General features: G+C 66.8%; 51 protein-coding genes and 1 pseudogene (1 of these 52 running past the window's edge). 34 read left to right on the plus strand and 18 right to left on the minus strand.

What is annotated here, in order from left to right; translation table 11 throughout:
* From ACSFCA_RS33600 to cydX, 9 genes and pseudogenes are all read left to right on the plus strand, one after another.
* Positions 1–121, plus strand: a pseudogene (locus ACSFCA_RS33600) (electron transfer flavoprotein subunit alpha/FixB family protein); the annotation flags it as partial.
* Positions 122–195: 74 nt separating this feature from the next.
* Positions 196–1986, plus strand: coding sequence for an acyl-CoA dehydrogenase (locus tag ACSFCA_RS33605; RefSeq protein ID WP_435462532.1), 1791 nt, complete (start codon positions 196–198; stop codon positions 1984–1986).
* A gap of 79 nt (positions 1987–2065) precedes the next feature.
* Positions 2066–3028 (plus strand): NAD(P)H-dependent flavin oxidoreductase, encoded by a 963-nt coding sequence (locus tag ACSFCA_RS33610; RefSeq protein ID WP_093050722.1) that lies wholly within the window; start codon positions 2066–2068, stop codon positions 3026–3028.
* A gap of 59 nt (positions 3029–3087) precedes the next feature.
* Positions 3088–4200 carry an acyltransferase family protein gene (locus tag ACSFCA_RS33615; RefSeq protein ID WP_435462579.1) on the plus strand — a complete coding sequence of 371 codons (1113 nt, stop codon included), beginning with the start codon at positions 3088–3090 and terminating at the stop codon, positions 4198–4200.
* A gap of 156 nt (positions 4201–4356) precedes the next feature.
* Positions 4357–6045: a thiol reductant ABC exporter subunit CydD gene (gene cydD / locus ACSFCA_RS33620; RefSeq protein WP_435462533.1), complete on the plus strand. Its 1689-nt coding sequence runs from the start codon at positions 4357–4359 to the stop codon at positions 6043–6045.
* Positions 6042–7754, plus strand: a complete 1713-nt coding sequence (gene cydC / locus ACSFCA_RS33625) for a thiol reductant ABC exporter subunit CydC (protein ID WP_435462534.1) — start codon at positions 6042–6044, stop codon at positions 7752–7754. The genes cydD and cydC overlap by 4 nt, the downstream gene beginning before the upstream one ends.
* Before the next feature lie 42 nt (positions 7755–7796).
* Positions 7797–9416 (plus strand): cytochrome ubiquinol oxidase subunit I, encoded by a 1620-nt coding sequence (locus tag ACSFCA_RS33630; RefSeq protein WP_435462535.1) that lies wholly within the window; start codon positions 7797–7799, stop codon positions 9414–9416.
* Positions 9413–10567, plus strand: a complete 1155-nt coding sequence (cydB, locus tag ACSFCA_RS33635) for a cytochrome d ubiquinol oxidase subunit II (protein WP_435462536.1) — start codon at positions 9413–9415, stop codon at positions 10565–10567. The genes ACSFCA_RS33630 and cydB overlap by 4 nt, the downstream gene beginning before the upstream one ends.
* Positions 10568–10587: 20 nt before the next feature.
* The gene (gene cydX / locus ACSFCA_RS33640) at positions 10588–10737 is read left to right on the plus strand and encodes a cytochrome bd-I oxidase subunit CydX (protein ID WP_258354072.1); all 150 of its coding nucleotides are present in this window, start codon (positions 10588–10590) and stop codon (positions 10735–10737) included.
* A gap of 15 nt (positions 10738–10752) precedes the next feature.
* Here the strand turns inward: cydX and ACSFCA_RS33645 are convergent, their stop codons facing one another.
* Positions 10753–11334 carry a GbsR/MarR family transcriptional regulator gene (locus ACSFCA_RS33645; RefSeq protein WP_435462537.1) on the minus strand — a complete coding sequence of 194 codons (582 nt, stop codon included), beginning with the start codon at positions 11332–11334 and terminating at the stop codon, positions 10753–10755.
* A gap of 307 nt (positions 11335–11641) precedes the next feature.
* Here ACSFCA_RS33645 and ACSFCA_RS33650 point away from each other — a divergent pair, with 307 nt between their 5' ends.
* The 5 genes from ACSFCA_RS33650 to ACSFCA_RS33670 are packed head-to-tail and all read left to right on the plus strand — an operon-like array spanning position 11642 to position 19068.
* Positions 11642–15232: a methyltransferase domain-containing protein gene (locus tag ACSFCA_RS33650; RefSeq protein ID WP_435462538.1), complete on the plus strand. Its 3591-nt coding sequence runs from the start codon at positions 11642–11644 to the stop codon at positions 15230–15232.
* Entirely contained in the window at positions 15225–16376 is a 1152-nt protein-coding gene (locus tag ACSFCA_RS33655) for a glycosyltransferase family 2 protein (protein ID WP_435462539.1), read from the plus strand. The genes ACSFCA_RS33650 and ACSFCA_RS33655 overlap by 8 nt, the downstream gene beginning before the upstream one ends.
* Positions 16369–17328, plus strand: a complete 960-nt coding sequence (locus ACSFCA_RS33660) for a GNAT family N-acetyltransferase (RefSeq protein ID WP_435462540.1) — start codon at positions 16369–16371, stop codon at positions 17326–17328. The genes ACSFCA_RS33655 and ACSFCA_RS33660 overlap by 8 nt, the downstream gene beginning before the upstream one ends.
* Positions 17321–18331: a hypothetical protein gene (locus ACSFCA_RS33665; protein ID WP_435477470.1), complete on the plus strand. Its 1011-nt coding sequence runs from the start codon at positions 17321–17323 to the stop codon at positions 18329–18331. The genes ACSFCA_RS33660 and ACSFCA_RS33665 overlap by 8 nt, the downstream gene beginning before the upstream one ends.
* A 26-nt stretch (positions 18332–18357) precedes the next feature.
* A complete protein-coding gene (locus tag ACSFCA_RS33670) occupies positions 18358–19068 on the plus strand; it encodes a class I SAM-dependent methyltransferase (protein ID WP_435462542.1) in 711 nt (236 codons plus the stop codon).
* A 61-nt stretch (positions 19069–19129) separates the two neighbouring features.
* Here ACSFCA_RS33670 and ACSFCA_RS33675 read toward each other — a convergent pair whose 3' ends face one another.
* On the minus strand, positions 19130–20278 hold the full coding sequence (locus ACSFCA_RS33675; protein WP_435462543.1) for a DegT/DnrJ/EryC1/StrS family aminotransferase: 1149 nt from the start codon (positions 20276–20278) through the stop codon (positions 19130–19132).
* A 197-nt stretch (positions 20279–20475) separates the two neighbouring features.
* On the opposite strand from ACSFCA_RS33675, the gene ACSFCA_RS33680 reads away from it, so the two are divergent.
* Positions 20476–21726 (plus strand): glycosyltransferase family 61 protein, encoded by a 1251-nt coding sequence (locus tag ACSFCA_RS33680; RefSeq protein WP_435462544.1) that lies wholly within the window; start codon positions 20476–20478, stop codon positions 21724–21726.
* Here the strand turns inward: ACSFCA_RS33680 and ACSFCA_RS33685 are convergent, their stop codons facing one another.
* Positions 21727–22752, minus strand: a complete 1026-nt coding sequence (locus ACSFCA_RS33685) for an AraC family transcriptional regulator (RefSeq protein WP_435462545.1) — start codon at positions 22750–22752, stop codon at positions 21727–21729.
* Positions 22753–22863: 111 nt separating this feature from the next.
* Here ACSFCA_RS33685 and ACSFCA_RS33690 point away from each other — a divergent pair, with 111 nt between their 5' ends.
* The 7 genes from ACSFCA_RS33690 (at position 22864) to ACSFCA_RS33720 (ending at position 29226) form a co-directional block, all read left to right on the plus strand.
* On the plus strand, positions 22864–24423 hold the full coding sequence (locus ACSFCA_RS33690) for a long-chain-fatty-acid--CoA ligase (protein WP_435462546.1): 1560 nt from the start codon (positions 22864–22866) through the stop codon (positions 24421–24423).
* Positions 24424–24463: 40 nt separating this feature from the next.
* Entirely contained in the window at positions 24464–25648 is a 1185-nt protein-coding gene (locus ACSFCA_RS33695; RefSeq protein WP_435462547.1) for a lipid-transfer protein, read from the plus strand.
* Between the two features lie 10 nt (positions 25649–25658).
* Positions 25659–26099: a MaoC family dehydratase N-terminal domain-containing protein gene (locus tag ACSFCA_RS33700; protein WP_093050690.1), complete on the plus strand. Its 441-nt coding sequence runs from the start codon at positions 25659–25661 to the stop codon at positions 26097–26099.
* Positions 26100–26117: 18 nt separating this feature from the next.
* On the plus strand, positions 26118–26537 hold the full coding sequence (locus ACSFCA_RS33705; RefSeq protein ID WP_435462548.1) for a MaoC family dehydratase: 420 nt from the start codon (positions 26118–26120) through the stop codon (positions 26535–26537).
* Between the two features lie 25 nt (positions 26538–26562).
* On the plus strand, positions 26563–27393 hold the full coding sequence (locus tag ACSFCA_RS33710; protein ID WP_435462549.1) for an SDR family NAD(P)-dependent oxidoreductase: 831 nt from the start codon (positions 26563–26565) through the stop codon (positions 27391–27393).
* A gap of 2 nt (positions 27394–27395) precedes the next feature.
* Positions 27396–28184, plus strand: coding sequence for an enoyl-CoA hydratase-related protein (locus tag ACSFCA_RS33715; RefSeq protein ID WP_435462550.1), 789 nt, complete (start codon positions 27396–27398; stop codon positions 28182–28184).
* A 100-nt stretch (positions 28185–28284) separates the two neighbouring features.
* Entirely contained in the window at positions 28285–29226 is a 942-nt protein-coding gene (locus ACSFCA_RS33720; RefSeq protein ID WP_435462551.1) for a LysR family transcriptional regulator, read from the plus strand.
* Between the two features lie 5 nt (positions 29227–29231).
* Here the strand turns inward: ACSFCA_RS33720 and ACSFCA_RS33725 are convergent, their stop codons facing one another.
* The 11 genes from ACSFCA_RS33725 to ACSFCA_RS33775 all read right to left on the minus strand — a co-directional run bounded on the left by ACSFCA_RS33725 (position 29232) and on the right by ACSFCA_RS33775 (position 39292).
* Entirely contained in the window at positions 29232–30239 is a 1008-nt protein-coding gene (locus ACSFCA_RS33725) for an isopenicillin N synthase family dioxygenase (protein ID WP_435462552.1), read from the minus strand.
* A gap of 34 nt (positions 30240–30273) precedes the next feature.
* Positions 30274–31095, minus strand: coding sequence for an ABC transporter permease (locus ACSFCA_RS33730; RefSeq protein WP_435462553.1), 822 nt, complete (start codon positions 31093–31095; stop codon positions 30274–30276).
* Positions 31095–31925: an ABC transporter ATP-binding protein gene (locus tag ACSFCA_RS33735; protein WP_435462554.1), complete on the minus strand. Its 831-nt coding sequence runs from the start codon at positions 31923–31925 to the stop codon at positions 31095–31097. Before ACSFCA_RS33735 ends, ACSFCA_RS33730 begins: the two co-directional genes overlap by 1 nt.
* Positions 31922–32950 carry an adenosine deaminase gene (locus ACSFCA_RS33740; RefSeq protein WP_435462555.1) on the minus strand — a complete coding sequence of 343 codons (1029 nt, stop codon included), beginning with the start codon at positions 32948–32950 and terminating at the stop codon, positions 31922–31924. The genes ACSFCA_RS33735 and ACSFCA_RS33740 overlap by 4 nt, the downstream gene beginning before the upstream one ends.
* Before the next feature lies 1 nt (position 32951).
* On the minus strand, positions 32952–34082 hold the full coding sequence (locus tag ACSFCA_RS33745; protein ID WP_435462556.1) for an ABC transporter substrate-binding protein: 1131 nt from the start codon (positions 34080–34082) through the stop codon (positions 32952–32954).
* 179 nt (positions 34083–34261) lie between these two features.
* Positions 34262–35194 (minus strand): DUF2167 domain-containing protein, encoded by a 933-nt coding sequence (locus ACSFCA_RS33750; protein ID WP_093050667.1) that lies wholly within the window; start codon positions 35192–35194, stop codon positions 34262–34264.
* Between the two features lie 123 nt (positions 35195–35317).
* Positions 35318–36049 carry a sensor histidine kinase gene (locus ACSFCA_RS33755; protein ID WP_435462557.1) on the minus strand — a complete coding sequence of 244 codons (732 nt, stop codon included), beginning with the start codon at positions 36047–36049 and terminating at the stop codon, positions 35318–35320.
* A gap of 170 nt (positions 36050–36219) precedes the next feature.
* Positions 36220–36528: a hypothetical protein gene (locus ACSFCA_RS33760; RefSeq protein ID WP_258354108.1), complete on the minus strand. Its 309-nt coding sequence runs from the start codon at positions 36526–36528 to the stop codon at positions 36220–36222.
* Positions 36525–36698 carry a hypothetical protein gene (locus ACSFCA_RS33765; protein ID WP_258354109.1) on the minus strand — a complete coding sequence of 58 codons (174 nt, stop codon included), beginning with the start codon at positions 36696–36698 and terminating at the stop codon, positions 36525–36527. Before ACSFCA_RS33765 ends, ACSFCA_RS33760 begins: the two co-directional genes overlap by 4 nt.
* Before the next feature lie 93 nt (positions 36699–36791).
* Positions 36792–38648, minus strand: a complete 1857-nt coding sequence (locus tag ACSFCA_RS33770) for a sensor histidine kinase (RefSeq protein WP_435477471.1) — start codon at positions 38646–38648, stop codon at positions 36792–36794.
* Positions 38645–39292 carry a response regulator gene (locus tag ACSFCA_RS33775; protein WP_435462558.1) on the minus strand — a complete coding sequence of 216 codons (648 nt, stop codon included), beginning with the start codon at positions 39290–39292 and terminating at the stop codon, positions 38645–38647. Before ACSFCA_RS33775 ends, ACSFCA_RS33770 begins: the two co-directional genes overlap by 4 nt.
* Before the next feature lie 234 nt (positions 39293–39526).
* Here ACSFCA_RS33775 and ACSFCA_RS33780 point away from each other — a divergent pair, with 234 nt between their 5' ends.
* Positions 39527–40036: a CHAP domain-containing protein gene (locus tag ACSFCA_RS33780; RefSeq protein WP_435462559.1), complete on the plus strand. Its 510-nt coding sequence runs from the start codon at positions 39527–39529 to the stop codon at positions 40034–40036.
* Positions 40037–40052: 16 nt separating this feature from the next.
* Here ACSFCA_RS33780 and ACSFCA_RS33785 read toward each other — a convergent pair whose 3' ends face one another.
* On the minus strand, positions 40053–40739 hold the full coding sequence (locus tag ACSFCA_RS33785; RefSeq protein WP_435462560.1) for a Fe2+-dependent dioxygenase: 687 nt from the start codon (positions 40737–40739) through the stop codon (positions 40053–40055).
* A 26-nt stretch (positions 40740–40765) separates the two neighbouring features.
* Positions 40766–43063, minus strand: a complete 2298-nt coding sequence (locus ACSFCA_RS33790) for a TonB-dependent receptor (protein WP_435462561.1) — start codon at positions 43061–43063, stop codon at positions 40766–40768.
* A gap of 267 nt (positions 43064–43330) precedes the next feature.
* Here ACSFCA_RS33790 and ACSFCA_RS33795 point away from each other — a divergent pair, with 267 nt between their 5' ends.
* Genes ACSFCA_RS33795 through ACSFCA_RS33810 form a run of 4 tightly spaced genes read left to right on the plus strand, consistent with a single transcriptional unit; the run spans position 43331 to position 49689 of the window.
* A complete protein-coding gene (locus tag ACSFCA_RS33795; RefSeq protein WP_435462562.1) occupies positions 43331–44461 on the plus strand; it encodes an AAA family ATPase in 1131 nt (376 codons plus the stop codon).
* Entirely contained in the window at positions 44458–44910 is a 453-nt protein-coding gene (locus tag ACSFCA_RS33800; protein ID WP_435462563.1) for a bpX5 domain-containing protein, read from the plus strand. Before ACSFCA_RS33795 ends, ACSFCA_RS33800 begins: the two co-directional genes overlap by 4 nt.
* Positions 44907–46766, plus strand: a complete 1860-nt coding sequence (locus tag ACSFCA_RS33805) for a hypothetical protein (protein ID WP_435462564.1) — start codon at positions 44907–44909, stop codon at positions 46764–46766. The genes ACSFCA_RS33800 and ACSFCA_RS33805 overlap by 4 nt, the downstream gene beginning before the upstream one ends.
* On the plus strand, positions 46750–49689 hold the full coding sequence (locus ACSFCA_RS33810) for a bpX6 domain-containing protein (RefSeq protein WP_435462565.1): 2940 nt from the start codon (positions 46750–46752) through the stop codon (positions 49687–49689). The genes ACSFCA_RS33805 and ACSFCA_RS33810 overlap by 17 nt, the downstream gene beginning before the upstream one ends.
* A gap of 1 nt (position 49690) precedes the next feature.
* Here ACSFCA_RS33810 and ACSFCA_RS33815 read toward each other — a convergent pair whose 3' ends face one another.
* Both ACSFCA_RS33815 and pip read right to left on the minus strand, forming a co-directional pair.
* Positions 49691–50113: a cupin domain-containing protein gene (locus ACSFCA_RS33815; protein ID WP_093081559.1), complete on the minus strand. Its 423-nt coding sequence runs from the start codon at positions 50111–50113 to the stop codon at positions 49691–49693.
* Between the two features lie 80 nt (positions 50114–50193).
* On the minus strand, positions 50194–51147 hold the full coding sequence (pip, locus tag ACSFCA_RS33820) for a prolyl aminopeptidase (protein ID WP_435462566.1): 954 nt from the start codon (positions 51145–51147) through the stop codon (positions 50194–50196).
* Positions 51148–51253: 106 nt separating this feature from the next.
* Between pip and ACSFCA_RS33825 the strand changes: the two genes are divergently transcribed.
* From ACSFCA_RS33825 to ACSFCA_RS33855, 7 genes are all read left to right on the plus strand, one after another.
* A complete protein-coding gene (locus ACSFCA_RS33825) occupies positions 51254–51715 on the plus strand; it encodes an ArsR/SmtB family transcription factor (protein ID WP_435462567.1) in 462 nt (153 codons plus the stop codon).
* Positions 51601–52065, plus strand: a complete 465-nt coding sequence (locus ACSFCA_RS33830; RefSeq protein WP_435462568.1) for an SRPBCC family protein — start codon at positions 51601–51603, stop codon at positions 52063–52065. Before ACSFCA_RS33825 ends, ACSFCA_RS33830 begins: the two co-directional genes overlap by 115 nt.
* A gap of 4 nt (positions 52066–52069) precedes the next feature.
* Positions 52070–53635 (plus strand): MFS transporter, encoded by a 1566-nt coding sequence (locus tag ACSFCA_RS33835; protein WP_435462569.1) that lies wholly within the window; start codon positions 52070–52072, stop codon positions 53633–53635.
* 47 nt (positions 53636–53682) lie between these two features.
* Positions 53683–53868 (plus strand): hypothetical protein, encoded by a 186-nt coding sequence (locus ACSFCA_RS33840; RefSeq protein WP_093050601.1) that lies wholly within the window; start codon positions 53683–53685, stop codon positions 53866–53868.
* A 32-nt stretch (positions 53869–53900) separates the two neighbouring features.
* Positions 53901–55013: a chorismate synthase gene (gene aroC, locus ACSFCA_RS33845; protein WP_435462570.1), complete on the plus strand. Its 1113-nt coding sequence runs from the start codon at positions 53901–53903 to the stop codon at positions 55011–55013.
* Positions 55013–56209, plus strand: coding sequence for an MFS transporter (locus tag ACSFCA_RS33850; RefSeq protein WP_435477472.1), 1197 nt, complete (start codon positions 55013–55015; stop codon positions 56207–56209). Before aroC ends, ACSFCA_RS33850 begins: the two co-directional genes overlap by 1 nt.
* Before the next feature lie 93 nt (positions 56210–56302).
* A protein-coding gene (locus ACSFCA_RS33855) for a LamG-like jellyroll fold domain-containing protein (protein ID WP_435462571.1) crosses the window boundary here: on the plus strand, positions 56303–56312 show its beginning. It continues 2165 nt past the right edge of the window; 10 of the gene's 2175 nt are visible here — the first part of the coding sequence; its start codon is at positions 56303–56305; its stop codon lies beyond the right edge, outside the window.

Raw genomic sequence — 56312 nt, forward strand, 5'->3', positions numbered from 1 at the left:
GGACTCCAAGGTGATCGTGGCGATCAACAAGGACGAAGAGGCCCCGATCTTCTCGGTAGCCGACTATGGCCTCGTGGCCGACCTGTTCACGGCTGTGCCGGAACTGGTGAAGGCGCTCTGATCGCATTGCTGCACTGAGCCAGAGGGCATCGTTCGCGATGCCCTTTTCGTATCCGCTGTATCTGGAGACAAGACATGAGCTACACCGCCCCCATCAAGGACATGCTGTTCGACATCGAGCACCTGGCCAACATCGGCGAGATCGCGAAGCTGCCGGGCTTCGAAGACGCCGGCCTCGAAACCGCGCAGGCCGTGCTCGAGGAATGCGCGCGCTTCAACCAGGACGTGGTCGCGCCGCTGAACGTGGCGGGCGACCGCAACCCCTCGTCGTTCAAGGACGGCGCGGTCACCACCACGCCGGGCTTCAAGGAAGCCTTTGCGCAGTACGTGTCGGGCGGTTGGCAGGGTCTGCAGCATCCGGCGGACTTCGGCGGCCAGGGCCTGCCCAAGACCATCGGCGCGGCCTGCGGCGAGATGCTCAACTCGGCCAACATGAGCTTCGCGCTGTGTCCGCTGCTGAGCGACGGCGCCATCGAGGCGCTGCTCACGGCCGGCTCCGACGAGCTCAAGGCGGTGTACCTCGAAAAGCTCGTGAGCGGCCAGTGGACCGGCACGATGAACCTCACCGAGCCGCAGGCCGGCAGTGACCTCGCCATGGTGCGCAGCCGCGCCGAGCCGCAGCCCGACGGCACCTACAAGGTGTTCGGCACCAAGATCTTCATCACCTACGGTGAGCATGACATGGCCGAGAACATCGTGCACCTCGTGCTGGCCCGCGTGACCGGCGCGCCCGAGGGCGTGAAGGGCATCAGCCTGTTCGTGGTGCCGAAGTTCATGGTCGGCAAGGACGGCGCGCTGGGCGAACGCAACGACGTGCACTGCGTGAGCATCGAGCACAAGATGGGCATCAAGGCCTCGCCCACTGCCGTGCTGCAGTACGGCGACCATGGCGGTGCCGTGGGCTACATCGTCGGCCAGGAGAACCGCGGCCTCGAGTACATGTTCATCATGATGAACTCGGCCCGCTATGCGGTGGGCATGCAGGGCATCGCGATTGCGGAGCGCGCCTACCAGCACGCCGTGGCCTATGCAAAAGACCGCGTGCAGAGCCGCCCCGTCGATGGCTCCATCAACGCCAGCGCGCCCATCATTCACCACCCCGACGTCAAGCGCATGCTGATGACGATGCGCGCCTACACCGAAGGCTGCCGCGCGATGGCCAGCGTGGCCGCCGCTGCCTACGACGCTGCGCACCATCATCCCGACGCGGATGCGCGCAAGCAGAACCAGGCCTTCTACGAATTCATGGTGCCGCTGGTGAAGGGCTACAGCACCGAGATGAGCCTCGAAGTGGCATCGCTCGGCGTGCAGGTGCACGGCGGCATGGGCTTCATCGAGGAGACCGGTGCGGCGCAGTACTACCGCGACGCCAAGATCCTGACGATCTACGAAGGCACCACCGCCATCCAGGCCAACGACCTCGTGGGCCGCAAGACCGCCCGTGACGGCGGCCAGACCGCGAAGGCGATTGCCGCGCAGATCGAGAAGACCGAAGCCGAGCTCGCCAAGAGCGACAGCCCCGCCGCGGCAGCCGTGCTCAAGCGCCTGAAGGCCGCGCGCCTGGCGTTCATCGACGTGGTCGATTTCGTTGCAGGCCAGACCAAGGCATCGCCCAACGCGGTGTTCGCGGGCAGCGTGCCCTACCTGATGCTCGCGGGCAACCTCGTGGCCGGCTGGCAGCTCGCACGTTCGCTGATCATTGCGCAGGACCTCGCCTCGCGCAGCTTCGACACCGACTTCATGCTGGCCAAGATCGCCACCGCGCGCTTCTATGCAGAGCACATCCTCAACAAGGTGCCGGGCATCCGCGACAGCATCGTCGACGGCGCCGAGAGCGTCACGGCAATGGCGCTCGACGCCTTCTGACACGTTGCCGCTGTCGCCCATCTGACGGGCGATGGCGGCTTCTCTCTCTTATAAAACCGAACCCATCTCCGGAGACGACATGTCCAAGCTGCCCCCCGTACTCGCGAACCTGCCGCTGCCGATCATCGGCTCGCCGCTGTTCATCATCAGCAACCCCAAGCTCGTGATTGCGCAATGCAAGGCGGGCGTGGTCGGCTCGATGCCGGCGCTCAACGCGCGCCCCGCGGCGCAGCTCGAAGAGTGGCTGATCGAGATCACCGAAGAGCTCGCGGCCTACAACAAGGCCAACCCCGACAAGCCCGCCGCCCCGTTCGCCATCAACCAGATCGTGCACAAGAGCAATGACCGGCTCGAGCACGACATGGAGATGGTCGTGAAGTACAAGGTGCCGATCGTCATCACCTCGCTGGGCGCGCGCACCGACGTGAACGACGCGGTGCACAGCTACGGCGGCGTGACGCTGCACGACATCATCAACAACAAGTTCGCGCAGAAGGCCATCGAGAAGGGGGCCGACGGCATCATCGCCGTGGCGGCCGGTGCCGGCGGCCATGCGGGCGTGAAGAGCCCGTTCGCGCTCGTGCAGGAAATTCGCCAGTGGTTCGACGGCCCCATCGCGCTGTCGGGCTCCATCGCCACCGGCGGTGCGGTGCTTGCCGCGCAGGCCATGGGCGCCGACTTTGCCTACATCGGCACGGCCTTCATCGCGACCGAGGAAGCACGTGCGAGCGACGATTACAAGCAGGCCATCGTCGACGGCAGCTCGGACGACATCGTCTATTCGAGCCTCTTCACCGGCGTGCACGGCAACTATCTCGCGCCCAGCATCGTCAAGGCCGGCATGGACCCGGCCAACCTGCCCGAGGGCGACGTGAAGACCATGAACTTCGGCGGCGGCGAAGGCAGCAAAGCCAAGGCCTGGAAGGACATCTGGGGCTCGGGCCAGGGCATTGGCGCCGTGACCGAAGTGGCCAGCGCCGCGGCCTTCATCGAAAAGCTCAAGCGCGAATACCAGGAAGCAAGGCAACGGCTCGCGCTTTGACTGCCACTGCGAACGGCGCCGCGCCTGCTGCCGGCGCGCCGCCGTCATCGCTGGGACGCATGCCGCTGCTCGACGCGGCCAAGGGCATCGCCTGTGCGGTGATCGTCGGACACCATCTCTCGCGCTACGGCCCGATGCCAGCCGGCGCGTATGCGCTCGCGCCTGATTTCTTCTCGTGGCTGGCCAACGAAGGCCGGCTGGCGGTGCAGGTGTTTCTCGTCATCGCCGGTTTTCTTGCGGCCGCCAGCCTTGCGCCCGACGGCATGTTGCGTGTGGAGCGGCCGGTGACGCGCATCCTGCAGCGCTATGGGCGGCTGGTCATGCCGTACCTCGCGGCGCTCACGGTGTGCGTGCTGGTCGCGGCGGTGGTGCGGCCGTGGCTCGACGAAGAGGTGGTGCCTGCGTCGCCGACCTTCGGGCAACTCGTCGCGCACGGGCTGCTGCTGCAGGACCTGCTGGGCTACGAGTCGTTGTCGACGGGCGTCTGGTATGTAGCCATCGACTTCCAGCTGTTCGCGCTGGCGCTGGCACTGGTGGGCCTGCCCACGATGCTGCAGCGCTCGAGTGGCTCGCCGCTGCTGAGCGGGCAAGCGCGCTGGATGCCCGTGGCGCTGGTGCTCGGGCTGGCCGTGGCTTCGCTGGCGCTCTTCAATCGCAATGCCGGGCTGGACGACACAGCCTTCTATTTCTTCGGCACCTACGGCCTGGGCATGCTGGTGTTCTGGATCGGGCGCGCCACGCGGTCCAGCACATGGCAGAGCGCGATCGCACTGCTTGCGCTGGTGGGGGCGGGCGCACTGGCCATCGACTGGCGCAGCCGTATCGCCACGGCGCTGGTCACGGCGCTGCTGATCGCCATCGCGCAGCGCCGCAACTGGCTCTCGCCTAAGCACTGGCCCACCTTGGCTCTGCCTTTGCTGCGAATGGGGCGCATGTCGTACTCGCTGTTCCTGATCCATTTTCCGGTACTGCTTGCCATGAATGCGGCGGTTGCGAACTCCGGGCTGCACGGCGCGTGGTTCGACGCGGCCGGCCTTGTGGCGACCTTCGGCCTGTCAGTGGCCGCTGCGGCGCTGCTGTACCGCTGGGTGGAAGCGCGCCCCGCCTCATGGCGCGCAGTGTTCACGCTTTTTGCTGCGCTGCTGGTCACCGGGCTAGTCGTTTCTCATTAAGGACGGGGGCGCCCGCGTAGGCGCACTGGCCGAATCTTCCTGAACCCGGTTGCGCTCGAGCGCCGGAGCGTGCAGTCTGCGGGCTCGTCAGCCGCTCGCATCTTCGGTATGATTGTGGAGATTTCAGTAATTACTGAAAATACACGAAACCAAGGAATGACCAAGCACTCGCCATCCCGATCGCCGCTGCGGGCCTTCGCGTCGCCTGACGTCGGCGGGGTGGTGCAGGGTGCCGCGGCGCTGCTCTGGCTGCCGCAGGCGGCGCTGCTGGCGATGGCTGTGCAGGGCTTGGCATCGGGTCGCGGCTTTGCTGCCGTGATCTGGCCCACCGGCGCGATCCTGCTGCTCGGGCTGCTGCGGGCGGGTTGCGAGGCCTGGGGCGCTCGCCGGACCTTCACCCGTGCACGCGCACAACTCACGGTGCTGCGCGCGCAAACCGCTGCGGCGCTGGCTGGCGGCTCGCCGCTCGACCGCACCCGCGCGCCTTCCGGCCTCGCCGCCAGCGTGCTCGCCGAGCAGGCCGAGGCGCTGGTGCCGTACCTCGTGCGCTACCAGCCCGCGCGTTGGCGCGCGACGGTGGTGCCGATCTTCATCCTGTGCGCGGTGACCGCCTTTTCATGGGTGGCCGCGCTGGTGCTGCTGTTCGCGGCGCCGCTCATCCCGGTCTTCATGGCCATCGTCGGCTGGCGCGCCAAGGCTGCGAGTGAAGCGCAGATGGTGGAGATGGGAGGCATGAACGCCTTCCTGCTTGACCGCCTCCGCGGGCTGGCGACACTGCGTGCGCTCGATGCGGTGGAGACCACGGCGCAGCGGCTGGGCGATGCAGCGCAATCCCTGCGCCGGCGGACGATGGCGGTGCTGCGCGTCGCGTTTCTCTCTTCGGCCGTGCTGGAGCTTTTCTCGGCGTTGGGCGTGGCGATGGTGGCCGTGTACGTTGGCTTTCACCTGTTGGGCTCGCTCGGCTTCGGCGCCTGGGGCCGGACGCTGAGCCTGGGCGAGGGACTGTTCGTGCTGTTGCTGGCACCGGCGTTCTTCGAGCCGCTACGGGAGCTGTCGATGGTCTGGCATGACCGGGCTGCGGGCGAAGCGGCACTGGAGGCGCTCGACCGCTTGCAGCGCAACGACCTGCCACTGCCCGGCGCGAACGCTTCGCTGACACGTGCCGCAACGGGTGCGTCCACCACCGCGCCCGCAATCGCCGTCCACAACCTGCATTTCTCCTGGCCCGGCGAGCAGCAAGAGGTCTTCGAAGGCTACGAGCTTCGCATCGCAGCCGGCGAACACGTCGCGCTGACGGGCCCCAGCGGCTCTGGCAAGACTGCATTGCTCTCAATGCTCGCAGCCCTCGTGCCCGCAACGCGAGGCGAGATATCGATCGGCGGCGTGGCACTCACGGACCACACAGTGGCGGCGCTGCGTCAGCGCATGGCGTGGATGGGCCAGGCACCGCACGTCTTCGCCGGCTCGGTCGAAACCAACGTGGCATTGGGGCGCGCGGGTGTCGACACCCCGCAGGTCGCCGAAGCCATGCGCTTCGCATCGCTCGAGGCCGTGACGCAGGCGCATCCCGGCGTAACGCTCGGCGAGGGCGGCCATGGCCTGTCTGGTGGCGAAGCCGTGCGACTCGCCCTCGCGCGCATCGCGGTGCACCCGCACGCCGACCTGCTGCTGGTGGACGAGCCAACGGCGCACCTCGACACAGAAACCGCCGAGCGCGTCGCCGATGCACTGGTGGCACTGGCGTGCGGCAAGACCCTCATTGTCGCCACGCACGACCCGGTGTTGGCGGCACGCATGGACCGCGCGGTGAACCTCGGCGCAGAAACGATGGAGAAGGCCGCATGAAGGCGGCACCTCTCCACGCCACGAATTGGCGCGACCTGCGCCTGGTGCTGCGCCCCTTCCTCGCCGCTCAGCCGCGTCCTCTTCTGCTGGGCTGCCTGCTCGCCGCAGTCACCGTGCTCGCAGGAATGGCGCTGCTGGGCCTCTCCGGCTGGTTCATCACCGCGACTGCATTGGCCGGCCTGCACGCTGCCACCGCCTTCACCTTCGACGTGTTCATGCCCTCCGCCGGCATTCGCCTGCTGGCACTCGGCCGTACGGCATCACGCTATGGCGAACGCCTCGTGACCCACGACGCGACCTTCGCCGTGCTCGCCACGCTGCGCGTTCGCCTGTTCCGTGGTTGGGCAAAGGCCGAGGCGGCGCGCGAACTGCTGATGCGCCCGGCCCGCCTGCTGTTTCGTTTGACGGCGGACATCGACGCTCTGGAATCGCTCTACCTTCGCCTGCTCGTGCCGGCCGCCGCTGCGCTGGGCGCGGCATTGCTGGCGGGTGTGGTGCTCGGCTTCATGCATATCGCCATGGGCCTCGCGCTGATGTTGTGGCTCGTGACCGCCGGCTGGGGCATCGCATTCCTCGTCGCAAGGCGCGCACGCCGGCCAGCCGTGCAGCGCGCGCATGCCATCGAAGCGCTGCGCGCACGCGCGGTCGATCTTGTTGCGGGGCAGACCGATCTGGTGATGGCCGGCCGAATCGACGCGCAACGCGAGGCTTTGATGAACGCCGACATGCACCTCGCCAAGGCCGACCTGGCACTGAACAAGCTCGAAGCGGCGGCCGGCTTCGCCTATGGCAGCGCGGGTACCCTGACCCTCGTCGGCGTGCTGCTTGCCGTCGGCCTGCTGGTGGGCGAGGGCGTCATCGGTGCGCCGGCGGCGGCACTGGCGCTGCTGGTGGCGCTCACCGCGACCGAACCCTTCGCGGCCTTGCGCCGCGGTGCGCTCGATGCGGGCCGCACGTGGCTGGCGGTGCGGCGTCTTGCACCGCGCATGAGCGAGGAGTCCGCCTCAACGTCAACGTCGAACGAACCCGATGCGACGCTCGCATTGCAACTGCAGCGCGTCACTGTGGTCCACGATGGCAGTCGCACACCGGTCCTGAGCGACGTGACATTGGCCCTGAACGCGGGTGAGCGCGTCGCATTGATCGGCGCCAGCGGCGCAGGCAAGTCGACGCTGCTCGCCGCCATCGCAGGCGAAATCACGCCACAAGCAGGCAGCAAGAGCGCACAGCCCGCGTGCCTTCTGACCCAACGCACCGAACTCTTCCAGGACAGCCTGCGCGACAACCTGCGCCTCGCCGCGCCCAACGCCACCGACGACCAACTGCACGCCGTACTGCACGCGGCAGGCCTCGAAGACGAAGTGCGCGCATTGGCCACAGGCCTCGACACCCGACTCGGCGAAGGCGGCCTGGGCCTCTCCGGCGGCCAGTCGCGCCGCCTCGCACTGGCCCGCCTGCTGCTGCGCCCCGTGCCCCTCTGGCTGCTCGACGAACCCACCGAAGCACTCGACGCCGCCACCGCACACGACGTGCTGCACCGCCTCGCCCAACACGCAGGCTCGCGCACCTTGCTGATTGCCACGCACCTGCGCCGCGAAGCCGCGCTCGCCGACCGCCTCGTGTGCATGCGCCAGGGCCGCATCGTCGCCGACCTGCGGCGCGGCACCGAAGCCTTCGACGCCGCACTGCGCAGCCTGCGCCCCGACTGAACTCGCAAAAGAAAAAACAGGGAACACAAAGGAAGAACCCCCATGGACCTCGACATCGTCGCGCTATCGCGCCTGCAGTTCGCCGTCACGGCGCTGTATCACTTCCTGTTCGTGCCGCTGACGCTCGGGCTTTCGATCATCCTCGCCATCATGGAGACGGTCTACGTGATGACCGGCCGCGTGATCTGGCGCGACATGACGAAATTCTGGGGCGTGCTGTTCGGCATCAACTTCGCGATGGGCGTGGCCACCGGCATCGTGATGGAGTTCCAGTTCGGCATGAACTGGAGCTACTACAGCCACTACGTCGGCGACATCTTCGGCGCGCCGCTGGCCATAGAGGGGCTGATGGCCTTCTTCATGGAGGCCACCTTTGTCGGCCTGTTCTTCTTCGGCTGGGACAAGCTCTCCAAGGTGGGCCACCTGATCTCGACATGGGCCGTGGCCATCGGCTCCAATTTCTCGGCGCTGTGGATTCTCATCGCCAACGGCTGGATGCAGAACCCCGTGGGTGCAGCCTTCAACCCGCAGACCATGCGCATGGAAGTGACCGACTTCGCCGCAGTGCTGACCAACCCGGTGGCACAGGCCAAGTTCGTGCACACCGTGTCGGCCGGGTACGTGTGCGCCGCCGTGTTCGTGCTCGGCGTGTCGGCCTGGTATGTGCTCAAGGGCCGTCACCTCGAGCTGGCCAAGCGCTCGATGACGGTCGCGGCCTCGTTCGGCCTGGCCGCCGCGCTCTCGGTGGCCGTGCTCGGCGACGAGAGCGGCTACCTCTCTGGCGAGCACCAGAAGATGAAGCTGGCCGCCATCGAAGCCATGTGGGAAACGCAACCCGCACCCGCTGCCTTCACCGTCATCGGCTTCCCCGACCAGGAAGCGCGCGAGACGCACTACGCCATCCATATCCCCGGGGTAATGGGCCTGATCGGCACGCGCTCGCTCAACACCGTGATGCCCGGCATCGACGAACTGGTGAAGCGCGCGGAGGCCCGTATCCGCGAAGGCCTCAAGGCCTACGACGCGCTGCAGAAGATCCGCGAGGCAGGCGGCACCGGCAAGGTAACGCAGGGTGTGCGCGGCGACTTCGAGGACAACGGCATCAACATGGGCTACGCGCTGCTGCTCAAGCGCTATGTGGACGACCCGCGCCAGGCCACCGACGAGCAGATCACCAAGGCCGCATGGGACACCGTGCCGCAGGTGGCGCCGCTGTTCTGGCTGTTCCGCGTGATGGTGGGCATCGGCATGCTGCTGATCCTGCTGACAGGCACCTTCTTCGTGCTCTCCGCGCGCCGCAAGCTCGACAGCTACCGCTGGCTGCTGAAGCTCGCCGTGTTCGCGATCCCGCTGCCGTGGATCGCCATCGAGTCGGGCTGGCTGGTGGCGGAGTTCGGCCGCCAGCCGTGGGTGATCGAAGGCGTGCTGCCTACCGCAGTGGCCGTGTCGAACCTCGGCGTGAAGACGCTGCTGCTCACGCTCGCGGGCTTCATCGCGATCTACACCACGCTGCTCATCATCGAGATGAAGCTGATGCTCAAGGCCATCCGCAAGGGGCCTGAAGCCGAGCACGCTCCCGACGAGGGCGACACGTTTTCGCACATTCCGCCGGCCCACGCAGGCGCGGCCATTCCTTCTCCTTCCACCGGGAGCGCAGCATGATCCTCCACACACTCCTCGACTACGACACCCTGCGCATCATCTGGTGGCTGCTGATCGGCGTGCTGCTGGTGGGCTTCGCCGTGACCGACGGCTTCGATCTGGGCAGCGGCATGCTGCTGCCCTTTGCCGCGCGCAACGACATCGAACGCCGCGTCGTCATCAACAGCGTGGGCCCGGTGTGGGAAGGCAACCAGGTGTGGCTGATCCTCGGTGGCGGCGCGATCTTCGCGGCATGGCCGCAGCTGTACGCCGTGTCTTTCTCGGGCTTCTACCTGGCGATGTTCGTGATTCTCACGGCGCTGATCCTGCGGCCCGTGGCCTTCAAGTTCCGCAGCAAGCGCGAGTCGCCGCAATGGCGCGCGCGCTGGGACTGGGTGCTGTTCTTCAGCGGCTTCGTGCCTGCGCTGATCTGCGGCGTGGCCGTGGGCAACGTGCTGCAGGGCGTGCCGTTCCGCTTCAGCGCCGACATGCACATCTTCTACGACGGCAGCTTCTTCGGCCTGCTGAATCCGTTCGCGATCCTGTGCGGGCTGGTGTCGGTGGCGATGCTGGTGATGCATGGTGCCTCGTGGCTGCTGCTGAAGACTGCCGGGCCGGTGGCCGAGCGCGCTCGCACCTACGGCATGGTTACGGCGGTGCTCACCATCGCGCTGTACGCGCTGGCCGGTGTGCTGCTGGCAACGAGCATCGGCGGCTACCGCATCAGCAGCGTGGTCGATGCGGTGGGGCCGTCGAACCCGATGCTGAAGACAGTCGAACTGCACGCAGGCGCATGGACCGCCAATTACGCGGCGCACTCGTGGACGCTCGCCGCACCGGCAGCCGGCTTCGTCGGCGCGCTGGGTGCATTGCTCGGGCTCGCGCTGCGCCGCCCCGTGCTCGCGCTGCTGACGGCGGCGCTCGGCATCGCCGGCATCATCCTCAGCGTGGGCGCGTCGATGTTCCCGTTCATCCTGCCGTCGTCGATCGATCCGCGCGCCAGCCTCACGGTGTGGGACTCGTCGTCGAGCCACCTCACGCTGTTCATCATGCTGGTGGTCACGGCCTTCTTCATTCCGCTGATCGTGGCCTACACCAGCTGGGTCTATCACGTGCTGTGGGGCAAGGTCGACGAGCAGGCCATCCGCGATGAGAGCGGCCACGCCTACTGAACGAACGGAGGAGAAAAAAGATGTGGTACTTCGCCTGGATACTCGGCCTGCCGCTGGCAGCCGCTTTCGCCGTACTCAATGCGATGTGGTACGAACTCATGGACGACGAGGCCGTGCGCAAGGCCAAGCTCGGAACGCCCGAATCGCCGGCGGGGCAGGAGCGGCTTTAGAGACTCCAGGCAGGCCTATTCGGCCGCCTTCTTCTTCGACGCTGCGCCGCCGGTGATGCGGTCCTTGAGCGTCAGCACCTTCGTCACGGTCGCGCCCATGCCCATGAGCTTCATGGCGGTTTCGGGCGCGAGCCGCTGCACGTCGTCGAACCACTTCATCAGCCGGTCGATCAGGTCGTGCATCTCGCGCATGCGCTCCTGCGCATGGCGCTCGGCGTCGCTCGTGGCCGATTCGAGCAGGGCGTTGCGCAGCATCGAGAGCGTGGGTTCGATCTCGCGGCGGCGGCGCTCCTCGGCCAGTACGCGAAAGATTTCCCACACGTCCGAAGGCGCCTCGAAGTATTCGCGCCGGTCGCCCGGGTGATGCCGCAGGTGCACCAGCCGCCAGGCCTGTAGCTCCTTCAGGCCCATGCTGACGTTCGAGCGCGAGAACTCGAGCAGTTCGGCGATCTCGTCGGCGTTGAGCGCGCGCTCCGACAAGAAGATCAGCGCATAGATCTGCCCGACGGTGCGGTTGATGCCCCACTTGCTGCCCATCTCGCCGAAATGGGCGACGAACTGGCGGTTGAGAGGCGGGAGATCGGAAGAGGTTGCCATGCGCGGGATTGTCGCGCGCTGCATCCCGTAATTGCAGAAGCTCCCGGAATCTTTGGAATAGTCCAAAAGTTTACAAAATTCACCGATATATGGGATAGCGGGATGTATTTTTGTTAACAAAAATAAACATTCATAAAGCTTACGCACAAATGTGGTGCGCGTTTGGCTTCTCGTTAACGGTTTCGGTCCTGCTGAAACCTCGCGGGGCCGGCCATCGCGGGGGTAGGCGACAACTGCTGCAGCAACGGCGCTGCAGTGTGGATCGGGCCGACGGGTCGGGCCCGCATCGTTACAAAGGTGGCATTGAATGGGCGAGATTTTCAGAAGGCCTCAACCCCGCAAGGGGCTGTCTTGGACCGGCGAGCGCTTCACCACGATCGCGCGCGGGGAAGTGGAAATCGAGCACCTGCACAGGTACTTTGTCGCCCGCGAGATGTGCAGGGGCCTCGACGTACTCGATGTGGCGTCCGGCGAAGGGTACGGCTCCGCGCTGCTGGCGCAGAGCGCGAAGTCGGTCGTGGGCGTGGAACTGTCCCAGGAAACGGTGGATCACGCCAAGCGCGAGTACACCGCGGACAACCTGCGGTACGTGCAGGGCGATGCCCGCCGGATTCCCGCGCCCGACCACTGCGTGGACGCCGTGGTCTCGTTCGAGACCCTCGAACACTTCTACGAGCACGAGGCCTTCTTCAAGGAGGTACGCCGGGTGCTGCGGCCGAACGGATTCCTGCTGGTCTCGACGCCTGACCTGAACGTGTATTCGATCTCGAACACCGAGCCCAATCCCTACCACGTGCACGAGCTGACCCATCAGGAATTCGACGCAGTGCTGCGCAGCCATTTCCCGAGCGTAGCGATCTGCGGACAGCGCATGCTGGCCGGCTCTGTGCTCGCCCAGCCGGATTCCGTCATGCAGGAACTGCTCACCTTCGAGCGCCGCGGCGGCGACCACTACGAGATGGGGCGCGGCGTCGTCAGGGCCAAGTATCTGCTCGGCGTTGCCGCCCTCGGCGAGCAGTTGCCCGCCATTCCCGCCAGCGTTTTCGTGGAGGACACAGCCGTCGAGCAGATGCTCGCGGCGGTGGGCCAGGTCGCCGCGCTGCAACAGGACAGCAGGGAGGTCAGGGCCGAGCTGGAACGCGCGGGCGGCTACGCACGTTCGCTGGAGGCGGCGCTCAACGACAGGAACCAGGCGCTGCAGAACGTTCAGCAACAAGCTCAGGCGCTCCTGAACGAACTCCAGCGCGCCGAAGGCTATGCGCATACGTTGGCAGCGGGCCTGAAGGAGAAGCACAAGGCGCTCGAAGAGGCCCGCGCATGGAGTGAGACGGTCCAGCAGTCGCAGAACGCAGCCAGCGCCGAGCTGGCCCGGCTCTCCGCCCAGTTGGCCGAAACCCGGCACCAACTGGCGCACGCAGCGTCGGGGCTCGATGACACTTCGGCGCGGTTGCACGGCGTGCTGGCATCGACCAGTTGGCGCGTGACCGCGCCGCTGCGCGACCTCAGTGCAAGCTTCCCGAGGGTGCGCGCTTTCGCTTCGCGGCAGCTGGCCGCCCATCCGCGCCTCAGGACGGTCGCGCGCCGCGGCATCAAGGCCATCTGGTGGACGGCGACGGGCCAGCTCGGAAAGAAGCTGGCGGCCCGGCGTGCGCGAAAGAGCAGCGCGGCCACGCAGCCCGCGGAAGCGGCTCCTGCACCCGCGCCGGCACCTGTGCAGACCACCGCTCCCTCCGGGATTCCTTGCGTCGTGCCTGTCGCGCAGGCGGCTGTCGCCATTGCGGAAGAGGCGACGCCCCTCACGCCGAAGCAACTGGCCATGCAAGAGGCACAGCGCGAGCTGGAGTGCTTCCTCGACGCGGGTGAGCGCCTCGCGCTGCGCAGCGAACGGCCCCCGCTGATCTCGGTGCTGGTCGTCACCTGGAACGCTGCCTACTTCACGCTCAAGTGCCTGCGCGCGCTTGCGGCGGAGATGAAGCTTGCCGACACGCCGCCTTTCGAGGTCATCGTGTTCGACAACGCCTCGACCGACCGCACTGCCGAACTGCTGGCGCGGGCCGACGGTGTGCGTGTCATCAACAGCGCATCCAACATCGGTTTCCTGCGGGGCTGCAACGAGGCCGCACCGCAGGCCAAGGGCCAGGCCCTGCTGTTGCTCAACAGCGACGCCTTCGTGCGCGCGGGCACGCTGCGTGCGGCGTGGGAGCGCCTGCGGTCGGCGCCCGATGTCGGCGCGGTCGGTGCCCGTCTGGTCCACACCACCGGCCTGCTGCAGGAGGCCGGCGCGCTGGTCTGGGCCGACGCAAGCACGCAGGGGTATTGCCGCGGCATGGCTGCCGAGACCGACGAGGTCATGTTTGTGCGCGACGTGGACTATTGCTCGGGTGCGTTCCTGATGACCAAGCTGAGCGATTGGCACGGCCTGGGCGGCTTCGACGAGCGCTATGCGCCGGCCTACTACGAAGAAGTGGACTACTGCCTGCGGCTGCGCGAGCGGGGCCTTCGCGTGGTCTACGAGCCAGGGGCTTGCGTCGATCACTTCGAGTTCGGCAGCGAGAGCAAGCGCGGCGATGCGATCGAGCAGAGCATCAGGAACCAGAAGAAACTGCGCGAAAGGCATGCGCGCTTTCTTCGAACCAGCTGCCTGCCGCCGAGCGCACCCAACGTGCTGTTTGCCCGCACCGCTTCGAAGCCTCGCATGGGGCGTCTGCTGGTCATCGACAACGAGGTGCCGTTCGAATCCCTGGGGTCGGGCTATCCGCGCTGCAGGGCCATGATCAATGCGGCGTCGCAGGCGGGCTGGGCGGTCACGTTCTTCTCGCTGCACAACCCGAACACGGATTGGGCCCGGGTACGCGCGGAATTCAACCCCGACGTCGAGTTCATCGTCGACCGGACGGTGATGCGCCTGCCGGAGTTCCTGCAGGAGCGCCACGGCTACTACGATGCGGCCATCGTCAGCCGGCCCGACAACATGCGCCTGGTGTCGAAGGTGCTGGAGTTTTCTCCGCATCTTCTGCGAGGCACCCGGATCGTCTACGACGCGGAGGCGTTGTTCGCCACGCGCGCCGCGCTCGAGGCGACGTGGGCGGGACGCGCGACCCAGCCGTCCGCCACGCAGGAAGCGATCAGCGAGGAAGTCTCGCTCGCGCTGGACGCCGATGCCGTCATCTGCGTGAACGAGCTCGAGGCTGTGCAGTTCCGCAACCGCCTGAAGGTGCCTGTGAGCGTGCTCAGCCATGCAGTGAAGGACGTGGGCGCCATGGTGCCTTTCGAGAGGCGCCGCGGATTCTTGTTCGTGGGCCGGCTGCTGGAGCCGTCCGCGCCGAACTGGGTCGGCCTGGCCTGGTTCATCAAGGAGGTCTGGCCGCAGATCCGGGCGCGGATCAAGGATGCGACCTTGGACATCGTCGGGCATGTGGGGCAGGATCGCGCGGAACTGATGGCGCCCGGCGTGCGCATCCTGGGTGCCGTGGAGGACCTGTCGAGCGTGTTCGCTTCGGCGCGTGTCTTCGTCGCACCGATTCACTTTGCAGCAGGCATTCCGATCAAGATCCTCGATGCATCGGCCGCGGGGCTGCCGGTGGTGGCCACCCCGCTCATGGCCGAGCAGCTCGACTGGTCCGTACCGCTGGAAATCCGCACCGCGGCCCTGGCCGACAGCTTCGCGGAGAACGCGGTCGAGTTGCACGAACAGGCGGCCATGTGGGTTGCGCAGTCCGCGGCGGCACGCGCTCGCGTGGCGCGCGACCACAGTGCGCAGGCCTTTGCATCGAGTCTCTCGCTGATCCTCGGCTCGGACGCCCCTCCTGCGGCCGTGTCCGCACCGCCCGCCGTGCTTGCACTGCCCGCGGCCATCAAGAAGCTGTCCTCGGTTCGTCCGAAGGTGGCTCATGCGTGAGATGCAAGCACCGGCCTCGTTCACGGAATCCCAGCGCACGGCCTATGCCCTGATCCGCCGCAGCGGCTTGTTCGATGCGCATTGGTACACCTCGCAGCTGGTGAACATGGCCTTGCCGTCGGACCTTGTCGCGCACTACGTGACCGAGGGCGTCTTCCTGGGGCTCTGGCCCAATCCCTACTTCGATGGCGACTGGTACCTGGTGAAGTACCCCGACGTGGCGGCGGCCGGTGTCAATCCATTAGCGCACTATGTGGAATTCGGCCGCTCCGAAAGACGCGCGCCGCGCGGCTCGGTCGACCCCTACCTCGAGGACGCCCTGGGTCGAATCTCCCAGCTCGAGTACAAGCTGGCCCACGAGCAGCAGCGCGTCGACCACCTGCTGGGCGAGGTCGAAGGAATGGCGCACTTCAGGGACGAGTTCGAGAAGGTGCGTCACACGAAGTCCTACCAGGCGGTCTTCGAGGAGCCGGCGCCCCTGGTCACGGTCAGCATCGCGACGGCCGGCCGGCCGGACCTGCTGATCGAGCGCTGCCTGGCGTCGGTGATGAACCAGACCCATGAGAATTTGCAGATCCTCGTCGTTGGCGATCATTGCACCGACGACACTGAGCAACGCCTGCGCGCGTTGAACGACCCGCGCATCGAATTCCACAACATGCCCCGCCGCGGGCCCTATCCGCGGCCCGGGCGCGACCGCTGGCTGGTTGCCGGTACCGAGCCGGCCAACGTGGCTCGCCCTCTTTCGAGGGGCAGCTTCATCACCTACCTCGACGACGACGACGCCTTCGAGCTGCATCGGATCGAACGGCTGATCGATGTTTCGCGCGAGACACGGGCGGACTTCATCTGGCACAGCTTCTGGTTCCTGCAGCGCGACGGTTCCTGGGTGCCCCATGGCAATGGGCGTTTCGAGCACGGCGAGGTCGGCACCTCGATGGTGTTTCACCATGGATGGTTCAAAATCCTTCCGTTCGACGTTCGCGCCTACAGGGTGCAGGAGCCGGGCGACTGGAACTTCGCGCGGCGGATCAACTACCTTCGTCCGAACAAGCACTTTCTTCGCGAACCATTGACGCGCTACTACAAGAACTATGGTGAAACCTCCTTCGTGGCGCAGGAAGGCGAGGAGTTTCTTGACTGACGACAGCGCGGCGGTCCGGCGCGGCATCGCAAGTCCCTACGCCTGCAGGCGCTATGCCGAAGCGGTGGCACAGGGGGCCGCGCCGATCCCGCTGCAGCGCTCGGGCGGCTGGCTGCTTAGCCACGTCGTCGGCACCACGGGCCGCCGGGACGCGCGCGCGTGCTACCCGCTTTTCGGTTGCCACGATTGGGCGCTGCTGCCGTACGATCTGGCCGCGCTCGACGACAGCCTGGTCAGCGTGACCGCCGTGATCGATCCGTTGCATGACACCGACGAAGAAACGCTGCGCCTCGCTTTTCCGGATCTGCTGAAAATCTACAAGATGCACAACGTTGTCGACCTGAACCCGCTCGGCGATGCGTTGGCGGCCGTCTCCAGCCATCATCGGCGCAACATCAAGCTCGCCATGGACGCGGTCGATGTCGAAGTCTGTGCCCAACCCGCCGCGTTCGCCGCCGAGTGGCTGAGCCTTTACGGCGCGCTGGCCGAGCGGCACGACATTTCGGGCGCCGCCGATTTCTCGGCGCAGAGCCTGGTCGCCCAGCTCGGCTTGCCAGGGTTGACCGCGCTGCGGGCCGTGCGCAACGGCGATACCGTCGGCATGACCCTGTGGCTCGCGAACGAGCGCCACGCCTACTACCACCTCGGCGCGTACAGCGAGCAGGGCTATGCCCACCGCGCCTCGTTCGCCATGTTCAGTGCGGCAATCGAGCACTTCGCGGAACTCGGCCTCGCCTGCATCAACCTCGGCGCCGGCGCGGGCGTCACAGGCGACGCCGCGGATGGGCTGAGTCGTTTCAAGGAGGGCTGGGCAACGCGGCAGCTGCCGGCATACCTGGGCGGGCGCATCGGTGACCGGGCAGCCTATCGTTGCCTGAGCGAGGCCAGCCCGCAAGAAGAGCCCGGTGGCTATTTCCCCGCCTACCGTGCGCCGGGAGCCGGTCGTGGATGATTCGGCGGCGCGCATGGCATCGGGTGTCCCCATGGTCAGGAAGATCCCCTTGGCCGACCGGGACGGCTGGCGCGGTGCGCTCGAAGGCATTCCCCACGGATTCGGACACACCTGGGAGAGCTGTGCCGCAGTCGAGCTGACGACTGGCCTGCCGACCTTTCTCTACGCCGACGAAACGCCGGGGCTTCGCGTGGTGTCGCCGATCTGCGAGCGTAGCTTTCAGGGCCATCTCGACGTGGTCACGCCCTACGGCCTGTCCGGCCTGGCCGGCGCTGCGCTGCAAGCGGGCGCCGGATACGACCGCTGGGTGGCGTTTGCACGGCAGCAAGGCTATGTGTGCGGCTACATCACCGTCCATCCGCTGTTTGCCCCTGCGGAATGTGCGAGCCTGCCGGAATATGCCGCGCACAACGACCTCTACGTGCTCGACTTGCGTGCGCCGCAGCAGGCGCTGCTCGACGCCATGTCGCAGAACCCGCGGCGCGTGCTCAAGGCCTTCGAGCGCAGCGATGCCAGCCTCGTCGACGATCGGCAGGCGCTCCTTGCCTTCCTGAAGGAAAACGCCGACGAGTTCATGGAAAGCAAGAACTTCAGCGGCCAGTCACGGCTGAATGCGCGCAGCCTCGAGGCTTTGGGCCATGCGGACAACACTCTCGCTATCGGGGTTCGAATCGACGGTGACATCGTTGCCGCGGCGCTGTACGGCTATTCCGATTTCTGCGCCGACATGTCGTTGGTGGTGATTCCGCCCGCGGGCCGCGGGACCATGACGGCGTTGATCTGGGGCGGCATCCAGCGGCTCAAGGGCCTCGGCGTTGCGCTGCTCAACCTCGGCGGCGGTATCCGACGCGACGACGGTGTGGCGCAATTCAAGGAGCGCTTCGGCCCGAGGAAGTGTCCCCTCGGCGCGCTCAAGCAGGTGTACAGGCCGGACATCTTCAACCGGTTGTGCGAAGCGCACGTTGCGGCGCCCACTGCTTTCTTTCCCCCTTACCGCGCCTGAAAACCGGCCGCTCACACCACTTACAGATGTACTCCAAATCCGCGAAATACTACGACGCGATCTACAGCTTCGTCGACTATGCCAGCGCCAGCGCGAAGCTGCGGGCGCTGATCCAGGAACAGGCTCCGAATGCGCAGTCGCTGCTGGACGTGGCGTGCGGCACGGGCAAGCATTGCGAATTCATCGACCGCGATCTGGCCATGATCGAAGGCCTCGACATCAGCCCTGAGTTGCTCGAGGTTGCCCGCGCGCGGTTGCCCCATCGCACCTTCCACCAGGGCGACATGGCCGCGTTCTCACTGGGCAAGACCTTCGATGTCGTGACTTGTCTCTTCAGCGCGATCGGCTATGCGGAAACGCTGGAACGCATGCAGGCGGCAATCAGGAACATGGCCGCGCATGCGGCTGCGGGCGGTCTCGTGGTCGTCGAGCCCTGGTTCTCTCCGCAAACCTACTGGAGCGGACACATCACCGCCAACCACGTCGATGAAAAGGACCTGAAGATCAGCTGGATGTACATCGCGCAGAAGGTTGGTCTGGTTTCCGTGCTCGATATCAACTACCTGGTGGGCACGCCGCAAAGCGTCGATCACTTCAAGGAAGAGCACCGATTGGGCCTGTTCACCCACGAGCAGTACCTCGACGCGTTTGCGGCTGCCGGCCTGGAGGTGAGCTACGACGCGAAGGGGCTGGTCGGGCGAGGCATGTATGTCGGCCGCCGGCGCCAAGGGGGTTGACGCGGACATCCTGCCGACGCTCTGCCGCAATCTGAAAAATGAAAAGAAAGATGCGCTGATTCTATTTTTGCGACACGGCCTTCCAGAATATTTCCCAGACTTTTTCTGCCGTATCGGGTTCGCAGTCGTCGTAAACGGGCAGGCATACCGTATTGTCTGAAAGAAAAGCCGCCGCCGGAAATGATTCGGCATCGGTCGCAATGGGCCCGAGAGGGTGGTAGTAGCGTCGAACCTGCAAACCCGAAGTTGCGCACAAGGCGACGACACGGTCGGCACTCTTTTCTTTGGGAAGTCGAATTGGAAAGCATTGCCATGGCGCAATTCGCTCGGAACCTTCGGCGCAAAAAGTCACGAGGCCGTGCTTCATTGAAAATCGATTGAGCTTGGCAGCGTAATCCTGCCTTTCCTTGATTCTGGCGGGAATGTCCTCGAGCGTTGCACATGCCATCGATGCGGTAAGTTCGTCCATTTTTCCATTGAAGCCGCTGCCGCGAGAAATTCGTCCATCGGCCCACAGGCCGAAATTCAACGCCGACCGCAAATCGTCCTCGTACCGGGCGGGTGCCACGATGAGCCCTCCTTCGCCAACCCCGAAGGGTTTCGTCGAGTGGAGGGAAAAAACCTCGATGCTGTCCGGCAAGCTGTAGTCGGAAATAACTTCTTTCGTGACTCCCAGTGCAGCCGCGCCATCGACGATGAGAGGAACGCTCGATTTCCTGCACGCCATTTCCAAAGGAGAAAGGTCCGACCATATGCCGTACGGACGCACTGCGATCACGGCACGGCAACCTTTATTCTGAACTGCATCTTCAACGCCGCCCGCGTCAAGTACGCCGGTTCTGGGGTCGATATCGCCGAGCACGACATCCAGGCCAGCCGCCCGCACGGCGGAGGCGGTTGCCGCAAACGTGAAGGCTGGAACGAGCACCGCGCCCTGCACCCTGAGAGCCACGAGCGCCGCGGACAATCCGACCGTGCAATTGGCGCAAGTGATGGGCTGGCGCCCGGGAAAATATGATTTCAATGCTTCTTCGAAGCAATAGGACACCGGGCCGAAGTTCGAGAAATACCCGGCCTGACGCGATTTTTCGAAATATTTCTCCAGTCTGCCGAGCGCTGGAAGCTTCGGTTTCACGAATGGATATTTGTACTGGGAAGGAATTTCCCAATGACTGAAACTGGGTACACTTGCAGGCTGTAGATTGGTCATTGGGGTGCGATCCAGGGTAGGGAGTTCCGGTATGGATTCGAATTCTTTGGTAATAAATTTTACCTCGATATCGCATCTTGAAGTGCTCTCCACGCGCCGGGGGATTGCATTTCGTGGCGCAAAAGGTACCGCTACCGATCGCTCCTTTTCAGTTTCGTATTGACTGCAGTCTGTAGTCATTTTTGTAGACCACGCCGATGACCGAAGAAAAGATTGGTTTTGAACATCTCACGCCAGCGAGTCACGGAGTGACTTACCGCGAGTTGCGGGCAGCCCAGGCATCCAGCGCGCTTTCGCCGCTCTTCACCCTTGGTGGCGTTCCCGCTTCAGTTGGCCAGTTCTATTACGGCGAGCAGCATCAGCAGCCCGTGGGCGTGTTCGAACTGGAAGAAGTCGACGTCACCTCGCATGGGTTGATCGCGCGAGATGGACGTTTCTTGGTGTCGGAACGCATGAATATGAGCGAAGATGCCGTCAGGGAGTGCGCTCTCTATGGTGAGCTCAGCGCGCATCGCGCACCTGCGCACTCCATCGCCGAGCCGGTTGTCATGCTGGCGGGGCCGGGCCATCTGATCTGGGGCCATTGGATCGCGGATTTCCTGCCGAAGCTGTTCGTCCTGCAGGCTGCGGGTATAGACATCGATCGTGCGCAGTACCTGATTCCGCGCAACACACCTGCGTTCGCGCTGCAACTGCTTGCCCTCCTGGGTATCAGCGAGAAGCAACTCGTCAGCTATGAGCCCTACGCGGAGACGCTGCACCTGCGCCGGCTGATCGCGCCCACGCTCACGCGGTGCGCGAGCCGTGCTCATCCCGCGCTGGGAGAGGCGGCGAAGTTTATGCTCGCACGGATCGAGGCTGGAAACGGGCCGCTGGTGCCTCCGCCGGACTGCGAGCGCATTTTTCTATCGCGCCGCGCCGCTGGCCGGGACGGCAGGATGCTGGTGAACCGCGAGGATGTCGAAACCTGGGCGCAAGCCGCAGGCTTTCGCATCGTGCAGCCGGAACAGATGCCGCTGCTGCAGCAGATCGCCTTGTTCAAGGGGGCGCGCCAGATCATTGGCGAATATGGCTCAGGCCTTCACAACAGCATCTTCTCGCCAGCTGGGGCGGTGGTCTGCGCGCTCAGGGCAAGCGCCATCCATCCTGGTTTTCTCCAGTCGGGCATCTGCCAGGCGATGGGGCAGGCCATCAGCTATGTCTTCGGCCCGGCTGACGCCGCCGACGTGGAGCAGCGTTTCGAGATCGACCGGCCGGACTTTGAGATGGCCTTGCGTCTGCTGCAGTTGCACGCAGCCGATATCGCCAAGGCCTCGCCCGGTGTGCAAGCTCTACCGCCTGCCGCACCAACGCCCGGGCACTTCGCCGAGCCCCTCCGCGCGCTGCTGCGGCGCCTTCGCCTGAAGGGAGCAAAGGCGCCGAGCGCTGGCGGGAGCGCCGCAGGGTAGTCAGGGGGGCGGTCCGGCTCGCCGATACGACCCCGGTGCACCACCAGTCCACGCCTTGAAGGCCCGCTGGAACGCCGCGCTGTCGGCAAAGCCCAGCTCCTCGGCCAGTGCCGCGAGCGGCACGGTGCTGGTGTTGAGCCGCACGATGGCAAGGTCGCGCCGCAACTGGTCTTTCAGCGCCTGGAACGATGTGCCCTCGGTCGCCAGGTGCCGCTGCAGCGTGCTGACCGACATGTGCAGCACGCTCGCCGTGGTTGCCAGATCGGCCCATGCCGGGCGGTGCTGCTGCAGCACCGCACGCACCCGCGCGCTCACCGCCTGCTCGGCCAGCCGCGGCAGGATCACATTGGCCGGCGCGGCCGCCAGAAAAACCTGCATCTCCTGCGCGTCGCGGTGCACCGGCGTTTCGAGCGCGCTGGCGTCGAACCACACGGCCGACAGCGGCTGGCCGAACTGCAGCGGCCCCGGGAACACCTTGGCGTAGCCGTCCGCATAGGGCGGCAGCTCGAAGCCGAAGTCGAAGCGGCGCGCCACCAGCCGGCCGCCGTGCAGCCACGCGAACAGCCGCCAGTACACCCGCAGCATCAGCTCGTGCAGAAAGTTCTGGTGCGTGGCGGGCTGGATGTTCAGCCTCACGCCGAAGCCCGCGAGCGGGCCTTCGTGCAGCAGCACCAGCGAGAGGTCGTCCTGCAGCAGGCTGAAGGTGTGGGCCACGCGGCGCAGCGCCACCTCGAAGGTGCGCGCACCCAGCGTGGAGCGCGTCATCAGCGCAAAGCTGCCGCAGCGCAGGCGCCGGGTGAGAAAGCCCAGCGCTTCGTCGTCCATCCGGTCCATCAGCAGTGCGAAGAGCGCCACGTACTGCTCGGCGGTGATGCGCGCGCCGTTCTCGTCGAGCAGCGCGGGGGCAATGCCCGCGTCTTCCAGCGCCGTGTCGATGTCGACCAGCGCCTCGCCGCCGCGCGCGCGAATGCCCGACAGCATGCCGTGGACGAAGGCGATCGGAATGGTGACGGGCGGTTGCAGCATGAGTCCTGTCGATTGACGTTTTCTGCCATGCGATCGAAGCGAAGTGCAATCGCCGGGCAGCCGCCGGATTTCTACCATGCGGCTACACAAGAACGAGACGGAGACAAACCCATGTACCTCACCCAGGGCCTTCACCGGGCCGTGCAGCAGCGCCCCGATGCCATTGCCGTGCGCTTTGCCGGCCGTGCACGGAGCTTTCGCGACTTTGCCGAACGGGTCGCACGCCTGGCCGGTGCGCTGCAGCGACTGGGCATGCAGGCGGGCGACCGCGTTGCCATGCTGTCGCTCAACTCCGACCGCTATCTCGAGTACCAGATGGCCGTACCCTGGGGCGGCGGGGTGCTCAACCCCTGCAACATCCGCTGGTCGGCTGCCGAGATTCTTTACTCGCTGGAAGACTCGGGCTCCAGCATCCTGCTGGTCGACGAGACCTTCCGGCCGGTGGTCGAGCAGATGCGCGGCCAATCGAAGAGCCTGCGCGAAGTCGTCTACTGCGGCGACGGCCCGATGCCGCCCGGCATGCACAGCTATGAAGGCCTGATCGACGCCGCCCAGCCGGTGCCCGACGCCGTGCGCCGCGGCGAAGACCTGGCCGGCATCTTCTACACCGGCGGTACCACCGGTTTCCCCAAGGGCGTGATGCTGAGCCACACCAACATCTGCAGCTCGGCGCTCGCGGCGCAGGCAGAAGGGCTGGCCCCGGCCGGCGGCTGCTACCTGCATGCCGCGCCGATGTTCCACCTGGCCGACATGGGCCTGGCCACGCCGCACTGGTTTGCGGGCAACACGCACGCGATCATTCCGATGTTCACGCCCGAGGGCGTGCTCAACGCCATCGAGCGTGACCACGTCACCAGCCTGCTGCTGGTACCCACCATGATCCAGATGCTGGTGGACCACCCCGCCATGCGGGAGCCGCGCGACCTGAGCAGCCTGAAGAACATCACCTACGGTGCCTCGCCAATCTCCGAGGCCGTGCTGAACCGCGCGATGGAGGCCTTTCCGGGTGTCGGGTTCGTGCAGGCCTATGGCATGACCGAGCTGTCGCCCATCGCTACGCTCAACCCCGCGTACTTCCACACGGCCGAAGGCCGCAAGCACGGCAAGCTGCGCTCGGCGGGCCGCGCCGCCGTGTGCATGGAAGTGCGCATCGTCGATGCCGACGACAAGGAGGTGCCGCGCGGCACCGTCGGCGAAGTGGCCGTGCGCGGCCCGAACGTGATGCAGGGCTACTGGAACAAGCCCGAGCAGACGGCGGCCGCGCTGCGCGACGGCTGGATGCACACCGGCGACGGCGCCTACATGGACGACGACGGCTTCATCTTCGTGGTCGACCGGCTGAAGGACATGATCATCAGCGGCGGCGAGAACGTCTATTCGGCCGAGGTAGAGAACGCCATCAACCAGCATCCCGCGGTGGCCGCCTGCGCTGTCATCGGCATTCCGAGCGAGGAGTGGGGCGAGGCGGTGCATGCCGCGCTGGTGCTCAAGCCGGGGCAGGCAATCAAGCCCGAGGAGCTGATCGCGCACTGCAAGACGCTGATTGCCAACTACAAGTGCCCGCGCAGCGTGGCCATCCTCGACGCGCTGCCGCTGTCGGGCGCCGGCAAGGTGCTGAAGACAAAGCTGCGCGAACCCTTTTGGCAAGACCGCCAGCGAGGCGTAGCCTGAGCCTGTCTGTTTTCTTATTCGAACCTCCAAGGAGCCTCTCATGAGTCAAGACGTCTATGTCGTCGGGGTCGGCATGATCCCGTTCACCAAGCCGGGCGCGAACCAGCCCTATCCGCAGATGGCCGCCCATGCCACGAACGCCGCGCTGAAAGACGCCGGCATCGGCTACGAGCTCGTGCAGCAAGCCTACGTGGGCTACGTGTATGGCGACTCCACCGCCGGCCAGCGCGCGCTGTATGAAGTGGGCATGACGGGCATTCCGGTCATCAACGTCAACAACAACTGCTCTACCGGCTCGACCGCGCTGTTCCTCGCGCGCCAGTCCGTGGCCAGCGGCGCCGCCGACTGCGTGCTGGCACTGGGCTTCGAGCACATGAGCCCCGGCGCGCTCGGCGCGGTGTTCAACGACCGGCCCAGCCCCTTCGACCATTTCGAGAGCATCACCGACGAGCTGGTCGGCAACGAGCAGGTGCCGCTCGCGCTGCGCTACTTCGGCGGCGCGGGCCTTGCGCACATGCAGCAGTACGGCACGCAGATGTCGACCTTCGCGAAGATCCGCGCCAAGGCCAGCCGCCATGCGTCGAACAACCCGGTGGCGCTGTTCCGCACCGTCGTCACTGAAGACGAGGTGATGGCCGCGCCCGTCATGTGGCCCGGCGTCATGACGCGGCTGATGGCCTGCCCGCCCACCTGCGGCGCGGCCGCGGCCATCGTGTGCTCGGCCCGCTTTGCCGAGCGCCACGGGCTGGACCGCAGCGTGCGCATCAAGGCGCAGGCCATGACCACAGACCGGCCCATCACCTTCGAGAGCCGCGACATGCGCGAGGTGGTCGGCTTCAGCATGGCGCAGGAAGCCGCGCAGAAGGTGTACGACGCGGCCGGCGTCGGCCCGCAAGATGTCGATGTGGTCGAGCTGCACGACTGCTTCGCGCACAACGAACTCATCAGCTACGAGGCGCTGGGCTTGTGCCCGGTGGGCGGCGCCGAGAAGTTCGTGGTCGATGGCGACAACACCTATGGCGGCAAGGTAGTGACCAATCCGTCGGGCGGGCTGCTGTCGAAGGGGCATCCGCTCGGGGCCACGGGGCTGGCGCAATGCACGGAGCTGGTTCAGCAGCTTCGGGGCACAGCAGACAAACGGCAGGTCGAGGGTGCGCGGATGGCGCTACAGCACAACCTCGGGCTGGGCGGCGCCTGCGTGGTGACGCTCTACGAACGCGTGTGAGGGCTATCAGATGATCGACAAGAAATGGATCGGCCACGAGCTGCCGCCTTCGGTGCTGCCCATCGAGCGCAGCCGCCTGCAATTCTTTGCCAAGGCCATCGGCGAGACCGACCCCGTCTACACCGATGCCGCCGCCGCGCGTGATGCCGGCTACCCCGACCTGCCCGCACCGCCGACCTTCCTGTTCGCTGCCGAACTCGACTCGGGCGCGTCCGACCGGTTGCTGGCCGACCTGCAGATTCCGCTGTCCAAGCTGCTGCACGGCGAGCAGGGCTTCAGCTACCACCGGCCGGCCTGTGTGGGTGACACGGTGACGGTGCGTTCCACCATCACCGACATCTACGACAAGAAGAACGGTGCGCTCGAATTCGTCATCAAGACATCGCGCGCCACCAACCAGCGCGACGAACTGGTGGCCGAGCTGCGCACGGTGATCGTCTGCCGCCATTGAAGGAAGGAACCCGCACCGATGAATGCCCTGACCTACGACGTCGTGAACATCGGCGACGAGCTGCCTTCGCTGCAGCTGCCGCCTGTGAACCGCACCACGCTCGCGCTGTTCGCCGGCGCCTCGGGCGACCACAACCCCATTCACATCGATACAGATTTCGCGCGCAAGTCGGGCATGCCCGATGTGTTCGCGCAGGGCATGCTGGGCATGGCCTGGCTCGGCCGCCTGCTCACCCAGTGGGCGCCGCAATCGCAGCTTCGGCGCTTCGACGTGCGCTTCCAGGGCATCACGCACCTGGGGCATGCGGTGCGGTGCAGCGGGCGCGTGGTCGAGAAGCTCGAGCACAACGGCGAGCGCTGCGTGCGCGTCGAGGTGCTCAGCGCCAACCAGTATGGGCAGACGCGCATCGCGGGCGAAGCGCTCGTCGCGCTGCGCTGAGATCAACCGAAGAAAGACCAGAGACATGACACTCAAGCTCGGCGGCAAGGTCGCCCTCATCACAGGTTCGGGTCGCGGCATCGGCCGGGCCATTGCGCTCAAGCTCGCATCCGAAGGCGCGCGCGTCGTCGTCAACGACCTCGATGCCGGGCCGGCTGAAGAGACCGTACAGGCCATCCGTGCTGCCGGCGGAGAAGCGGTGGCCTGCGTCGGCAGCGTGGCCGCACCAGACTTTGCCGAACGCTTCATCGGCACCGCGGTGAACGAATACAAGGGCCTCGACATCATCGTCAACAACGCCGGCTACACCTGGGACAGCGTGGTGCAGAAGATGACCGACGAGCAGTGGTACGCCATGATCGACGTGCACCTGACAGCACCGTTCCGCATCCTGCGCGCGGCGCAACCGGTGATCCGCGCGCTGTCGAAGTCCGAGACCGAGGCGGGCCAACGCGTGGTGCGCAAGGTGGTCAACATCTCGTCGGTGGCGGGGTTGTTCGGCAACGCGGGGCAGGCCAACTATTCGACCGCCAAGGCCGGCATCGTCGGCATGACGCAGACGCTGGCCAAGGAGTGGGGCCGCATGAACGTGACGGTCAACTGCGTGGCCTTCGGCTTCATCCAGACGCGGCTGACCGCAAGCACCGCCGAAGCCACCACCGCGAACATCGAGGGGCGCGAGATCAAGGTGGGCATCAACCCGGGGCTGCTGGCGATGATGGAGCAGTCCATTCCGCTGGGACGCGGCGGCACGCCCGAAGAGGCCGCAGGCGCGGTGTACCTGCTGTGCGCGCCCGAGTCCGACTACGTGAGCGGGCAGACGCTGATGTGCACCGGCGGGCTCACAGGGGTCTGAGCATGAACATCAGCGAAGGCATTGCCTGGGGCGTGGAGGAGGGCATCGGCCGCATCGTGCTGAAGCGGCCCGAGCGCGCGAATGCCCTTGGCTCCGCGAACGGTCGCGCGCTGGTGCAGGCCATCGACGAAGTGCTGGCGCAGAAGCCGCGCGTCATTCTGTTGACCGGTGAGGGCAGGGTGTTCTGCGCCGGCGGCGCCATCGATGAATTCGTGGCGGCCGGCGAAGCGCTGCCTGAGCTGGTGAACGAGATGCTCGACAGCCTGCACCCGGCATTGCTGCGCCTGTCGAACAACCCGGCGCCGCTGGTCGTCGCGGTGAACGGAGCGGTAGGCGGCGCGGGCGTGGGGCTTGCGCTGTGCGGCGACTTCGTGCTCGCCGCCGAATCGATGAAGCTGCGCACGGGCTACGCGGCCATCGGGCTGTCGCCGGATGCGGGCGCCTCGTACTTCCTCGCGCGTCGCGTGGGGCCGGTGCGTGCGCAGCAACTGCTGATGCTGAGCGACGCCGTCGACAGCCAGCGTTGCCTGGCGTGGGGTGCCGTCGATGCGCTCTACGCGGATGCCGAACTCGCAGCCGCCGCCGAAGCACTCGTCACGCGGCTCGCCCATGGCGCGAGCGGATCGTTCGCGGCAATCAAGACCCTGTGCGCCGGTGTGCCGGGTCGGCCTTTCGATGAACACCTGGCGCTGGAGCAGAAGCTGCTGCGCGAACGTGCCGGCAGCGCCGATGCGCGCGAGGGCGTGGCGGCCTTCGTCGACAAGCGCGCGCCTCGCTTCACCGGTCGCTGAGGCGCAGCGCCTGCATCGCGTTCGCCGCGCCATGCGGGCGGGATGCGTGCAAGAATCTCCGAGGCGCTTTCGCTTTGCGCCCAGCCCACGGAGTTTCTTCTTGAGTCTTGTCTCCACGACCTCGCTTCGGTACTTCGCCGAAGTCGTTCGCACCGGTTCGATCAGGGCGGCTTCCGAGAACCTGTACGTTGCGGCATCCGCCATCAGCAGGCAGCTCGCCATGCTCGAGGACTCGTTGGGCGCACCTTTGCTGGAGCGGCGCCAGGGGCGCGGCAAGGTCAAGCTCACGGCGGCCGGCGAGATTCTCATGCGATACCACAAGAACGTCGTGAAGGAGTCCGGGCGGCTGCATTCCGAGATCGAGGCACTGCAGGGTCTCAAGCGGGGCCACGTCAATTTCGGCATGCCCGAATCGTTGACACGCGACTTCATGCCGCAGTTCTTCTCCGGCTTTGCCAAGCGCTATCCGGGTATCTCGTTCAGCGTGAAGGTCAGCGGCAGCCCTACGCTGGCGGAGATGCTGCTGGAAGACGACCTCGACGCCTGCTTCACCTTCGGCGACATCGCGTTCCAGGATCTTTCGACGGTCTATACGCGGTTGCTGCCGCTGTACGTGCTGGTGCCCACCGGGCATCCGCTCGAGGGCTACAAGTCGCTGCGGCTTTCGGATTGCGCCGAGTACAGCCTGTCGTCGCTCGACTCGTCGCTGTGGGCCAAGCAGCAGTACGACGAGATGCTCGCCAAGGCGAAGATCCGGCCGCGCATCGCGCTGGAAACCAACTCGTACGAACTCATGCGCAACGTGGCGGCCGAGGGCATGTGCCTCACGTTCACGACCACGCCGCTGGAAGACCCGTTCGGGCGTCCCAGGGCGGGCTCCTATGTGCCGTTGAAAGACCCGCGCGCCAGGCCGCAGCGCCTGGCGCTGTGCGTGCACAAGGGCCGCAGCCTGCCGATACCGGTGGCCGCATTTCTCTCGGAACTCACGGTTGCGCTGGAAGAGGCGGAGCAGCGCGCCGAACACCGGCGGCCCGCCGCCTGAAGCCCTTACCCCGCAGCAGCAAGCTCTGCAGGCGTCTTGTACTTCTGAACGGTCGCGAACCGCCGCACGAGGTAGTCGCCCGACTTGATGGGCGCATGCGTGGGCTCGCCTTCGCCGGGCGCGAACTCGGGCAGGCAGGCCACGGGCGTGTCGTAGTCGAGGTTGAAGAAGGTGGGGATCGAATAGCGCTCCTTGCCCGTGCGATTCGCGACGCGGTGCCTGTTGGACACGTAGACGTCGTTGGTCCACACCTTTACCAAGTCGCCCAGGTTGATGACCAGCGTGCCTTCGACGTAGGGCGCGGCCACCCACTCCCCGCCGCGCGTACACAGTTCAAGGCCGCCGATAGGGTCTTGTGCCAGCACGGTCAGCATGCCGTAGTCGGTGTGCGCGGCAGCGCCGAGCTCCAGGTTGGTGAACGACTCCTGCGGCGGATAGTGAAAGAGCCGCGACTGCACCATCGGCTTGGTGGCGTACTGCAGGAAGAAGCCTTCCTCCTTGCCGACAGCCGAGGCGAAGATCTTCAGCAGGTTGCGGCCGAGCTCGATGGTGGCGTTGAAGTACGCCATGGCCGCGGGCTCGAGCCAGGGCTTGTCCGCAGGCCAGCGGTTGGGGCCGTGCAACGGCCGTCCGTCTGCCACGTCGGGGTCCGTCAGCGGCAGGTCCATGCCGAGTTCGTAGCTCTCCTTCAGGTCCGGCTTGTGGCCCGGATGCTGCGTGACGCCCATGGGCATGAAGCCGCGCCGGAAGCGCTCGTCGATCCGGTCCTTCAGGCGCTCCTCCATCGGCAGCGACATGTAGCGGCGGGTGGCGTCGAACACGGCGTCGATCACTGCCTGCGGCACCCCATGGTTCCTGACGTAGAAGAAACCGGTGTTGGTGCATGCGGCCTTGAACTGCTCGACTACCGGCCCGATCGGGCCGCCGGCCAGCCACGGGCCCAGGTCGAGAATCGGCATTTCTTGCGCGGAGGCCCTGCGGGGTGCCTCGAGCTTCTGTTCGTCTTGGATCATTGCGTTGCTCCTTTGTAGGGGTTGTGTTGTTGCTTCATGTACCGCGAGACAGGTCGGTGAACGCGTCCGCCCAGAACACCACGCGCCGCGCAATCGCCTTCATCAGCCCATGCAGCACGATGCCGATGGCCGAGAGAACGATGAGGATCGCGAACATGCCCGCCGCGTCCATCGAGAAGTTGCGCTGCAGGATGAGATAGCCCAGCCCGGCCTGGGCGCCCACGAACTCGCCCACGATCGCGCCGATCACGGCCAGCACGATGCCGATGTCGAGCCCCGCGAACACATACGGCAGCGCATGCGGCAGCCGGACCATGCGGAACACATGCCAGGTAGACGCCGTGAATGCACGCATCAGGTCGATCTGGTCCCTGGGCGCCGAGCGAAGCCCCACGATCGTGTTGGCGAGCACCGGAAAGAACACGATGGTCGCGGTGATCACGACCTTCGACGTGGTGTCGAAGCCGAACCACAGCACGAACAGCGGCGCCACGGCCACCTTGGGCACGGTCTGGAACGCGACGACGTACGGGTAGAGCACCAGTTCGAGCAATGCGCTCTGGCCGATCAGCGCGCCGAGCAGGAAGCCCGCGAACGCGCCGAGCGCGAAGCCCGCAAGAATCTCGTAGAGCGTCACCCACAGGTGCGGCCACACCTCGCCCGACGAGAAGACGTCATAGATGGAGCGGGCCACGCCCGCGGGCCCCGGGAAGATCAGGTGCGAGATGCCCAGCGCGCTCACCACGAGCTGCCATGCGGCCACCACGGCCACGAAGACGGCCACGATCAGCGCCTTGCGCCGCGTGGGCGTGAGCCACGGCGCGGGCGGCTCGAAGTCGATGTTCTCGGTGCTCATCAGTCGAGCCCTCCACTGGCGTTGAGGTTGGCCCGGATACCGCGGACATGGCTGCCGAACCGCTCGGTGTTGATGAGATCCAGCGTGCGGGCGGCGGGCAGGTCGACGTCGATCACCTGCGTGACGCGCCCGGGCCGCGGCGACATGACGATCACGCGGTCGCCGAGGAACACGGCTTCCGGAATGCTGTGCGTCACGAGCATGATCGTGGCGCCGGTGCGTTCGCGCAGCTTCAGCAGCTCGACGTTCATGGTCTCGCGCGTCATGGCATCGAGCGCACCGAAGGGCTCGTCCATCAGCAGCAGCATCGGGTCGTTGACCAGTGCCCGCGCAATGCCCACGCGCTGCTGCATGCCGCCGGAGAGTTCGCCGGGGTACTTGGTCTCGAAGCCGGCCAGCCCCACCAGATGCAGGTAGTGGAGGGCGCGCTCGCGCGCGACCTTGGGGTCGCGTCCCTGGATCTGCGCGGGCACCAGCACGTTGTCGAGGATGTTGCGCCACGGCAGCAGCACGGGCGCCTGGAACACCACGCCGACGTCGCGGCTCGGCCCGGTGTGGCGCCGCCCGCCGAGCTCGACCGTGCCGCGGCTCGCGCGCTCCAGGCCGGCCAGGATGCGCAGCAGGGTGCTCTTGCCGCAGCCGCTCGGGCCGACCACGGTGACGAATTCGCCGCGTTCGACGCTGAAGCTCACGTCGTGCAGCGCGACCACATCCGCGCCGTCCTTCGACCGGAAGGTCTTGTGCAGGCCTTCGAAGCGGAACGCCGGGACTGCGCCCGATGCTTCCTGCAGCGTCGTCCGTCTTGGCGGAAATTGGACGATTGCGTTCATGCCGGTGCCTGCTCCGCGCCGTGGGCCACCCATGCATCGATGGCGCGGAGCGCTGCGCTGCGTTGCGGTGGCGTGATGAAGGCGGCCTCGAAGCTGTTGCGCGCCAGGCTCACCATGTCGTCGCGCCCGAGGCCGAGCGCCTGCTGGCACGCGAGGTAGTTGTCGTTGACGTAGCCGCCGAAGTAGGAGGGGTCGTCGGAGTTGACGGTCACGCACAGGCCCGCGTCCATGAGCCTGCGCAGAGGGTGCGCGGCCATCGAGGGCACCAACTGCAGCTTCAGGTTGGACAGTGGACACACCGTGAGCGGAATGCGCTGCTGTGCCAGTTGCGCGACGAGCGCGGGGTCGTCGAGACAGGCGTTGCCATGGTCCAGGCGCTGCACCTGCAGCAGCTCGACCGCCTCGCGCACATAGGCGGCCGGGCCTTCCTCGCCCGCATGCGCCACCACCTTGAAGCCGCGTTCGCGGCAGCGGCGGAAGAACTCGGCGAACTTCGACGGCGGGTTGCCCACCTCCGCACCGCCAAGGCCGAAGCCCAGCAGCCGGTCGTACCAGGGGCGCAGGTCGTCGAGCAGCGCAAGCGCCTCGTCCTCGCTGCGGTGGCGCTGCACCACGACGATCAGGCCCGAGCTGATGCCGTCTTCGGCCTGCGCGGCTTTCATGGCGCCGAGCACGCCTTCCATCACCACGGCCAGCGGCACTGCGCGGCTGGTGTGGCCTTGCACGCCGAGGAACATCTCCGCATGCAGCACGCGATCGGCGTGCGCGCGGCGCAGGTAGTCGCGCGTCACGTCGTGGAAGTCCTGCGGCTGGACGAGCACACGGCAGCCGTCGTAGTACAGGTTCAGAAAGTCCTGCAGGTCGGTGAAGCGGTAGGCGGCGCGCAGCTCTTCTTCCGTCTGCCAGCGGATGGCCACGCCGTTGCGCCGGGCCAGCCGCAGGAAAAGCCCGGGCTCGATCGAGCCTTCGATGTGCATGTGCAGTTCGGCCTTGGGCAGGCCGGCGATGAATTGTTCGGGTGTCACGTCACAGCCCCTTGCAGGCCTTGGCGGCCTCGATGACGGCGTTGCGATCGAAGCGGTTGATGGCCTCGACGAAGCCGGGCTTCAGGTAGAGCATCGACTCGGGCGGCAGCGTGCGCTTGATCAGGCCGTCCTTGAGCATCGCTTCCTGCATGCGGCCGTAGGCGGCCGGGCTCATCGCGCCGATCAGCTTGCCGCCGTTCATGGTCTGTGCGTCGGCCATCGTCTGGAGTTGCGTCCGCAGGAGCGCAAGGTCCCATTTGGCGAGCGTGGCTTCGTCAGCACCCGTGGGCTTGGCGCCGGGAAAGTGCTTCCAGTGGATCTGGCGGGCGCACTCGGGATCGGTCTGTGCGAACAGCGTTGCCTTGGCCGCGCCGCGCGCGATGGCCTCGACCATCGCCGGGTCGGCGTCGATGGTCTTCTGCATGGTGGCGAAGGTGAAGTCGGGCAGCGAGCGCCACGACGGATCGAACAATATGCGCATGTTCGCGCCCGCGTTCTGGAAGCCGGTAAGCGCGGAGCCCCAGAACATCAACGCCTGCACGCGGCCCGCGCGCATCGCCTCCAGCGCCGGCGCGCCGGCACCGGTGGCGATGATCTGCACGTCGGTGTCGGGGTTGACGCCGTTGGCGCGCAGGTAGCCCTTGAGCAGCGGCATGCCGCCCGTGCCCAGGCTGAAGATTCCGATCTTCTTGCCCTTGAGGTCCGCCACCGTCTTCACGGGGCTGTCCTGCGGCACGCCTACGCCCCAGTCGATCACGCCCGTGCCCATGAGCCCGCGCACGGCGACGTTGTTCTCGGTGTTGGCCTGGATCAGCCCGGTGGAGTTGATCTGCGCGAAATCGACGCCGCCAGCCACCATCTGCTGGATGCCCTGCAGCGAGCCGCCGGTGGTGACGATTTTCACGTCGTAGCCCTCGTCCTTCCAGTAGCCCAGCGCGATGGGCAGCGTCAGCCATGGGTAGGTGACGTTGACGACCTGGGTGCCCAGCGCGATGGTCACGGGCTTCAGCGGCTTGTTCTGGGCCTGCGCCACGGTGGCAGACAGCAGGAGGACCAGGGCGGCGAGCGCGGCCGCGGCCCGTGCGGCAAAGCGGGCGGGGTGGGCGAAGGCGAGTTTCAGATGGGGGGGCATGAACGATCCTGTGTTGGTCGGATCGTTGCGAGATTAGCCCTGGGAACCAATCGCTGTGGATCAATATTCCGTCAGCATTGTTCTGATTTTTCGCACATTGAATCGCCCGGCTCGCATGCTGTTCCGGTGCGGTTTGCAGCGCGTCGTGCGAAGGCTTGTCCGCATGCGGCTGCTGTTTGCTAGTTGCTGTTGCGCTTGAACAGCTTCGCGATGCCCCAGAGCGCCGCGCCACCCGCCACCACGGCCAGCTTGGCGAACTTGGCCAGGAAGGCCAGGGCGATCGCGAACAGGCCCAGCTTCTTCACCGCCACGCCCGCCACCAGCGCGGCCAGGCCGTAGGCGGCGACCTTGTCGGTCGAGGAGTTGAAGTCCGCGTACTTCTTGCCGTCGTCGTACTGGATCGCGCCGAGCAGCTTGCTCGCGTCGGGCTTGTACTTGTCGAGGTCCTTCGCGTTGGTGATGAGGTTCAGGCTCAGATAGCCCTCGCGGCCCAGCGCGTAGGTGTTGTAGTTGACACCCTGGTTGCCGTCGGTGCTGCCCTTGCGCTGGGACAGGGCCGACCACACGAGGCGGTGCGATGCGGCCTCGTACTGCGGCTTCTGCGCCCAGCCCGTCACCTCGATGGCGGGAATGCCGCGCTTGGCGCGCTCCTCGTTGGCGGCCTCGGTGCCTTCCTTCAGGCTCTTGAGCAGGTCGTCGGCGTTCCAGTCCTTCGCATCGTCGTCCTTGATGTAGCCCTCTTTGACGAACTTCACGACGGCCATCCAGTCGGCGTCGTCGGCGGGGAAGACTACGCCGACGAAGGTGTCGTCGGTGCGGTTGCCCATGCTGCGCATCAACTGCGCGGCCGCTGGCGTCGGCACCCACACGTAGCCGGCGGGCAGCTGCAGGTGGGCCTGGTCGCGCAGCACAATGTCGGCGGGGCCGGCTTTCTGCACGGCCTTGGCGGCCTTGAATGCGGCGTCCTGTTCGGCTTCCAGTGAACTGGCGGTCGAAGCAGGGGCAGTGGTGGACGGGGTGGTTGGCGATGCGGCGTGAGCGGTGTTGTGCGCCACGAAAGCGGCGCACGCGAGCAGCACGCCGGCCGTCAGGCGGGCGGTTTGAATACGCAAGTTCTCTCTCCTCGGTTGTTGTCTGTTTGGCGAGCCGGGAGAGTTTAAGAGTTCAGGTATCGCTTCATTTGCGAAGCCATGATCTGCTCCTGGAGTGTGGCCGCCGAGGCCCGATTGGAGTGCTCAGCCGGCGCTGCGCGTGGTGGGCAGCACGACGGACACCACTGTGCCCTGGCCGGGCCGCGAGCGCAGCCGAACCGTCGCGCCCTGCAGATCGGCCAGCCGCTGCACGGTGGCCAGCCCAAGACCCAGGCCGCATCCGCGTGCGGCCGATTGCTCGGAGGCATCGACTTTGTAGAAAGCCTCGAAGACCCGTGCCTGATGCTGCTGCGCAATGCCGACCCCGGTGTCGCAGACATCGATGCGAATGCCTTCCCGATGCCGCCGCGCGCCCACGAGTACGCCGCCGCGGTGTGTGTGGCGCAGCGCGTTGCTCACCAGGTTGTTGAGGATCCGCGTGAGCATCACGCCGTCGCAGCGCGCCCATGCGCCGGTGGGGCGCACCACCAGCCGCACTCCCTGCGCCTCGGCCACGGCGCGGAAGTGATGCCGGACCTCGTCGAGCAGCGGATCGAGCGCCAGCTCGGCGCACCTGGGCGGTGTGCGGCCCGCCTCGATCTGCGTCAGATCCAGCAGCCCGGTCAACAGCCGATCGAGAAAGTCGACGGACTGGCGGATCTGTTCGATGCGCCAGTGCAGCCGATCGGCGTCGAGATCGGCGCTCGACAGCGCGTTCGAGAACAGCATCAGGGCTTGCAGCGGCTGCCGCAGGTCGTGGATTGCGGCTGCGAAGAGGCAGGCCTTCGCCCGGCCGGAGGTCTCGAGCAACTGGTTTTTTCGCAAGAGCTCGGCCATGGCCTGTTCGACAGGGGGCTGAAACTCCGGCGGGGGAGCACGCACCGGGAGCGGGACGCTGTCGAAGGTGTTCCTCCGGCGGTGCAACTGCGACGTCCCCTCAACCGGCACAGGCAAGGGAAAGCCGAAGAACCGAAGCACGTGCTGAAGCGAGTTCATACAAACATCTCCTAGAGCAGTCCCCTGCGGCGCGCCGCGATCAACGCGACGGTGGCGCAGCACACGAGGTTGATGGCCGAGATCGTGACGAAGAGACCGTCGCGCACGACCCAGGCGCCGTACATCACGCCGGTGAGGTTCGCGAGCACCCAGGAGCTCCAGGTCACGAGCGAGATCGCACGCGCGCCGTCCGTGCAGTGCCAGACAGCGACGATCTGCGGCACGTAGGTAACGGCGCGCACGGAGTTGGTCGCCAGGTAGAGCCAGCTCACGATGGACATCAGCGTGGCCGAAGACTGCAGATCACCGCCGGGGCTCATGTGATCGACTCCTCGGTGTGGATGGTGCCGTTCACGCCATAGGTCGATAGCTGGTCGCCGCATCCCGCCATCCAGAGGATCAGCGAGGCCAGCGCAACCACTGCGATCGCCAGCAGCCAGCGGCCGACCCTCGACAGGGTGTCGTCGGTGGGCCCGGATTGTGGGGTCATGCGCTTGTTCTCCTCTGGAATGTCATGCTTGTGCATGGGCATCCAATGTAGGAATCGCAGCGCTGCCCTGGAATACCGCCTTTGGGCCGCGCCCTAGCGTGTTTGCGGGATGGGCGCGCTCAGCACGACGCAGGTTCCATGCGCGTCCTGCCGCAGTTCGAGCGTGCCGCCGAGCTTCTCTGCACGCGCGCGCATGTTGGCGATGCCGCGCCCTTGTGTGCCAGGCGCCAGGCCGGCGCCGAGGCCGTCGTCCTGGATCTCCAGTCGCAGCAGTCCGCCGGCCTGCTGCAGCCGAAGCTCCACCTGCCTCGCGCGCGCATGCTTCACGATGTTGGTCAGCGCTTCTTGCGCGATGCGCAGTATCTGCAGCGTCGTGTGGGGCGGCACGCCCGGGGCTTCGTCGGGCATGTCGATGGTCCAGGCGGCCCGCACGCCAGCTGCTTCGAGTTCGCCTTGCCAGCGGAACAGGAAGTCGCCAAGGGCGGTGCGCAGGTCGTGATCTTCCGGCGCGAGCGCGTCCAGCGCGAGCCGCATGTCGGCGATGCAGGCGCGCAGCGACTCTTCGATCTGCAGGTGGCTCATGTCACCGCGTTCCACTCGCGACAGCGAGGTGAAGAGCTTCGAGCCGAGGCCGTCGTGGATCTCGCGCATGATGAGCTGCCGCTCCTCGGCGGCGGCGTTCTGCCGCTCCAGCGCCGCCAGACGGAGGTAATTGGCAGACAGGCTGCGCTCCCGGTCGGCCACGCGCGACTCCAGCGATTCGTTGAGCTGCTCCAGCGAGGTGAGCGCTCTCGTGAAGCGCAGCGACAACAGCACGCCCATCGTCAGCAGCAGCAGGTTCGCGGCGTGGTGAAGCAGGAACAGGCGATGCCCCGCCCAACCCGGCAGCACGCGGTCGATGAGCGCCGCATCCCACGTAATCAGGTAGTCGTGCACGCCCGCGAGCGTTGCCAGCGTGAGAACCGTCGGCATGACAGCCGAAGCCCAGGTGCGCTCGCGCCACACGACCCAGAACGAGACGGCGATGATCCCGATGCCGATGGGTATCAGCCCGCCGCTCCAGACGCGGTTGACGAGCGGTTCGCCCGCGGAGCCGGCGAGCAGCAGCCACACCGGGCCGACCAGCCAGTACGCCGCCAGCACGCGTTCGAGCCAGCGATGACGCATGCCGGCGAAGCGCGTGGCGAAGAGCGCCATGACCACAACGAAGCCACCGGTGGCGGCCAGGTAGACGAGCCGCCAGAGCTGCCAGCGCTCCACCGGCACCACCTCGATCACAAAGGTCAGCGTTCGTATTCCCCAGAGCGCGGTCGCGAGCCCGAACAGCCCGTAGAGCACCTCGCCCGGGCGTCGCCACCAGATGAACAGGACGAATGCAGAGACGATCAGGCAGGCCAGCACGGTGAGCTGTGGCGCGGTCCGCACCCAGAACTGGCGGCGGTCGTTCGCCTCGCTCAGCGTGACCAGCGGACCGATGTCCACGCGCGGAAAGCGCAGGCTGTGTTCCCCCAGGGCCGGCACCGCACGCACCATCAGTTCGTTGTCGCCGTCGTGCAGCAGGTTGTCGGGCAAGGGCAGCAGGTGTGGACGCTCCCACCGCACGCGCAACTGGTCCGTCGACTCCGGCACGCTGGCCACCTGTTGGCCGTTGAGCCAGACCTGCCCGCCGCCGTACAGGTAGGGCAGATAGACGGCCCAGGGCCTGGGCGATGCGCTCTCGCGCTTGAAGTCGATGCGGAACCAGGTCGGGCCCTGTGGGGCGGTAGCACCGGGCAGCGTCGCGTTTTGCCACGGAGCATCGGACGCGGGCGGCGTGAGCCCGGAGGCATCCAGGCACAACGCGCGCTGCGGCGATGCGGATTCATTCGCCTGGTCGGCACTCCTTACGTCGGCAGCGCCGGCGATGACCAGCGCCACCAGCAACAGGCACCGCAATCCTGGCCATGTCACAGCAGCCCCATCTGATTGGCCTCGTAGACAGCCTCCCCGCGCGAGTGCACTGCCAGCTTGCGATAGATCTTCTTGACGTGTGCCACCACGGTGTGCGGCGAAATCTCCAGGAGTTGTCCGATCGCGTCGAAGCTCAGGCCCTTGGCCGTCAGGCGCAGCAACTCCGTTTCCCGTGGTGTCAGCACCGCATCGCGCGGGCTTTCGTCACGCAGTTGGGTCGTGGCCGTGCGCATCCGCGCCAGGATGCGACGCGCGATGCCGGGGCTGATGGGCGAGCCGCCCGCGTGCAGTTCATGGATGCTGGTGGCGATGCGGTCAGCGCCCGCATCCTTGAGCAGATAGCCGGTTGCGCCAGCCTCCAGCGCGGCGATCACATGCCGGTCGTCGCCGAACATGGTTATCACAAGCACGTCGCATGCCGAGTGGTGAAGGGCGACATAGCGAATCACCTCGGTGCCGTCCATGTCGGGCAGACCGAGATCGAGCAACAGCACATCGGGTGGTTGTGCCCCCAGGAGCGCCATTGCCGCGGCACCGGTCGAGACCGCCCCCGTGAGTGAAAGCTCCGGGTCGGCCAGCACGGCGTTGGAGAACCGGCGCATGAATTCCGGCTCGTCCTCGACTATCAGCACGCGGATTTTCATTCCCACTCCAGGGTATTCGGGCGCAGTGTACGACTCCATTCTTCGCCTGCGCATGCCGCCGGGCCATAGCGCCTATGCGGTATCGCCGCGCAGCGGAGTCCCGGTTATTTTCGGAAAAAGTCCCAAAGGAGCCGTATGTACCGAACTGAAGATGTCCTGACGCGTGCGCATTCAGCCTGTGGACAGGGCACTGTCTATTGGCTCGGTGAAGGAGGGCGGTCCGCAGATGCGGCATTGCCGACGAGTGCGTTGCCGGTCGGCAAGCTGTGGCCGAAGCTTCCTCTGGAGCAGCAACAGGCCCTGGAGCCATTGGCCCTGGCGGCAGGGCTCGATGTGCACGATCCGGCGCTGGTGGTGCGCGCCTGCGACTGCTCGGGCTTCGTGTGCTGGGCGCTTGGCTTCGCCAGAAAGAGCAATCCTGCGCCTTATACGGACGCTGCCGGATGGATCTACACGGACAGCATCTGGGCCGATGCCATGGGCGCCGGCGTGCGCTTCGAACGCCGGGCCAGGGCGACGCCCGGGGCGCTGGTCGTCTACCCGAAGGCGGGAAGCGGCGAGAACTACGGCCACGTGGGGCTCGTGATGGAGGCCGATGCCGATGGACGCGCTCGCCTGGTGGCGCATTGCTCGGCAGTCAATTTCAAGGTGGCGCCGTTCGACGCCATCAAGATCACCTCGCCGGAACTCTTCGAGCAGCAACCGCGCAGCATCTATGCATGGTGTCGCAGCGTCGTGGGCTGACTTGCTGTCAAGGAGCTCAGGTATCGCTCCACTTGCGAAGCAGGTTGTGATACGTGCCCACCAGCGTGCGGCGTGCCGATTCGTCGGCGCCGCTCTGGTTGAGGCGCTGGATCGCGTTGTCCATGTCGAACAGCAATGCGCGGTCGCCTGCGTCGCGCACGAGGCTCTGCACCCAGAAGAAACACGCGAGCCGCACGCCGCGCGTGATGGGCGTGACCTGGTGCAGGCTGGTGGCGGGGTAGAGCACCATGTCGCCGGCCGCGAGCTTCACGGTCTGCATGCCGTGCGTGTCTTCCATCTGCAGCTCGCCGCCGTCGTAGCTGTCGGCGTCCGACAGAAAGAGCGTGGCCGACAGGTCGGTGCGCAGCTTGCGGCCGGTGCGCGGGTCGATGCGCACGCCGCCGTCCACGTGCAGGCCGAAGCGCATGCCTTCGCTGTAGCGGTTGAACATCGGCGGGTACAGCAGGTTGGGCAACGCCGCGCTGATGAAGGTCGGGTGGCGCTCCAGTGCGCTCGCCACGATGGCCTGGCATTCGTGCGCCACCACCGAGCCTTCGTCGATCTGCTGGTTGAACTTGACCGGCGCGCCCTGGTGGCCCGCGGTGACGCGGCCATCGACCCAGGCGTCGCCTGCCGCATCGAGGCGCGCGCGAACCTGCACGAGCGCTTCGTGGTCGAGGACGCCGGGAATGCAGACCAGCATGTTGTGTCGAATGCTCCTGGGGAAACTCAGAGCCTGTAGGTGAGCGACAGCGTGGCGGCGCGGCCCGAGCCAGGCACCGCACGGCCGCCGTCCGAAGGGATCAGCGCGTCGTAGTAATGGCGGTTGGCCAGGTTGAACAGGTTCAGCCGGATGTCGTACTTGGGCTGATGGTAAGCCACCATCGCGTCGAGCCGGGCATAGCCGCCGACCTGTACGAGATTGGTGTTGTTGGCGAAGCGCTTGGCGCTGTAGGTGGTGCCGCCGCCGATCTCCCATTCGGGCGTGATCGCGTAGGTGGCCCACAGGCTGGCCGCGTCCTTCGGCGTGTTGGCGGGCACCTTGCCGAGCGTACCGGGCGCGATGCCGTCGATGATGGTCGCGTCCAGGTGCGTGTAGGCGCCGAACAGCTGCAGCTTGTCGGTGACGCGGCCCGCAACGCCGGCGCGCGCGCCGTTCACCCGCACCGTGCCGGTCGCGCTGTAGGTGCCGTCGCTGTTCTGCGAGCGTGCATTGGTCTGCGTGATCTGGAAGGCGGCTGCGGTCAGCGAGAGGTTGCCGTCGTTCAGGTCCCACTTGCCGCCGACTTCGTAGGCCTTGTTCTTCTGCGGCGGCAGCGGCTGCGTGCTGCCCGTGGTGGCCACCAGCTGTTCGAGCGAGGGGTTGAACGATGTGCTGTACGACACGTAGTACGACTGCTCGGGCGTCGGTTGCCAGATGGCGCCGGCGCGCACGCTGGTGAAGTCGACGGTCTGGCTTTCGGTGGCGAGCGTGGTTGCGGTCGGAATGCTGTTGTAGATGCTCGCGCGGTAGTGGTCTTGCCGCACGCCGGCCACCAGCTTCCACTGCGGGCTCAGCTCGATGGTGTCGTTCACGTAGCCGGCAACGGTCGTCGCACTCGCGGTGGCCAGGTTGCCGGGCAGCGAGGGCGCGCTGCCCGGCGTGTTGCCCTGGTACGGCGCGAGCAGCGGCGAGCAGGTGGCATAGCCACTGGTGCCGCCAGCCGGGTTCAGCGCCACGCCGGCGCAGGTGCCGTTGCGGTAGTAGGCCTGGTTGTCGTAGGTGTCGTGGCCCAGCTCCAGGCCGGCGAGCAGCGTGTGCCTGATCGAGCCGGTGGTGAACTTGGTGTTGAGCTCGGTCAGGTTGAACAGCGACTTGTCGTGGATCGTGCGGTCGTGGCTTTGCTGGCGCACCCATAGGCTGCTCAGCGGCAGCGAAGAGAACGCAGCGGCCGGCACGGCCGTGGTGCCGGTGGAGAAGGGCGTGAACACGCCCTTGGCCGACAGCGTGCCGATGCTCTGCGGCGCGGTCTCGCGCGCATCGGTGGTCACGTCGTTGTACTGCGTCTGGTTGCGGATCGAGGTATCGGGCGTGAGCTTGTGCTGCACCACCGCGCTGAAGGCCTGGATGTCGGAGATCGTGCGGTCGTCGCTGAAGCCGTAGGCCGTATCGCGGTCGACCTTCACGGGGTGGCCGTTGAGCGGCGGCACGCCGTAGTCGGGCTGGTCGCGGTTGTGCTGCACCAGTGCCGAGAGCGTGACCTGCGTCGGCGTGTTGATGCCGAACTTCAGCGAGGCGTCGAGGCCGAAGTCCTTCAGCTTGGTCTGCTCGCGCGTGCTGGCGTCGCCTTGCTGGCCCATGGCCGCGATGCGGAAGGCCGAGGTGTCGGACAGCGGGCGGTTGATGTCGATGGTCGATCGCACGAGGCCCGTAGTGCTCGCCGACACAGAGACCTCGCCCGCGGGCGTGAGCGACGGCTTCTTCGTGACCTGGTTGATCACGCCGCCGGTGGAGCCGCGCCCGAACAGCATCGACGACGGGCCCATCAGCACCTCGACCGATTCGAGCGCGAAGGTGTCGCGGTAGTACTGGGCGCGGTCGCGGGCGCCGTCCAGGTAGATGTCGGTGCGCGCAGAGAAGCCGTTGAGATTGATGTTCGTGCCGATCTGCCCGCCCTCGGCGCCGCCGATCGTCAGGCCCGGCACGTTGCGCAGCGCGCTCGCGAGCGAGGTCGCGCCCTGGGACTGCATCACCGCCTGGTTGATGACGGTGACGGACTGCGGCGCATCGCGCAGGTCGGCTGGCAGGCGGTTGAGCGAAGACGGGTTGGCGCCGAAGCCGGTCTTGTCCTGTGCGCCCTGGACCTGCACTTCGCGCAGCGTGGCCGGGACGGAGGTGCCGGGTGCGGGCGTAGCGGACGGCGTGGAAGCCGCGGGCTGCGTGGCTTGCTGCTGGGCGAATGCGGTGGGGAGGGACGAAGCGCACAGGCCGATCAGGGCGAGTGCGATGGGCGTGCGGCGACGCATAGGGCGAGTGGAGCGGGTCATCGTGAGTGCCTTGGGGACGATGCAAACGAAAGCAGCATCGGCCGGCATTCTGGCTGCGAATGACTCTTGTTTGAAGCATTCCTCGCCGGGTGTTTGGCTGAGGCGACAGGCTCCTGTCTTTATGTGCGATAGGTCAGGTGGAAGACAGGTTTCGCTGGCTGCCATGGTTGCGTGAAATCGACGCCGGGCCTCGCGCTCGTTCTTTTTTGTAACGTCGCTGCGGCACACTGTCGGGTCGTAGATGTCCCGCAAACAGCTTCTTTTTCGATGACGACCTCCACCACCTCGCTCCAGACTTCCGCAGAACACGTGCGTAGCGCGATCCGCGCCGCCACCTCCGGCCTCGTCGGCCGCGAGCAACTGGCGGAGCTGATCGTGCTCTCTGCCGTGGCGCAGGAGCATCTGCTCGTGGTCGGCCCGCCCGGTACCGCGAAGAGCGCCGTGGTGCGGCGCGTAGCGCAAAGTTTGGGCGGTCGGTACTTCGAATACCTGCTGGGCCGTTTCACCGAACCGTCCGAACTGTTCGGCCCGGTCGATCTGAACAAGCTGCGCGCCGGCACCGTCGAAACCGACGTGAGCGGCATGCTGCCCGAGGCCGACGTCGCTTTCCTCGACGAGGTATTCCTCGGCTCCACTGCCATCCTCAACACGCTGCTGGGCGTGCTCAACGAGCGCCGCTTCCGGCGCGGCCATACGCAGCTGCATTGCCCGCTGCGCGTGTGCGTAGGCGCGGCCAATGCGCTGCCCGACGACGAAGGGCTTGCCGCCTTCGGCGACCGCTTCCTGCTGCACGTCTTCATCGAGCCGCTGCCCGATCACCAGCTTGAAGCGATGCTCAGCGGCGGCTGGCAGTCGGACCACGCGCCCGTGACCACGGGCGGCGCTCTGGCCGATCTCGACGTGCTTTGCCAGCAACTCAGGCAGGTTGACCTGAGTGGCGTGCAGCCGGCACTGGCCAATGCCATCCGCAAGCTGAGGCAGGCGGGCGTGCAACTGTCGGACCGGCGCATCGTCAAGTCGCAGCGCCTGCTGGCCGCGGCTGCCGTGCTGGCGGGCCGGCTCGAAACCACAGAGGCTGATCTCTGGCCCTTGCTCTACGTGCTGCCAACGCAGGAGGCGCAACAGAGCGCGCGCGACGTGCTGCGCGACGCCTTTGCCAACGCCACGCACCCTCATCTGCTGAGCGCGGTGGAAGAAGCCACGTTGCAGCCCCTGTCGCGCGCCGTGCGGCTGGCCGAGACCGCACGCGCCTGCCTTGCGGCGGAGCCCACGTCGGCACGCACCCAAGCCGAGAGCGTGCTGCGCGAGATCGACGCCAACTTCAGCAGCGAGCTGCTGCCGGAATCCCTGACCGCGTTGCGCACACAGCTCGTCGACCGTCTGGCTGCCGCCGCATGAGCGGTGGTGCCGTGAAGCCGTTCGAATGGCGTTGGCGCCCGCGAGCCGAGCCCTTGCCTGCGCAAGCAGCGGTGGCATGGGGTGCAGCCGCGCGCGGATTGCATGAACGGCTGCTGCAACTTGCGCCGGAACAGCAGGTCGGCCTGTCCGCCATGGCCGCACGCGACCTTCTTGTGGTGACAGGCGAGGCTGATGCTCTGCCCTGGGTCGATGGCATCGCCTACGCGGGCCCGACTCCCGAGGCCCCTGGCTTGTGGCTGCCCACGGTCGAAGCGCCCGACCTGCCCCTGGACCTGATCGCACGGAGCCTGCAGCGAGAGCATCCGAAGCGCCAGCCCTTGCTGTTGTGGCCTCGGCCGGCGTTCGTGCTGCCGCTCGACCGGCTGCTGCCGCTGTCGGTCGAATTGCTCGCGCGCATCGACACGCACTGGAGCGGCGCCCGCGCATGAGCACGACCACCGAACTTCCCGATGCCCTGAAGCCATGGAGCCCCTGGCTCGCCTGGTTCGCGCCCGAGATGGCCTCCGAGCTCGGCGCACTGGTGCAGCGCATGCAGCCGCTGCTGGGCCGCTTCCGTGGCCAGACGCGCGGCGGTGTGCCCGAGCCCGATGGGCTCGACGACCTGCGCCGCCGTGGCCCCTACGAGCGCCTGCTCGCTACCGAGTGGTTGCTGGCCGACGAACTGCCCGACGAATTTTTGCGTCGCGCCGCCTCCAGCGAGCATCTGTTCCTGGCGCCGCGTCCGCGGGCACGCGAGGCCGAGAAGAGCATCGTCGCGATCTTCGATGCCGGGCCGCAGCAGTTCGGTGCGCCGCGGCTCGGGCAGCTCGCGCTCTGGATCCTGCTGGCAAGGCGCGCGGCGCAGATCGGCGGCGTGTTCCAGTGGGGCGTGCTGCAGTTGCCGGGCGGTCTGGATGGTGCGGACGATGTGCGGCAATTGCGCTCGCTGCTCAAGGCGCGCGACTTCGACGTCGGCAGCCCCGCGCATGTGAGTGCCTGGCGCGAGGTGCTGGCCGAAATGGAGCACGCGCCGGGCGAGAGCTGGCTCGTCGGCTCGGCGCCGGCGGAGCAAGCCGCAAACGAACGCTGGACCAGTCACCGCGTGTGCCTGCAGCGCGCGGTACTGGGCGACGTGCTCGATGTGTCGCTGAGCGACCGCAGCGGGCTGCGGCGCGCGCAATTGCCGTTGCCGTCGGTGAAGGCCGGCGTGCCGCTGCTGCGTGGCGAGTTCACGCAGAGGGCACCGGACACGTTGCACCGGCGTCATGGCGGCCGTATTTCGCTGCAGCGGCCGCCGATCATTTCTCCGTCCGGCACACACGTGGCGGTGCAACTGCTCGACGAACCCGGCCTGCTGGTGTTCGTCGTGCCAGGTGCGAAGCAGCGCAAGGCGGCCAAGCCCAAGTACCAGTACTGGGGACAAGCGCTCGTGCCGCTGGCGGTCATGCTCCTGGGTAAGCGCACGGGGGCGCTGCTGAGCTATGAACGCTCGATGTACTTCTGGCAGGTGCCCGGGCTCGGCAACTTCGCCGCTCCCGACGCCGAGGAGTTTCGCGCGCCGCCGGGGTTGGCGGTCTGGCTGCCTTCCGCATGGCTGCACGACAGGCAGAACCAGCGCGTCTGCATGATCGACCGCGACGGCAAGCTTGTGATCTGGAACGCGATGCCGGGCGTCAGGCCGGACCCCGAGGCCGGCGCACCGACGCTGGTCGAGAGCAAGGTCGTCGGCATGCTGCAATGGTCGGAACTCGGCGTGGTCTATGCGGCCGTCCATGACAACCAGCTGGTGCTGAGGCGCCTGGGTGCGGTAGACGGGCCGGCATCGGTTCAGGTGATCTGCACCCCCGTCGACGAAACACGCGTGCTCTTTGCCAACGGCTGGCAGTGGCGAAGCGGCTTGGGCGGTATGGCCCTGCGCGTCGCGACAGAGCCCCACGACGTCTGGCGCATCCATCAACCCGATCCGGCATCTGTTGGCGGACAGCACGGCCGGTATCCACAGAAGTGGAAGACCTTCGAGATCCGCGCCCCGCGCGCCCTGGCGCTGATCGACGACAGCACGCACGGCCGTTACGCGCTGCTGAGCCTTTCGCCGTCGCTCGACGGGCTGGACCTGCATGCGCAGAACGGTACCGAAACCATCTACAAGGCGCCCGAGCGCATCGAGAAGATCAGCGTGTGCCCCTGCACGGGCCTGGCTGTCATGCTGACCGTGCACAAGAAAATCATCGTCTACGCGGTGCCCCAGCGGGCCTTGCGTGCGGTGCTGCATGGCGAAGGAGCGAGCGATGCCAGCGCAGCCTGAGTTCCTTGCAATGCCCGCTGCACAGGTGCGTCACCCGTTGCTCAAGGGGCGGCAGCCGGTAGCAGGGCTCTGGTTTTCGTCGGACTGGTTCGACGAGGCCGCGCGCGCCCGCCGCATCGTCGACGCATGGCGCGCCGGCGCGCAGGCGTTCCGCTTCGCCGAAGGGGATCTGCTGCGTTTCGCAGCCCCGGTTTCGCTCGACTGCGATCACGCCACAGGCTGGCCGTTGCGTCGGGAAGGGCAGGCGCTTTGCTCTGCCGAACTCGACCCTGCCGAGCGCGCCGGGTTGCCGCCGGCCGACGTCTGGCTCGTGAACGGCGGCGAGGTGCTGGCCCTGCGGCTTGTGCAGGCCGAGCCGCTCGATCCATCACTGTGGCTGGCCCCCGGCCCGGTCCTGTTCGACACCTTCGATTGCCGCGAGACCTTGCCCGAACCTGTCGTGCTCGATGCCGATGGACTCACGCTGCGCGAGGTGCTCGGCGATGCCGTACCGCCGGCCAGCGCAGCGCAGGCCGAATTCCTCAAGGCGTTGGCCGAGCGTGCGCAACGGGAGAAGGTCTTGAAGCAGGTCAATGCTGGACAGGGCGCGAACCCCGGCAGCGGCCGTCATCGCGGCGGTGGAGCGGGCATACCGATGCGCATGGTGGCGTGGCTGGCCGGCATCGCGGCGGCGTTGTTTTTCGCGCGTGCGTTATTCAACGCGCTGGAAAGCCCGTCGACCTCGGCGGGGGCGCAGACCAGGGCCCATGCGGCGACCTCGCAGGTCGATACGTCTTCGCTGTGGGTGTCGTTGATCGTGTTCGGGCTGGCGTTGTTGCTGGCGTGGTGGGGACTTCGCAAGAACGCCGGCGACGCGGCACGCGCACCCAGTCGCACCAAGCCGCGCCCGGGTGCTCGGTCGCCGAAATCGCTCAAGCAGCGCGGTACCGCGCAGCCGGGCCGTTCACGCTGGCGCGACTGGATGGCCCGTCTCGCGATCACGTCGCGTCTGTCGCGTCTGCTGGGCCGCCAGCAGGCCGCGTACCTGAGCCGCATGCTGAAGATGTTCGACGACGGCGACCTCGAACAGGCACTGCGTCACGCGATTCCGCTGGGCGGCGATGCGCAGTCGCTCGGGCAGGCCTTCGGCACGCCGGGGCCGCGCAACGACCTGTCGCTGAGCGGTTCGCTGGGGCAGAACTCCAGCATCAGCCTCGGCAACGATTTCGAGGCCCATCTGCGCCAGCTCTATCGAAAGACCTACGAGAAACTGGACCGCGAAGGTCGCATCGACGAGGCCGTGTTCGTACTGGCCGAGTTGCTGCAGGCGCGCCAGGAGGCCCTTGACTACCTCGAGAAGCACCAGCGCCATGCGCAGGCCGCCGAACTCGCGCTGGCCTGGGACTGGCCGCCCGCCGTCATCGTGCGCCTGCTGTGCCTGGCCGGCGACTGGCGCCGAGCTCTGGCCGTGGCGCGGCGCGACAACGCATTTGCCAGCGCCGTGCTGCAGATGCAGGAACGATGGCCCGACGCGGCCAACCGCCTGCGCGAGGAGTGGGGCCAGGCGCTGGCGCAGCAGGGCGAGTGGCTGAAAGCGGTTGACGCCGTATGGCCGGTGGCCGCATTGCGCGAGCAGGCTGCCACCTGGCTGCTGGCCGCGGAGGCCGCGGGCGGACAGCTTGCGGCTCGTGCGTTGGTGCAGCGCGCACTGCTGCTGCCAGACACCCTGCAAGCCTGCGCGGCGCGGCTTCAGTCACTGCGCGACGATCCGCTGCTGCACGGCGAACGCGCGGCGCTGGCTGTTGCGCTGAATGCGGCATCGGGACACACCGACGCCTCGCGCGGATTGGTGGCCGTGCTGATGCCCGCGTTGCTGGCCGATCAGTCCCAAGGGCTGGGCCGGCTGGACAAGAAAGCGCTGCAGTCGCTGATGCGGCTGAATGCCGACACGCTGCTGCAAGCCGACCTTCCGGGTGGCGAGCTACCCGGCATCGAGGCCAAACCGCTCGCAAAGCAATCGACGATGCCGATGTTCGAGGCGCCTGCTGCGGGCGTGCATGCGGTACTCGACGCCGTGCTGCTGGACGAAGGCCGCTACCTCATCGCAACCGGCGAGGCCGGTGCGGTCATGACCGACAACACAGGCCGCGTGCTGGCGCGCTTTGCTGTGCCGGCGTACCGGCTGGTCGTGGCGCACAGTGGACAACTCGCGCTGGCGCTGGCGCAGCGCGACGGCCTGTGGCGCGTGAGCCGGATCGACCTCGTGCAGCGGCAGGTCAGCGACCTTGGGTTGAGCGAAATCGACCATTTCGCCGGCGAGTTCGACGGCATCGGCTGGACGGTGGCGCGCGGGCGGCGTATCCAGGTCATCGACACGGGCAGATCCCTGCAGGACGTGCTCTGGCAGGTGAGCGACCTGCCGGGCGTGGTGACGGATCTGTTGGTCACGCGCGAGGTGGAGCAGTTCATTGTTGACGATGAGAGCCTGGGGCCATGCCTTTGGCGCTATCAGTGTCCGCAGCGTCGCCTGTTGAGCCGTGAGCCTCTGGCGATCTCGGCCAGGGAGTTGTCGCGGCGGCTGCTGCATCCGCAATCGATTCCGCTGAGCTTGAGCGGCGAGCATGTAGAAGACGGGCGCTTTGAATTGAACTGGTTGGGGCCGGGCGGGATGAACGGCCGCGTTCGCTTCTCGACCACGGACGCCAGCGAGTTGCAGTCGTGGATTGACCGCGACTGGCTGGTGTTGCGGCCGTCCGATGCCCCGCGTGACGTGCTGCTGTATCAACTGCGTGGCGGGAGCGTGGGGGCGTCGGTTGCTTGGCCTCTCGACGCGGGGGTGCACGCCCGTCCCGTCACCAACGGCTGGCTGCTCTTCGACGATCAGGGCCGCGTGCTGCACCTCGACACCGAGCGCAGCACGACGACGGGCTTCGCCATCCGCTGACTTACTTCCAGGGCGTAGGCGCCGGAATCTCGCACACCGGCTCCACGTCGATGCTCTTGAAGTCCGCTGGCGAGACGATTTCCAGGTACTCCATGTCGGGCGAGTAGTCGAACAGGAAGTGCCGGATGCCCGGGCGCTGGTGCACCACGTCGCCGGCCTCGACCAGCGTTTCCTTGTCCTCGTACATGAAGCGGGCCCAGCCCTTGACCATGATCACGATCTGGAAGTCCGCCTCGTGGCGGTGCCAGCCGGTGCCCGTTTCCGGTGCCATGTTGGCCTTGACCAGATGCGCGATCACCTTGCCGTTGGTGGCTTCGGCGATGCCCAGGTCGCGATAGAGAAAAAAGTCACGCAAACCACCCGATACGAACTCTGTGTCGCCGGGCTTCACGTGGGAGAACTGGGTGGCGGTACGGTCCAGCATGGGGCGCTCCTTCGCAGGTGGTTGTGTGGTGCGGTGCAGCACGCATAAAGCGTTCCCGGGGGCTGGCGACGGGCCCGGATTCAGCGGCCAGCGAAACCGTCGGTCGCACGCAGCAGCCGGTCGAGGATGCCGGGCTCCGAATAGGCATGCCCTGCGCCCTCGACCAGATGGAACGCGGCTTCGGGCCAGGCCCTGTGCAGCGCCCAGGCGTAGCGCGCGGGGCAGGGCATGTCGTAGCGGCCGTGCACGATCACCCCGGGAATGCCGTGCAGCCGGTGCGCGTCGCGCAGCAACTGGCCTTCTTCGAGCCAGGCGTCGTGCACGAAGTAGTGGTTTTCCAGCCGCGCGAAAGCCAGCGCGAAATGGTCGTCGGCATGCGCTTCGGCAATCGCCGGGCTCGGCAGCAGGGTGATGGTTTCGGCCTCCCACACGCTCCAGGCGCGCGCCGCCTCGATGCGCGCTACCGGATCGTCGCCGGTGAGTCGCTTGCGGTAGGCCGCGATCATGTCGCCGCGCTCGGCCTCGGGAATGGGAGCCTGGAACTTCTCCCACTTGTCGGGGAACATCTCCGACACGCCGAACTGGTAGTACCACTGGAGCTCTGCCCGGGTCACGGTATAGATCCCGCGCAGCACCAGTTCGCTCACGCGCTCGGGGTGCTTCTGCGCGTAGGCGAGCGCGAGCGTCGACCCCCACGAACCGCCGAACACCAGCCACCGGTCGACACCGGCGCGCTCGCGCAGGCGCTCGATGTCGGCGACCAGATGCCATGTGGTGTTGGCCTCCAGGCCGGCGTGCGGCACAGACCGGCCGCAGCCGCGCTGGTCGAACAGCATCAGGTCGTAGCGCGCCGGATCGAACAGCCGCCGGTGTTCAGGCGAGATGCCGCCGCCAGGGCCGCCATGCAGGAACACCGCGGGCTTGGCGCCGGGCGTGCCCGCGCGCTCGTAGTAGATCTGGTGGCCGTCGCCCACGTCGAGCATGCCGTTTTCGTACGGTTCGATTGGGGGATACGGTTGGCGCAGTTCGGTCATTGGAGGGGGCCTTTGCCTGTCGATGATTCAGGATGAATGGTCGCACGAAGGGGCTATCCGGAAGCGCTGCTTGACGGGCCTGCAGGCCTTCCAGATACTCAACCGCATGGTTCACTCAGCTGCCCACCCACACGCCGACGCCCTCGACGCAGTCTTCGCCGCGCTCTCCGATTCCACGCGGCGCAAGGTGCTCGAAACCCTGGGCGAGCGCAGCCTCAGCGTGACCGAGTTGGCCGAGCCGCACGGCATGTCGCTCACAGGCTTCATGAAGCACCTGCGCGTGCTTGAAGACGCGGGCCTCATCTCTCGCACGAAAGAAGGCCGCATCGTGCGCTGCGAGCTGTCGCCCCGGCCCATGCAGGAGGCTGCCGTGTGGCTGTCTCGTTACGAGAAATTCTGGACCGGGCGCCTCGATGCACTGGCGCGCTTTCTCTATCACCAGGAGGAGACCGAATGGCAAACCCTTCCGCCCGAGACGCCGCCGAGCGCCCCTCGCTCACCCTCCGCCGGCACTACCGCGTCGCGCCCGACAAAGTCTGGCGCGCGTGGACCGACCCGCAAGCGCTGAAGCTCTGGTTCGGGCCCGAGGAGATCGTCTCGGTACCCATCGCCGAGGTCGACCTGCGCGTGGGTGGGCGCTTTCGCGTGGCCATGCTGGCCAACGACGGCGAAACGCACGACGTGAGCGGCACGTACCTCGAAGTGGTTCCGAACCGCAAGCTGGTCTTCAGCTGGGCATGGCGCAGCACGCCCGAGCGCGAGTCGCGCGTCACCGTGCGCATCGAGCCCGATGCCGAAGGCTGCGAACTGGTGCTGCTGCACGAGCAGTTCTTCGACGAAGCCGCGCGCGATGCCCACAACCACGGCTGGAGCGGCGCGCTCGTCAAGCTGGAGGGCTGGCTAAGCCTCGCTGCCTGAAAAAATGAAGAACACACCAGCCCCGGACCGCGCCACGGTGCGCGAATGGACCGGCCTGGCGGTCATCGCGCTGCCGTGCATGCTCTATTCGATGGACCTCACGGTGCTGAACCTCGCGATCCCGTCGATCAGCGAAGACCTCAAGCCCACGGCCTCGCAACTGCTGTGGATCGTCGACATCTACGGTTTCTTCGTGGCCGGCCTGCTGGTCACCATGGGCACGCTGGGCGACCGCATCGGCCGGCGGCGGCTGCTGCTGATCGGCGCGGCGGCGTTCGGCATCGCCTCGGTGCTGGCGGCGTTCTCGACCAGCGCCAGCATGCTCATCGCCACGCGGGCGCTGCTCGGCGTGGCGGGCGCGACGCTGGCGCCTTCCACGCTCTCGCTCATCCGCAACATGTTTCTCGACCCGGGGCAGCGCACCGTGGCCATCGGCGTGTGGATTTCGAGCTACTCAGCCGGTGCCGTCATCGGCCCGGTGCTGGGCGGCGTGCTGCTGCAGTTCTTTCCGTGGGGCTCGGTGTTCCTGATCGGCGTGCCGGTGATGGTGCTGCTGCTGGTGCTCGGGCCCTTGCTGTTGCCCGAGTACCGCGACCCCGACGCGGCCCGGCTCGACCTGGCCAGCGTTGCGCTGTCGCTGGGCGCGGTGCTGCCGATGATCTACGGCGTCAAGCAGATCGCGGAGCACGGCATGCATGCGATACCGGTGCTGTCGATCGTGCTGGGGCTGGTGCTCGCAGCGCTGTTCGTGCGCCGGCAGAAGCGGCTGGCCGACCCGATGATCGACCTGCGGCTGTTCAGCCTGCCGGCCTTCAGCGTTTCGCTCGGCTCCTACATGCTGGCCTGCTTCGTGATGTTCGGCATCTTTCTGTACAACGCCCAGTACCTGCAGTTGGTGCTCGGCATGTCGCCGTTGCATGCGGGCCTGTGGAGCATGCCGGGCGCGGGCGCCTTCATCGTCGGCTCGATGGTCGTGCCGGCACTGGTGCGGCGCATGCGACCGGCCTTCGTGATGGGCGGCGGGCTGGCAGTGGCGGCGCTGGGTTTCGGCATGCTGGCCGTGCTGCCCGCGCAGGATGGGCTGGCCTGGATGGTGGGCAGCGCGGTCATCTCCTCGCTCGGGTTGGCCCCGGTGTTCACGCTGGCGACCGATCTGGTGGTGGGCAGCGCGCCGCCGGAGCGCGCGGGCGTGGCCTCGGCGATCTCCGAGACCAGTTCGGAATTCGGCGGTGCGCTGGGCATCGCGATCCTCGGCAGCATCGGCGCGGCCATCTACCGCAACACCATGGCCGATGCCGTGCCGATGGGCCTTGCGGGCCCGGCCGAGGTGGAAGCCGCCCGCAGCACGCTGGGCGGCGCGGTCGTGCTGGCCGGGCAGCTTGGCGGGAGCGCGGGCGCCGAACTGCTCGAGGCGGGCCGCGAAGCCTTGCTGCATGGCCTGCGCCTCACGGCCGGTATCTGTGCGGCGGTATTGCTGTTCGTAGGCGGGCTGGTGGCCGTGCGCCTGCGCGGCGCGGGAGGTGCGGTAGCACCCGAAACCCCGGGTGCCGCCGCATTGCCGGAGCGTTGACGAAACCCCATACTGGGGCTTCCACGACGCGATCACCGGAGCCTTCCATGAGCAACGAACTGCGCAAGAAGCTGCACGACCTGGCCGAACTCTGCGAGAACGCCCCCGACCCGCAGACCAAGGCCATCATCGAGGCGATCCGGCTCCAGACTGCGGTGCTGAACGAACGGCTCTTCTCCATCGAGCTGCAGGTGGGCGCGCTGACCAAGCGCCTGGAAAACACGACCGACTGAGGGGCGGCCGCTTTGTAGGGATAATCCCCGCCATGAGCGGCAACACCTTCGGAACACTCTTCGCGGTCACCAATTTCGGCGAGTCGCATGGCCCGGCCATCGGCTGCGTCATCGACGGCTGCCCCCCGGGCATGGAACTCAGCGAGGCCGATATCCAGGGCGACCTCGATCGCCGGCGCCCCGGCACCAGCCGCCACGTCACTCAACGCAACGAGCCCGACGCGGTGCAGATCCTGTCGGGCGTGTACGAGGGCAAGACCACCGGCACCCCCATCGCACTGCTGATCCAGAACACCGACCAGCGCAGCAAGGACTACGGGCAGATCGCCCAGCAGTTCCGCCCCGGCCACGCCGACTTCACCTACTGGAAGAAATACGGCATTCGCGACCCGCGCGGCGGCGGGCGCTCTTCGGCACGGCTGACCGCCCCAATGGTCGCGGCCGGCGCGGTCGCCAAGAAGTGGCTGGCCGAGAAGTACGGCATGGTGTTCCGCGGCTGCATGACGCAGATCGGCGAAATCGCCATTCCGTTCGAGAACTGGGAGCACGTGCCCAACAATCCCTTCTTCGCCCCCATCGCCGACGTGAGCGCGCTGGAAACCTACATGGACCGCTTGCGCAAGGCCGGCGATTCGTGCGGCGCGCGCATCCGCGTGACTGCCACCAACGTGCCGATCGGCCTCGGCGAGCCGCTGTTCGACAAGCTCGATGCAGAGATCGCCTACGCGATGATGGGCATCAACGCGGTGAAGGCGGTCGAGATTGGCGCCGGCTGGGACAGCGTCACCCAGCGCGGCACCACGCACGGCGACTCGATCACGCCAACCGGCTTCGTCACGAACAACGCGGGCGGCATCCTCGGCGGCATCAGCTCGGGGCAAGACCTTGAAGTGAGCATCGCGATCAAGCCCACCAGCTCGATCATCAGCCCGCGTCAGTCCATCGACATCAACAACAACCCCGTCGAAGTCGTCACCAAGGGCCGCCACGACCCGTGCGTCGGCATCCGCGCGACGCCCATCGCCGAGGCGATGCTGGCGCTGGTGGTCATGGAGCACGTGCTGCGCAACCGCGCGCAGTGCGGTGACGTGCAGGCGCAAGCCGGCAAGACCGAGGCCGCGTCACCGCAGGCGTCCTTCCTGTAGTGTCCGCCCCGCCACCAGTGGCCGCCGCACGCGGCCACATGCTGGCATTCGCTGGTCTGTCGGCCAGCTATTTCGCGCACATCGGGTTCTTCAACCCGTACCTGCCCCTGTGGCTCAAGGATTTGGGGCTGCCGATCTTCACCATCAGCCTGCTGGCCTCGGTGCAGTCGATCACGCGGGTGTTCGCTCCCTATGCCTGGGGCGCGCTCAGCGACCACACGGGCCAGCGCGTGAAGCTGCTGCGCTTCAGCGCGGCGGTGGCGCTGCTCAGCTCCTTCGGGCTGTGGTGGCACGGCGGCGCCTGGTGGCTCGCGCTGGTGCTGCTCGTGATGTTCACCCACACCAGCTCGATGATGTCGCTCACCGAAGCCGCGATGGCGCAACTGGTGGCCGGCGACTGGGGGCGCTATGGGCGCATCCGGCTGTGCGGATCGGCCGGTTTTCTGCTCACGGTGTTCGTGGCGGGCGAGTGGTTCGAGCGCTTCGGCATGAAGCACTTTCCGGCCTGGGCCGCGGGCACGCTGGCCATCGTGCTGATCGCGACGATGAAGCTGCCCGACGTGCGCGAGCCGCCAGCGGCGCACGACGCAGTGAAGGAGCCTATCGGGCCTGTGCTGCGCAACCCGGCGGTGCAGTGGTTCTTCGCGGCGCTGTTCTTCCAGGTGATGTCGCACTTCTCGGTGTACGCCTTCTTCTCGCTGTACCTCGATTCGATCGGCTACGGCAAGAGCACCATCGGTCTGCTGTGGGCGCTGTCGGTGGTGGCGGAAATCGTGTGGTTCTTCTTGCAGGGCCGGCTCATCGGCCTGATGCCGATGCCGCGCTGGATGCTGGTGTGCGGCATTGCGGCCGTCGCGCGGCTGGGGCTGACCGCAGGGCTGGGTGGCTGGATTGCGGCGCTCGTCGTGGCGCAGTGGCTGCATGCACTGAGCTTCGCGGCGCATCACACGACCTGCATCGCGGTGGTGTCGCGCCGCTTTCCCGGTCATCTGCGCGGGCGGGGGCAGGCGCTGTTCACGGTGATCGGCTATGGCTTCGGCGGCGTGCTGGGCGTGTTGCTCGGCGGCGCGGTCGCGCAGGTCTTTGGCTATCGCACGATGTTCACGGCGGCGGCGCTGCTGGCTGTGCTTGGCAGCCTTTGTGCGTGGCGAGTGGTGAGGCTGGATCGGATGGAGCGCGCGGCCAGTAAGAAGTAGGGCCTGACGGGGAAACAATGTGTCATGGGCCTTGCATGCGCATGTCACCGCAGCTTTCTACGCTGCGAGCTTCGCAATTTCTCCTCCTTTTCCATGTCCGTTT

Source organism: Variovorax multivorans, assembly GCF_051216835.1.
GTDB lineage: Bacteria > Pseudomonadota > Gammaproteobacteria > Burkholderiales > Burkholderiaceae_C > Variovorax.

Excerpts from the sequence above, each read along its gene's own strand:
- ACSFCA_RS33645 (WP_435462537.1), bottom strand. The coding sequence starts at position 11,334 with ATGGCAACCTCTTCCGATCTCCCGCCTCTCAACCGCCAGTTCGTCGCC.
- ACSFCA_RS33715 (WP_435462550.1), top strand. The coding sequence starts at position 27,396 with ATGAACATCAGCGAAGGCATTGCCTGGGGCGTGGAGGAGGGCATCGGC.
- ACSFCA_RS33730 (WP_435462553.1), bottom strand. The coding sequence starts at position 31,095 with ATGAGCACCGAGAACATCGACTTCGAGCCGCCCGCGCCGTGGCTCACG.
- ACSFCA_RS33765 (WP_258354109.1), bottom strand. The coding sequence starts at position 36,698 with ATGACCCCACAATCCGGGCCCACCGACGACACCCTGTCGAGGGTCGGC.
- ACSFCA_RS33805 (WP_435462564.1), top strand. The coding sequence starts at position 44,907 with ATGAGCACGACCACCGAACTTCCCGATGCCCTGAAGCCATGGAGCCCC.
- ACSFCA_RS33605 (WP_435462532.1), top strand. The coding sequence starts at position 196 with ATGAGCTACACCGCCCCCATCAAGGACATGCTGTTCGACATCGAGCAC.
- ACSFCA_RS33700 (WP_093050690.1), top strand. The coding sequence starts at position 25,659 with ATGATCGACAAGAAATGGATCGGCCACGAGCTGCCGCCTTCGGTGCTG.
- aroC (WP_435462570.1), top strand. The coding sequence starts at position 53,901 with ATGAGCGGCAACACCTTCGGAACACTCTTCGCGGTCACCAATTTCGGC.
- ACSFCA_RS33610 (WP_093050722.1), top strand. The coding sequence starts at position 2,066 with ATGTCCAAGCTGCCCCCCGTACTCGCGAACCTGCCGCTGCCGATCATC.
- ACSFCA_RS33735 (WP_435462554.1), bottom strand. The coding sequence starts at position 31,925 with ATGAACGCAATCGTCCAATTTCCGCCAAGACGGACGACGCTGCAGGAA.
- ACSFCA_RS33710 (WP_435462549.1), top strand. The coding sequence starts at position 26,563 with ATGACACTCAAGCTCGGCGGCAAGGTCGCCCTCATCACAGGTTCGGGT.
- ACSFCA_RS33695 (WP_435462547.1), top strand. The coding sequence starts at position 24,464 with ATGAGTCAAGACGTCTATGTCGTCGGGGTCGGCATGATCCCGTTCACC.
- ACSFCA_RS33755 (WP_435462557.1), bottom strand. The coding sequence starts at position 36,049 with ATGGCCGAGCTCTTGCGAAAAAACCAGTTGCTCGAGACCTCCGGCCGG.
- ACSFCA_RS33815 (WP_093081559.1), bottom strand. The coding sequence starts at position 50,113 with ATGCTGGACCGTACCGCCACCCAGTTCTCCCACGTGAAGCCCGGCGAC.
- ACSFCA_RS33650 (WP_435462538.1), top strand. The coding sequence starts at position 11,642 with ATGGGCGAGATTTTCAGAAGGCCTCAACCCCGCAAGGGGCTGTCTTGG.
- ACSFCA_RS33825 (WP_435462567.1), top strand. The coding sequence starts at position 51,254 with ATGGTTCACTCAGCTGCCCACCCACACGCCGACGCCCTCGACGCAGTC.
- ACSFCA_RS33690 (WP_435462546.1), top strand. The coding sequence starts at position 22,864 with ATGTACCTCACCCAGGGCCTTCACCGGGCCGTGCAGCAGCGCCCCGAT.
- pip (WP_435462566.1), bottom strand. The coding sequence starts at position 51,147 with ATGACCGAACTGCGCCAACCGTATCCCCCAATCGAACCGTACGAAAAC.
- ACSFCA_RS33830 (WP_435462568.1), top strand. The coding sequence starts at position 51,601 with ATGGCAAACCCTTCCGCCCGAGACGCCGCCGAGCGCCCCTCGCTCACC.
- ACSFCA_RS33615 (WP_435462579.1), top strand. The coding sequence starts at position 3,088 with ATGCCGCTGCTCGACGCGGCCAAGGGCATCGCCTGTGCGGTGATCGTC.
- ACSFCA_RS33725 (WP_435462552.1), bottom strand. The coding sequence starts at position 30,239 with ATGATCCAAGACGAACAGAAGCTCGAGGCACCCCGCAGGGCCTCCGCG.
- ACSFCA_RS33685 (WP_435462545.1), bottom strand. The coding sequence starts at position 22,752 with ATGCTGCAACCGCCCGTCACCATTCCGATCGCCTTCGTCCACGGCATG.
- ACSFCA_RS33835 (WP_435462569.1), top strand. The coding sequence starts at position 52,070 with ATGAAGAACACACCAGCCCCGGACCGCGCCACGGTGCGCGAATGGACC.
- ACSFCA_RS33810 (WP_435462565.1), top strand. The coding sequence starts at position 46,750 with ATGCCAGCGCAGCCTGAGTTCCTTGCAATGCCCGCTGCACAGGTGCGT.
- ACSFCA_RS33800 (WP_435462563.1), top strand. The coding sequence starts at position 44,458 with ATGAGCGGTGGTGCCGTGAAGCCGTTCGAATGGCGTTGGCGCCCGCGA.
- cydX (WP_258354072.1), top strand. The coding sequence starts at position 10,588 with ATGTGGTACTTCGCCTGGATACTCGGCCTGCCGCTGGCAGCCGCTTTC.
- ACSFCA_RS33790 (WP_435462561.1), bottom strand. The coding sequence starts at position 43,063 with ATGACCCGCTCCACTCGCCCTATGCGTCGCCGCACGCCCATCGCACTC.
- ACSFCA_RS33655 (WP_435462539.1), top strand. The coding sequence starts at position 15,225 with ATGCGTGAGATGCAAGCACCGGCCTCGTTCACGGAATCCCAGCGCACG.
- ACSFCA_RS33670 (WP_435462542.1), top strand. The coding sequence starts at position 18,358 with ATGTACTCCAAATCCGCGAAATACTACGACGCGATCTACAGCTTCGTC.
- ACSFCA_RS33745 (WP_435462556.1), bottom strand. The coding sequence starts at position 34,082 with ATGCCCCCCCATCTGAAACTCGCCTTCGCCCACCCCGCCCGCTTTGCC.
- ACSFCA_RS33705 (WP_435462548.1), top strand. The coding sequence starts at position 26,118 with ATGAATGCCCTGACCTACGACGTCGTGAACATCGGCGACGAGCTGCCT.
- ACSFCA_RS33775 (WP_435462558.1), bottom strand. The coding sequence starts at position 39,292 with ATGAAAATCCGCGTGCTGATAGTCGAGGACGAGCCGGAATTCATGCGC.
- ACSFCA_RS33680 (WP_435462544.1), top strand. The coding sequence starts at position 20,476 with ATGACCGAAGAAAAGATTGGTTTTGAACATCTCACGCCAGCGAGTCAC.
- ACSFCA_RS33675 (WP_435462543.1), bottom strand. The coding sequence starts at position 20,278 with ATGACCAATCTACAGCCTGCAAGTGTACCCAGTTTCAGTCATTGGGAA.
- ACSFCA_RS33785 (WP_435462560.1), bottom strand. The coding sequence starts at position 40,739 with ATGCTGGTCTGCATTCCCGGCGTCCTCGACCACGAAGCGCTCGTGCAG.
- ACSFCA_RS33795 (WP_435462562.1), top strand. The coding sequence starts at position 43,331 with ATGACGACCTCCACCACCTCGCTCCAGACTTCCGCAGAACACGTGCGT.
- cydC (WP_435462534.1), top strand. The coding sequence starts at position 6,042 with ATGAAGGCGGCACCTCTCCACGCCACGAATTGGCGCGACCTGCGCCTG.
- ACSFCA_RS33630 (WP_435462535.1), top strand. The coding sequence starts at position 7,797 with ATGGACCTCGACATCGTCGCGCTATCGCGCCTGCAGTTCGCCGTCACG.
- ACSFCA_RS33840 (WP_093050601.1), top strand. The coding sequence starts at position 53,683 with ATGAGCAACGAACTGCGCAAGAAGCTGCACGACCTGGCCGAACTCTGC.
- cydB (WP_435462536.1), top strand. The coding sequence starts at position 9,413 with ATGATCCTCCACACACTCCTCGACTACGACACCCTGCGCATCATCTGG.
- cydD (WP_435462533.1), top strand. The coding sequence starts at position 4,357 with ATGACCAAGCACTCGCCATCCCGATCGCCGCTGCGGGCCTTCGCGTCG.
- ACSFCA_RS33760 (WP_258354108.1), bottom strand. The coding sequence starts at position 36,528 with ATGAGCCCCGGCGGTGATCTGCAGTCTTCGGCCACGCTGATGTCCATC.